The sequence below is a fragment of the Oceanimonas marisflavi genome (assembly GCF_003049725.1).
Lineage (GTDB): Bacteria > Pseudomonadota > Gammaproteobacteria > Enterobacterales > Aeromonadaceae > Oceanimonas > Oceanimonas marisflavi.
Map to the genome: position 1 here is coordinate 1 of NZ_QAGM01000008.1, position 57671 is coordinate 57671.

A 57671-nucleotide genomic window follows, 5' to 3' on the forward strand; every position below is an offset into this window, starting at 1 on the left:
GGGTACAAACCGCCGTTCCGGCACATCCGCATGGCGAGCTGGCGAAATGCGCGAAGCCCATTAGCCAGTTATGCGATGCCAAACCGCTGGTTCCAGGAACTGGGTCTGGTTAATCTTGAAGAGGTCAGGACAGGGTATGTGTTCAGCCCACAGGCTGAATAAAAGTAGGCATGAGCCGTATACGAGGTCCGTACGTACGGTTCTGTGAGAGGGATGAGGCGGTAACGCCTCACCCTACTCGATGTGTCTGATGGGGATGACGGAAGGGCTGGACTTTTCTCCTCACCCCTCACCCCTCACCCCTCACCCCTCACGGGGGTTATTTCACTTCCACACCCTGCGCCTGCAGATCGGCGTGGTAGGACGAACGCACAAAGGGGCCACAGGCGGCGTGGGTAAAGCCGATGCTGTCGGCCACTTCCTTCAGCTCGTCGAACTCGGCGGGCGGCACATAGCGCTTCACCGGCAGGTGATGACGGCTGGGCTGCAGGTACTGGCCCAGGGTCAGCATGGTGACATTGTGCTCACGCAGATCCTTGAGCACTTCCACGATTTCCTCGTTGGTCTCGCCCAGGCCCATCATCAGGCCGGACTTGGTGGCCACCTGAGGGTGCATTTCCTTGAACCGGCGCAGCAGCTCCAGCGACCACTTGTAGTCGGCGCCGGGACGAGCCACCCGGTACAGGCGCGGGGCGGTTTCCAGGTTGTGGTTGAACACGTCCGGCGGCGTGTCCTTGAGGATCTCCAGGGCGGTGTCCATGCGACCACGGAAGTCCGGGGTCAGAATTTCAATTTTGGTGTTCGGGCTCTGCTCGCGAATGGCGCGAATGCAGTCGGCGAAGTGCTGGGCTCCGCCATCCCGCAGATCGTCTCTGTCCACCGAGGTGATCACCACGTATTTCAGGCCCAGCTCCTTGATGGTCTTGGCCAGCTTGGCGGGCTCTTCCGGATCCACCGGCAGCGGGCGGCCGTGGGCCACGTCGCAGAAGGGGCAACGGCGGGTACAGATGGCCCCCAGGATCATAAAGGTGGCGGTGCCGTGGTTGAAACACTCGGCCAGGTTGGGGCAGGAGGCCTCTTCACAAACCGAGTGCAGTTTGTTCTCGCGCATGATGTTCTTGAGGCCCTGTATGCGCTGGTTGCTGGGAGGAAGCTTGATCTTCATCCACTCCGGCTTGCGCAGCACTTCCTCTTCCTGCTCGGGCATGTATTTGACCGGGATCAGGGCCATCTTGTCGGCGTCGCGCAATTTTACGCCGGGTTCGACGCGTACGGGTTTGCTCATAGTTTTACTTTCTCTGTGGTGTAGTAGAGATGTTGATAGCCCAGCCGGTTTGCCAGCAGGGGCACCAGGCGGGACTGGGCTTCGTCGAGAGTCTGGGGGCCACCCAGAGCACAGCACTGGGTCATGGCCATGCCCGCATAGCCGCAAGGGTTGATGCGCAGAAAAGGATTCAGATCCATGTTGACGTTCAGTGCCAGGCCATGAAAGGAACAGCCTCGCCGCACCCGCAGGCCGAGAGAGGCGATCTTGCTGTCGTCTACATAGACGCCCGGGGCATCGGGTTTGGCATAGGCCTCGATATTGTATTCACCCAGCAGGCTGACGATGGACTCTTCCATGGCGGTGACCAGATTGCGTACACCGAGTTTTTTGCGGCGCACGTCGAGCAGCAGATATAACACCAGCTGGCCCGGGCCATGGTAGGTGACCTGACCACCGCGATCGGCCTGTACCACGGGAATGTCACCGGCGTTGAGCACATGCTCGGCCTTGCCGGCCTGCCCCTGAGTAAACACCGGCAGGTGCTCCACCAGCCAGAATTCATCACCCGTATCCTGATCGCGCAGATCGGTGAAATTCTGCATGGTGTGCCAGACGTGCTCGTATGACGCCAGCCCCCAGTGCCTGATGGTGAGTTTGTCCTGCTGCATGAATGGGCCTCAGAGAACGTACTTGACCAGCTCAATGTTGCCCAGCTCTCGGTACAAAAGCTCGACATGTTCCTTGCTCTGTACCATGACCTGTACGCTGACAGAGTGGTAATTGCCCTTGCTGCTGGGGCGCACCTGAGGGCTGTAGTCACCGGGGGCGTGTTGCTGCAGCACTTCGACTACCAGGTCGGGCAGACGTTCATCGGCCAGGCCCAGCACCTTGAACGGAAAGCGACAGGGGAATTCAAGCAACTCATCAAATTTGGTATTCATGGCAACCTTTGAAACAGCGGTATTCGATTGGGGATGGAGGTAATTTCCATCACCTGTGTCGCATTTTTATCATAAAACCGGCTAATTCGAAACCGGCAACTTGCAGGGGATTCGGGCTGTGGAAGAAAAGTGAAAGGGCCGGCAGAACACCGGCCCCGGATTCGAATCAGTTGAACAGTCCCTGTACCAGCAGGGTAATGTAATCGATCAGCCGGCTGAACAGACCGCCCTGTTCAATGTCTTCCAGTGCCACCAGGGGCACGGTGGCCACGTCCTGATCACCCAGGCGCAGGTGCAGGGTGCCTACCTGCTGACCCTTGGCCAGCGGCGCTTTCAGCGCCTGATCCAGGGTGAAATCGGCTTTCAGGCTCTGGGCCTGGCCCCGGGGAATGGTCACTGCGACTGCCTTGTCCACGCCGAGGGCGACGGTATTCTTGTCGCCCATCCAGATTTTCTGGTCCACCAGCTTGCTGCCGGCCTCGTAGGGGGTCAGGGTCTGGTAGAAGCGGAAGCCGTAGGTCAGCAGTTTTTTGCTTTCCGCGGCCCGGGCCCGCTCGCTGGCGGCGCCCATGACCACGGCAATCAGGCGCATGTCGTCCTTGGTGGCGGAAGACACCAGGTTGTAACCCACGGCGCTGACGTGGCCGGTCTTGATGCCGTCCACGTTAAGGGACTGATCCCACAGCAGGGTATTGCGGTTATGCTGGGTGATGCCGTTATAGGTAAACGACTTTTCGGCGTAGATGGCATATTCCTCGGGAACATCCCGGATCAGCGCCTGGCCCAGCAGCGCCATATCATAGGCGGTGGTATACATGTCGTCGCTGTGCAGGCCATGGGGCGTCACAAAATGGCTGTCTTTCATCCCCAGGCGGGCGGCCCAGGAGTTCATCAGATCGGCAAAGGAGTTGACGCTGCCGGCCAGATGCTCGGCCACGGCAACGGTGGCGTCGTTGCCGGACTGAATAATGATGCCCCGGTTGAGGTCGTCAATGCTGACCTGCTTGCCCACTTCCAGGAACATCACCGAGGAGCCGGGAAAGTTCTGGGCCCAGGCGGCTTCGCTGATGGTGACCAGATCGTCGCGCTTGACCTTGCCTTCTTCCAGCGCCTGACCAAGCACATAGGATGTGAGCATTTTGGTCAGACTGGCCGGCGGCAGTTTCTGATCGGCATTTTCCGCTACCAGTACCTGGCCGCTGGCGTAGTCCATCAGTATGTAAGACTTGGCGGCAATGGCCGGCGGCTCGGGGATCATGGGCGCTGAGGTTTGTGCCTGGGCGGCAAAGGACATCAGGCCGGCAAGGGCGAGAGTAGACAGAGTGTTAACCGTACGCATAAGGTGAGTCAGACCCTTTGTTTAAATAATGAATTGGCGTGAATTGCCGTTTTAAGATGAATTGCGCTGTGTTTAGTTCAGGAAATATGCCTGTTCAAATCCCTCGGCGATCAGCCGGGTCAGAATATCGTCCGTTTGAGTGACCGGAATGGGCCCCATCTGCAACCGATACCATTCGGAACCCTGCTCTACCCGGGCCGGAAAACCATACTCCTTGCTCAGGCGGGCGGCAAGCGCTCTGGCCTTGTCGCCGGAGCGGGTGGCCAGCAGCTGAATATGGCGGCCCGGTCCCTTGTTGGCCAGACGCAGGTCTTCCTTGCTGGGAGCCATTTTTATCAGTTCCACTTTTACCGGCGCCGTGCCTTTGCCGAGCATGCCCAGCCGCCAGGCAGCGGCGTAGGACAGGTCGATAACGCGGCCATCGTGAAAGGGACCGCGATCATTGACCCGCACCACCACCTGCTTGCCGTTTTCGGTATTGGTCACCCGTACGAATGACGGCAGCGGCAGGTTTTTATGGGCTGCGGTCATGGTATACATGTCGTATACCTCGCCGTTGGAAGTATGGTAACCGTGAAACTTGGCGCCATACCAGGAGGCTGTGCCTTCGTCCTGGTAATTCTCTATGTCACGCCATACTTCGTAGTCCTGACCCCATACGTTGTAGTCCTTGTTGCCCTGACGGCTGTAGGGCTCATAACGCGGCACGGCATCCTTCACGTGGGACATGTCGGGCATTTCCCCCGGCGCCATGTCCTTGCGCATGCTGTAACGGCCACCGGCGGTCTCCCGGTCGTAGGCATCGTCCCTGGTCTGCGGCTTTTCGGGCTGGGAGCTGCAGGCTGCCAGCAGCAAAACAGCCAGAGGCAGCAACGCTCGCGGGCGCAAGAAGTTAACGCTGTTGTTCATAGGCCTGCCTGATCTCTTCACTCAGTTGATAAACCGCCATGGCGTAAAGCGGACTGCGATTATAGCGGGTAATCACATAGAAGTTATGGCGCACCACCCAGTATTCGGGGCCGTCGGCACCGTCGAGCCTGAGCAGCTTGACCGGCGTGTCCGGAGCGAGTTCGGCATTTGTGCTGACCCCGGCGGCGGCCAGCTCGGCCCAGCTGTAGTCAAGTTCCAGCGTGTCGGAGAGCAGCGCCCCGGCGGCCTGTTCGTCGGCCACGCGGGCAGGGTGAGCCACCGGCTCGCCCGGCTGCCACTTGTGCTGGTGAAAGTAGTTGGCCACGCTGCCGATGGCATCGGTGGCGTCAAACAGGTTGGTATGGCCGTCCTGGTTGAAGTCCACCGCATAATGGCGGTAGCTGGAGGAAATGAACTGGCCCATGCCCATGGCGCCGGCGTAGGAGCCTTTTTGCTCGTCCAGTGCCCATTGCTGCTCGCCGGCCAGTTTCAGGTAGTGCCCCAGCTCGGAGCGGAAAAAGGCGCCCCGGGGCGGGTAGTGAAAGCCGAGGGTATAGAGCGCGTCGAGCACCTTGTGGCTGCCCATATGAGCGCCGTAGTAGGTTTCCACCCCGATAATGGCGGCAATGATTTGTGCCGGCACCTGAAACTCCTGCCCGGCCCGGGCCAGCAGTGGCTGATGCTCCTGCCAGAAAGCGGCACCCTGCTCGATGCGCTTGTCGGTGAGAAAGATGGGCCGGTACTGGTGCCAGGGCTTGGCTTCGGCGGGCCGGGTCATGGCATCGATGATCGATTGCTGATAATGCGCCTGCGCCAGGGCCTGATTAAGCGCATCCTGGCTCAGTTCAAATTTGCCGGCCAGTTCATTCAGCCACTGCTGCTGCTCCGGCACGGTCGGTGCCGCCGAGGCGGACATTGATAACCACACTGCCACTGAAAGAAGGGCGAGGCGCATTTACGGGTTCCTTGTTTGTTATTTCGCCAACAGGCGCTTGTGAGTATGAACGGACATGAGAATGCCAAATCCGGCCATCAGTGTCACCATGGAGGTGCCGCCAAAGCTTATCAGTGGCAGTGGTACGCCGACTACCGGCAGCAGGCCGCTGACCATGCCGATGTTGACGAATACATAGACGAAAAAGGTCAGGGTGAGGGCGCCCGCCAGCAGCCGGGGAAAGGCCCCCTGAGCCTGCACCGAGATCTGCAGGCCGCGACCGATAATAAACAGATACATCAGCATCAGCAGGCAGACACCCACCAGACCAAACTCCTCGGCCAGCACCGCAAAAATGAAGTCGGTATGACGCTCGGGCAGAAACTCCAGCTGGGACTGGGTGCCGTGCAGCCAGCCCTTGCCCCAGAGGCCGCCGGAGCCGATGGCAATCTTGGACTGAATGATATGGTATCCGGCTCCCAGGGGATCGCTTTCCGGGTTGAGCAGAGTCAGTACCCGTCGCTTTTGGTAGTCGTGCATCAGAAAGTACCACAGCGCCGGCAGAAAGGCGGCCAGTCCCGCCAGCGCCAGCAGGATCAACCGCCAGGGCAGACCGGCCAGAAAAATCACGAACAGCCCGGAGGCGGCCACCAGCACCGAAGTGCCCAGGTCCGGCTGCTTGGCGATCAGCAGGGTGGGAACCAGCACCAGCACAAAGGCGATGGCCACATGCAGCAGGCCGGGGGGCAGCGGGTAGCGGCTGATGTAGGCGGCGATGGTGATGGGCATGGCCAGCTTGAGGGCTTCCGAGGGCTGAAAACGGAAGCTGCCGATTTCCAGCCAGCGCTGGGCACCCTTGCCAATATCACCCACCAGCAGCACCAGTATCAGCAATATGATCCCGATAATGAACACCGGCGGCGCCCAGCGGGCGTAAAAACCGGGTGGCAGCTGGGCCAGCACGATCATGACGGTGAGTGACAGGCCAATACGCATGCCCTGGCGGGTGACCGCCTGCAGATCTTCACCGGTGGCCGAATACAGGATCACCATGCTGGCGGACAGCAGCAGCAACAGCCCGGCCAGCAGCGGCCAGTCCAGGTGCAGGCGCTCGCCCAGGGTGCGACGGTGCTTATTCATGGTTGATGGATTCCTCGTCGGGCTTTGACTGTTCGGGGAGCAGATAGGCGTCGAGCATGGCCCGGGCGACAGGTGCGGCATGGGAACTGCCACCGCCGACGTTTTCCAGCACCACGGAGACCACCGCTTCGGGGTGCTCATAGGGAGCAAAGGCCACAAACAGGGCGTTGTCGCGCAGGTGTTCCTTGGTGCTTTCGTGATCGTATTGCTGGTTTTCCGCCAGGCTGAATACCTGGGCCGTGCCCGACTTGCCGGCGGCCACATAGGGGGTGCCGGTAAAGGCGCGGCGCGCCGTGCCTTCGTTGCCGTTTACTACCCGCCACATGCCGGTGAGCGCCACCTTCCAGTAATTGTCCTGCCTGAGCACAATGGGCTCGCCGTGGCTGACGGGCATGGGCACCCGGCTGCCGTTGATGGCGATGGCATTGAGCAGGCGGGGGTGAACCGTGTCACCGTGATCCACCATGATGGAAGTGGCCCGGGCCAGCTGCAGCGGAGTGGCGGTCCAGTAGCCCTGGCCTATGCCCACCGATATGGTGTCGCCCTGATACCAGGGTTGCTTGTGGCGGCGTTGTTTCCAGTCCCGTGACGGCATGGTGCCACTGCTTTCTTCATGCAGATCGATGCCCGAGGCCTGGCCAAAGCCAAAGCGGCTCATGTAGTCGTGAATGGTGTCTATGCCGGTCCGGTAGGCCAGGTCGTAGAAAAAGGTATCGGCGGAAATCTCGATGGCCCGGTACACGTCCATCCAGCCATGACCCCAGCGCCGCCAGTCGCGGAACTTGCGTTTGGTGTTGGGAATCTGAAAATAGGGACCGCCGAAATAGCGGGTTCCCGGGGTGATGGCGCCCTCGTTCAGCCCCATCACCGACAGCATGGGCTTGACCGTGGAGGCGGGGGCGTAAATGCCCTGGCTGGCGCGGTTGATCAGCGGCCGGTCGGGGTTTTGCAGCAACGCCCGGTAGTCGGGACCGCTGATGCCGTGCACAAACAGGTTGGGATCGTAGCTAGGGTTGGAAATAATGGCCCGTACCTGACCGTCTTTAGGGGTCATCAGCACGATGGCGCCGCGCTTTCCTTCAAGCAGTGTCTGGGCGTGCTGCTGCAGCCGAATATCCAGGTTCAGATAGATGTCACTGCCGGGCACCGGGGGCTCGTATTTGAGGGTCCGGATCACCCGGCCGCGGTTGTTGACCTCTACTTCCTGGTAGCCCACGTGACCATGCAGCAGATCCTCGTAATAACGTTCCACGCCCAGTTTGCCGATATCCCGGGTGGCGGCATAGTTGGCCAGCTTGTTGTCTTCCCGCAGCCGCTCTACATCGCGGTCGTTGATTTTGGCCATGTAACCCAGCACGTGGGTCAGGGTGTCCTTGAAGGGATAGTAACGCTTGAGGTAGGCCTCGATGGCGGCACCGGGAAACTTGTGCTGGTTGATGCTGAACAGCGCCACCTGATCTTCATTCAGCCGGCTGACCAGCACCACCGGATTAAAGCGACGCTGGCGACGGACGTCATGGAAAAAACGCTCTCGAATATCGGGGTCAAGATCCAGCAGCTCGATCAGGGCATCGACGGTGGCGTCCAGATCGCCGGCCTTTTCCGGGGTGATTTCCAGGCTGTAGATGGGGCGGTTTTCCGCCAGCAGCACGCCGTTGCGATCAAAGATCAGGCCCCGGGTGGGGGCAATGGGCACCACCTTGATACGATTATCGTTGGAGCGGGTCTGATAACTCTGATGCTGGTTTACCTGCAGATGGTACAGGTTGGCAAACAGGACCCCCATCAGCACCACAATACCGATAAAGGACACCAGAGTACGGCGCCAGTGCAGGGATGTCTCGGCGACATGATCGCGCATTTTTACCCGGGACCTGGCCATGACTTACTCCCGGTGATAGGGGTGGTTGTTGTTGATGCTCCATGCACGGTAAAGACTTTCCGCCGCCAGCACCCGCACCAGGGGATGAGGCAGGGTCAGCGGCGACAGCGACCAGCTTTGCTCGGCCGCGGCCTTGCACGCCGGCGCCAGCCCCTCGGGGCCGCCAATCAGAATGGCCACGTCGCGGCCGTCGTGTTGCCAGCGGGTCAGCTGACCGGCCAGTTGCTCCGTGGTCCAGGGCTTGCCGGGAATATCCAGGGTTACAATGCAGGCTGATTTGTTGATGGCAGCCAGCATCTGCTCGCCTTCCCTGTGCAGAATGCGATCGATATCGGCGTTCTTGCCCCGTTTGCCGGCGGCAATTTCGGTGAGTTCCAGAGGCATGTCCCGGGGAAAGCGGCGCTGGTATTCCTGAAAGCCCGTGGTAACCCAGGCCGGCATTCTGGTGCCGACCGCCACCAGCTGCAGTTTCATCCGGCCATGGCTCCGGCCGTGCTGCCGCCCCAGAGTTTTTCCAGCTGATAAAAGTCGCGGGTTTCTTCCTGCATCACGTGCACGATGGCTTCACCCAGATCGACCAGAACCCACTCGCCGGCGCCCTGGCCCTCAACACCCAGCAGGTGCAGGCCGGCGTGTTTGGCTTCGGTGGCCAGGTGATCGGCAATGGAGTTGACGTGGCGGCTGGAATTGCCAGAGCAGATGATCATGCAGTCGGTGATGGTGGATTTGCCGGTGACATCCAGTACCTGAATATCGCGGGCCTTGAGATCGTCCAGTTTGTCGACGATAAAGTCGTGCAGTGCTTTGTCTTGCAAGAGCGCATTCTCCTCAATGAAACAATGTGAATTATACCACGGACCCGGTATAGAGTCCCTGTTGTCGAATGTAGTCCGTTACTGCGTCCGGCAACAAATACTGGGGATTGTTCCCGTTACGAATACAGTCGCGGATCTGGGTGGACGACACGTCCAGCTCGGGGTTGTCGAGCAGAAAAATATGGCCGGCGGGCGCGCGGTGAATGCGTTCCCGATCCCGGGTGCCGTGGCGCTGGAACAACTCGTTCACCGCGTCGTTAAATTCGGGCTGCCAGCCGGGTCTGTGGCTCACCACCAGATGAGCCTGGTCCAGCAGCTCCTGCCAGCGGTGCCAGCGATCCAGGCTGCAGAATGAGTCCATGCCCATGATAAAGCACAGCGGACGGCGGCCCAGCTCCCGGCGCAGCTCCATCAGGGTGTCGATGGTATAGGACGGCGTGGTGCGGTTAAGCTCGCGTTCGTCCACGGTCAGCCCGGGGGTGGCCGCGGCCGCCAGTCTGGCCATGGCCAGGCGGTGCCGGGGCGCACTGTCGGGCGTGGCGCGGTGCGGTGGAATATGATTGGGCAGCAGACGAACTTCACTCAGGCCCAGTTGCTCCTGAGCCTGAATGGCGGTGCGCAAATGGCCGGCGTGAATGGGGTCAAAGGTGCCCCCCAGTAATCCAATGGGTGAGGTCATGGCAATATAACGGGGTCTTTGTCGTCAAGAAAGCCAACGCACAATGCCTGCAGCCAGCGCCAGGCGCTGTCGTCATCAAACTCCGCCACGGCGGTATCGGCGGCAGCAAGCATGCGTGAAAGGGCGTTGAGCTTGGTGGCTGAAAGCCGGTTCAGCGCCGCCTGCATCAGCGGCTGGCGGCTGGACCAGATATGCAGGTGTCCGGCAGCCTGATGAAAGGACTGGCCGCAGGCCAGTGCCGCCCGCAGCTCGTGCAGCGTATTGAGCTCTCTGGCCAGCAGATGGCAGAGCATGCCCGCTTCCACCCCTTCCTGACGCAGTTGCAGCAGAATGCGGCAGCCCCGCTTCACCTTGCCCTGCAGCAGCGGGTCCAGCAGCTGAAAGGGGTTGAAGTGGTAGTGAGGCTGAACATGCTGCTGCAGGGTTGCCAGCGTCAGCGGCTGGGGCAGGTTGAGCAGGGACAGTTTTTCTATTTCGCCGGTGGCGGCCAGCAGGTTGCCTTCAAAGGCCAGAGTCAGCCAGTGCAGGGCATCGGGCTCGGCGGCCAGATGATGACGACGCAGCCGCAGCTCCAGCCAGCGGGCCAGATGACGGGCATCGGGGGTAAAAACCGGTACCACAGGACCGGCTTCGGCCAGGGCCTTGTACCAGGCGGTTTTCTGTTGCTGCTGGTTAAGGCGGGTCCCACTGATCAGCAGCAATAAATCGGAATGACACTGGCGCAGCAGCTCCCGCAGCCGGTCCGAACCGGTGCGGTCCAGTTTGTCCGGCAGCCTCAGTTCGATGATCTGCCGGCTGCTGAACAGGCTCAGGGTCTGGCTGGCATCAAAAATGGCATCCCAGTCCAGCCCCTCGTCGGCATCGAACCTGTGGCGTTCGTCAAAGCCCTGGGTCCGTGCAGCCCGGCGCAGCTCGTCGAGGGCTTCCTGTTTGAGCAGGGGCTCGTCGCCATAAACGAAATAGCAGGGCGCCAGCCCTGCTTTAAGATGTTTGCCCAGTTGCTCGGGATAAAGACGCATCAGAACGACAGGCGACTCAGCTGACGCAGGATCTGCTCGGCAGCTTCATGCTCCATCTGCTCGCGCAACTGTTGCTGCTCCCGGCTGGAAGCCAGGGCCTGAGCCGATTTGTCGAGAAAGCTGCGGTTAAAGGCCACGTTGAACACCTGACGGGGCTCCTCGGGCATGTCCAGGGTAAAGCGGGTGCCAAAGCGCATGGCGTACTCCAGCGTATCGCCAGTGGGTTTGACCGACGCAGCGGTATTGCCCTGACCCAGACCCGAGATGGTGAGTACCGGCGTGTTACCGTCGTTTTCCACCAGCACCACGCCGGCGCGCAGCAGCCGGGCCGACACCAGCCGGTAGAACTGGCTCTTGTCGTCGCCGCTGAGCACCAGCCGCTGCAGCTGTGGCGGCAGGTTGTCGCCGCCGCGCAGCTGAAAACCGCAGCCGGTGATCAGCATCAGGCTCAGTGACAACAGCACTATGGCCTTGATTCGAGTGAGCATAACAACTCCTTGATTCTGCCGTGAGGGGGGAGGTGTCAGGAGTGAGGGGATGTTGGCTCCTCACTCCTTTCTCCTCACCCCTCACAGTCTGGTCAGTTGGCCACGATATTCAGCAGTTTGCCGGGCACGTAGATGACCTTGCGAATGGTCTTGCCGTCCAGGTGGCGGGCCACGTTGTCGTCGGCCTTGCCGGCGCTTTCAACTGCGTCCTTGTCGGCATCGGCGGGCACGGTAATCTTGCCCCGCACCTTGCCATTCACCTGCACCACCACCAGCTTCTCGTCTTCTACCAGGGCATCGGTATCCACCACCGGCCAGGCGGCGTGATCGATGTCGTTGTGGCCCAGAGCCTGCCACAGCTCAAAGCAGGTGTGCGGCACGATGGGATGCAGCATCACCACCACGGCTTCCAGTGCTTCCTGCAGCAGGGCGCGGTTCTGCCCGTCGCTCATGTCCACTTTTGCCAGGTGGTTCATCAGCTCCATGATGGCGGCGATGGCGGTGTTGAAGGTCTGGCGGCGGCCGATGTCATCGCTCACCTTGGCAATGGTCTTGTGCAGCTCCCGGCGCAGGGTTTTCTGCTCATTGCTCAGGCCGGCCAGGTTCAGGGCCGGGGCGGCACCGCGGGACTGATGCTCAAACACCAGTTTCCACAGCCGCTTGAGGAAGCGCTGTGCGCCTTCCACGCCGGAGTCGGACCATTCCAGGGTCATGTCGGCAGGGGAGGCGAACATCATGAACAGACGCACGGTGTCGGCGCCGTACTTGTCCACCATCACCTGGGGATCGATGCCGTTGTTCTTGGACTTGGACATCTTGGTCATGCCGGTATGCACCAGCTCGCGGCCGTCCTTGTCGATAGCCTTGCTGATGCGGCCCTTTTCGTCCCGCTCCACGGTCACGTCCAGCGGGCTGACCCAGGTGCGGGCGCCCTTGTCGTCGGTGTAGTAGAAGGCGTCGGCCAGCACCATGCCCTGACACAGCAGGCGCTTGAACGGCTCGTCGGATTCCACCAGGCCGGTGTCGCGCAGCAGCTTGTGGAAGAAGCGGGCGTAGAGCAGGTGCATACAGGCATGCTCGATGCCGCCGATGTACTGATCCACCGGCAGCCAGTAGTTGGCTTTTTCCACGTCCAGCATGCCCTGATCGTATTCCGGGCTGCAATAGCGGGCGTAATACCAGGACGACTCCATAAAGGTGTCAAAGGTGTCGGTTTCACGCAGCGCCGGCTGACCGTTATAAGTGGTTTTGGCCCACTCGGGATCCGCCTTGATCGGGCTCTGAATGCCGTCCATCACCACGTCTTCCGGCAGCACGACCGGCAGGGAGTCTTCCGGCGCGCCGACCACGGTGCCGTCTTCCAGGTTGAGCATGGGAATGGGCGCGCCCCAGTAACGCTGGCGGCTTACGCCCCAGTCACGCAGGCGGAAGTTGACGGTCTTGTGGCCCAGACCTTTTTCTTCCAGAGTGGCGGCGATGGCATCAAAGGCCTGCTCGAAGTCCATGCCGTCGAACTCGCCGGAGTCGAACAGCAGGCCTTTTTCGGTGTAGGCCTCGGTGCTCACGTCGAGCTCGCTGCCATCGGCGGGCTTGATAACGGGTACGATATCGAGGCCGTATTTGCCGGCAAACTCATAATCGCGTTGATCGTGGGCGGGCACCGCCATCACGGCGCCGGAGCCGTAATCCATCAGCACAAAGTTGGCGACCCATACCGGTACCTGCTTGCCGGTGAGCGGGTGCACCGCCATCAGGCCGGTGGCCATGCCCTTTTTCTCCATGGTGGCCATTTCGGCCTCGGCCACCTTGTTGTGCTTGCAGTCGTCAATAAAGGCGGCAAGCTCAGGGTTGTTTTCGGCGGCTTTTGCAGCCAGCGGGTGGCCGGCGGCAATGCCGACGTAGGTGACGCCGAACAGGGTGTCAGGGCGGGTGGTGTACACCTCAAAGCTGTCGTCACTGCCGGCCACGTCAAAGCGCAGGGTCACGCCTTCGCTGCGGCCAATCCAGTTGCGCTGCATGGTCTTGACCTGCTCGGGCCAGCCTTCCAGCTCATCGATGTCGCGCAGCAGCTCGTCGGCGTACTCGGTGATCTTGATAAACCACTGGGGAATTTCCTTCTGCTCCACCGGGGTGTCGCAGCGCCAGCAGCAGCCGTCATTAACCTGCTCGTTGGCGAGCACGGTTTCGTCGTTGGGGCACCAGTTGACGGACGAGGTTTTTTTGTACACCAGGCCCTTTTCATACAACTTGGTAAAGAACCACTGCTCCCAGCGGTAATACTCCGGCGTACAGGTGGCCAGCTCCCGGTCCCAGTCGTAACCAAAGCCCAGCCGCTTGAGCTGGTTTTTCATGTAGTCGATGTTTTCGTAGGTCCAGGGGGCCGGCGCCGTCTTGTTGTTGATGGCGGCGTTTTCGGCGGGCAGGCCAAAGGCATCCCAGCCGATGGGTTGCAGCACGTTTTTGCCTTGCAGCCGTTGATAGCGGGAGATAACGTCGCCTATGGTGTAGTTACGGACGTGCCCCATATGTAGCCGACCTGAAGGGTAGGGGAACATCGACAGACAGTAGAACTTGTCTTTGCCGGCTTGTTCGGTGGCCTTGAAGGTCTGCTGCGCGTCCCAGTGGCGTTGCACCTGGGGCTCGATATTCTGGGGATTGTATTGCTCTTGCATTATGACGTCCGGTTCCGTAAATGAGTGGTAACACCAGCGATAAATCGGCATAGAATACCTTAGGGGGTAGCCGGCAACAATAGCTCACCCCCGGCCCTGCCAGAGAGGATAAAGCCATGAGCGAGCAAGACGACAAGCACAAAAAAGGTTACGACGCCTTTGTGGAAGAACTGCAGCGCCAGTGGGAAATGGCGGAGAACACCACCATCAAGGAAGCGGTGGAAAAGACCCAGGCCTATATGGAAGCGGCCGGGGATCTGACCAGAGATGAGCTGGCGCTGATTGCCGAGTATGTGAAGCGGGATCTGGCCGCCTTTGGCGATGAAAAGGGCGGCTTTCGTGACAGCCTGTTTTACCGGCGCATTCGTGAAACCGTGTGGGGCTGGCTGGCCGGCGTCACCGACAAGAGCCAGCTGGAATGGCAGGAGCTGGCTGAAGATTTATCCCACCACGGCGAATATCAGGCCGGCGAGGTGGTGGGCCCGGGTCTGTACGACTGCACCCTGTGCGCCCACCGGCATGAGGTAACACACCCCGAGGTGCTCACCACCTGCCTGGAATGCAATCACCATACCTTTATTCGTCATCCGCTGAAGCCCTGAAACAGGTGTTCTGTTTCACTTGTAACATTTAGTTTTGCGAAAATGGCAAATTGGGAGGTTTTGCTCCTTTTTTGCAGCTAATTTTCGTTTGAATGCCCTATTTTTCGCTGCTAGTATCGCGTCACAATCTGACACGCATTGATTTGTAGCGATTCATGGATGATAGTCCGGGGGCATCCCCCTGCATTTACAGTTACCCGCTTTCCGGGGTAGGCGCCGGCAGCAGCCCGGCCTTTTCTGCCCCCTACCTGCTTCATCCTCCTGATTTTTCGGGTGCATTCGCCTGATTTTTCTCACACTGGTGTTTGCTCCTTGATCCTCGTGTTTTATTGACACCGGGCAGCACTGGTTTATCTAAAATTCAAGAGACAGATACATGTTCAAGAAGACCTTGCTTGCCTCATCCCTGGTGCTGGCCATCAGCGGCTGTACCGTTACGCCGGACGTGATTTCTCCCGACAATGTCAGTGCCACCGTAAAGGCAGACATGACATTGCTCGCACAGGACCAGGTTCAGGGCAGCATTGGCCTGGAAGAAGCCATTGCCCGCGCGGTACGCAATAACAGAGACAAAAAACTGAAGGCGCTGGAATCTGCCATGGAGCAGGGGCAACTGGGGCTGGTCCGCCATGAAATGTTGCCCAGTCTTACCGCCTCGGCCGGCTACTCTGCCCGCAGTAATTTTGCCGCCTCGGCCAGTGTGGCGTTTCAGGATGGACGGCCGGAACCGCTGGGCTCCAACCCTTCCTATTCCATCTCCCAGGACAAGCAGCGTTCCACCTATGATCTGGCCCTGAGCTGGAATGTGCTTGACTTCGGCCTCTCTTACGTACGTGCCAAACAGCATGCTGATCGTTATCTGATTGCCCGGGAGCGGGAGCGCAAGGTGACCCATAACATCACTCAGGATGTACGTGGAGCCTACTGGCGGGCGGTGTCGGCCGAGCGGTTGCTGCAGAAAATCGATCCGCTGATCGGCCAGGCGTCGGCCGCGCTTAACGATTCTCGCCGGGTAGAGCTGCTGCAGCTGCGTTCACCGATGGAAGCCCTCTACTATCAGCGTGAACTGCTGGATGTGCTGCGTTCCCTGCAGGCGCTGAAACAGGAACTGGCCAATGCCAAAACCGAGCTGGCGGCGCTGATGGGGCTGAAACCGGGTACGGTGTTTGAACTGACCGATGTGGATGCGCCGGATTTTGCAATACCTGAGCTGGCGATGAAGCTGGAGACCATGGAAGAGCTGGCGCTGAAACAACGCCCCGAGCTGGTGGAAACCTATTATCAGCAGCGTATTTCCGCCGCCGATACCCGCGCCGCCATGCTCAAGATGCTGCCGGGGATCAGCCTGAATGCCGGTGTTTATCACGACAACAGCGATTACCTGCTGAACCAGGACTGGACCAGCCTGGGAGCCCAGGTCAGCTGGAATCTGTTTGACGTGTTCAAGGTCGGGGCCGAGCGGGATCTTGCCAAAACCCGTGAAGCCATTGCCGAAGAGCAGCGGCTGGCCTCGTCCATGGCGGTGCTGACCCAGGTGCATCTGGCCAATATTCGCTACCACGAATCACTCAAGTCTTTTGAGCTGGCAGATCGCTATCTGCAGGTGGCGCATCGCATCAGCGAGCAGACCGCCAACGCCGCGCGCATGAAGCGTACCTCCGAGCTGGAGCTGATCCGGGAGTCACTCAACACCCTGCTGGCCGAGCTGCGTCGCGATGTGGCCTATGCGGATCTGCAAAACAGCTATGGCCGCATTTTTGTGAGCATGGGCATGGATCTGTTGCCGGAAGGCTATACCCAAAACAGTGTAGAGCAGCTCTCCGACACCATTGCCGATCGTTTTGACCGCTGGCAAAAGGGAGAACTGGTGGCCGAGCCGGCATTGAAAGAGGCCAGCCAGAGTGCTGCCGCCGGTGACGTTATCTGATGAAGGGAATTGGTTACCAGGGGCTGCTGCTGGCGGCCCTGCTTCAGCCCGGCTTGTCCGTAAGTGCCGAGGAATACAAGGCGCGCGCCGTGATCAAGGCGCTGGACCGGGCGGTATTGTCCGGCGAACTGGCCGCCCGGATCACCAGTTTGCCCAAACGTCCGGGAGAAAGCTTTCGTCAGGGCGAACTGCTGGTGGGGCTGGATTGCGCCCTCTATGAAGCCCAGACCAGCAAGGTGGAAGCCGAAAACCAGGCCGCCAAAGTCAAGCTGGACAATGCCCGGCAGCTGAACGAATTGCGCTCCATTGGCAGCCTGGATGTGGCCCTGGCTCAGTCGGAGTATGCCCAGACCCGGGCCGAGCTGCGTATTGCCCGGCTCAACACCCAGCGTTGCCAAATTACGGCGCCCTATGACGGCAAGGTGGTCACGGTGCTGGCCAACCGGCATGAAAACATTCGCCAGCAACAGGAGCTGATCGAAATCGTTGCCGACCAGCGGCTGGAAGCAGAGGTGGTGGTACCCGCCACCTGGCTGAACAGGCTTGAGCCCGGATTGCCGCTGACGCTGCAGATGGATGAAACCGGTGCCCGGGTGGAGGCGACCATCGCCGCCATCAGCCCGGCGATAGATCCGGTCAGTCAGACCCTGCTGCTGCGCGCCGGACTGGCGCCGTCGGCCGGGCTGATTCCGGGCATGAGCGCCACCGCCTATTTCACGATGAATAGCACTCAGTAACTCATTATTTTTGTACCGGGTGTCGTGCATGGCGCCCTGTGCTGACCAGGGACAGATGCCATGAACAAGCAAGATACCCCCAAAACCTTTCCCAAATTTCGTCGCAAGCCGCTGATCACTGCCCTTGAATCGCGCATTCTGCTCGATGGTGCAGCGGTGGCTACCGCCGTGGAGATGACCACGGATGTGGATCATCAGGACACGGCCACTCACGCCAATGCGCCCGAGCAGACGGTGCATTTTACCGCCCTGGCACCAACTCAGGTGCGTGAAGCCGACCCGGCCAAGAATAACGGCCGCAAGGAAGTCGCCTTTGTGGATACCGGGGTGGAAGACTATCAGACCCTGGTGGACGGCATTGGCGCCGGCATAGAGGTGCGGCTGATCGATGGTGGCCAGGATGGGCTGGCCCAGCTGGCGGTGTGGGCGCAGCAAAATGAGGGCTACGATGCCATTCATATTTTGAGCCATGGCGACGAGGGGCAGATCCGACTGGGTGGGTTGACTCTGGATACCGCGACGGTGAAGGCGCGTAGTGCAGACTTGGCTGAGCTGGGTGCGACCCTGAGTGAAGATGGCGACATCCTGCTCTACGGTTGCCGTGTCGCCGCCAACGGCGCCGGCGTGGAATTTATCCAGGCCTTGAGTGCCAGCAGTGCCGCCGATATCGCGGCTTCCAGCGATCTCACCGGGGATGGCAAGCAGGGGGGGAACTGGACGCTGGAGCAGCAAACCGGCCCGATCGAAGCCGTCCTCCCGTTCAGTGCCGACGCCCTGGATGCCTATACTGGTCTGCTGTTGCCCATCCTCGGGAGCGATGGAAGGTATGAAATCAGCACGGAGAACGGCTGGTCCACAGCTGATGGCACGTCACATAGCAGCAATGACTTCGATCTAACCAGCAGCGATCCAATAGCGGTCGCGACTAATGGCGAAGGATTTTGGTTCACCAGTCATGAGATTAGCGGCTCGAAAACCATGACTCTCTCCGCCAAGCCGGGCGCCATGACGGAATTCGACCTCACCGGTCTGAATATATATAAATGGGGCGGTAGTAGTGCAACAGCCAATGGACAGTATGCGATCCAGATTACCGGCTACAAGACGGAAGGGGGGACCGTTTCTACGTCGGGCGCTACCTCAAATGGTCATTATGGTTGGGAAGCTGGTCGTGAGCCTTCGTTTGCCAGTTTTACCGACATCACAAAAATCGACATCACCGTCACAGCGCTGGATAGCCCGTTTTATTCCCTGGGGTTTGAATATCTCAATCTCGCGAGTCCAGAAAGCGGTGCCCCGGAAATTACCGTTACCGGTAATGGCACCGATATTGCCGATGGCGACACGACGCCGAGCAATACGGACCATACCGATTTCGGCAGCACTGAGGTAAGCAGTGGTTCTGTCAGCCGTACTTTTACCATCAACAATACGGGCACGGCTGAGCTGGCACTCGGGTCAGTCGTCATCAGTGGTGCCAATGCCGCTGACTTTTCCGTTACGAGCCAGCCGACCACGAGTATTGCTGCAGGCGGCAGTACCACCTTCACCGTGTCGTTTGATCCGGCTGCGGCTGGAATACGCACGGCGGCCCTTTCCGTGTCCACCAACGACAGTGACGAGAATCCGTTCAACTTCTCGATTTCGGGGACTGGAACATCCAATTCGGCGCCTGTCTTCTCGGGTCTCGACGGTGCTGCCACCTTTACCGAGGGCGGCAGTGCTGTTGTGATCGACGGCGATGTGACCGTAGCCGATACTGAACTCGATAACGCCAATAGCTACGCTGGCGCCTCGGTTACCCTCGCTCGCCAAGGCGGTGCCAATGGTGAGGACGGGTTCGGCAACAGCGGGTTGCTCGGGACCCTGATCGAGGGCCAGGTGTTCACCTATAAGGGTACCGAAGCCGGTACGGTGACCACTCATTCCAACGGAACGTTGAAACTCACCTTCAACGCCAGTGCCACCTCAGCGATCGTGGACTCGGTATTGCAGTCCATCACCTATGCCAACAGTTCCAATGATCCGTCTTCCAGTGTCACTTTGGACTGGACCTTCAACGATGGCACCAACAACAGCACCGGCACCAACCAGGCGACGGTGAATATCACCGCCATTAACGATGAGCCGGCCCTGACCGCCAACGCCAGCAACCCGACCTTCACCGAGGACGGCAGTGCAGCCAGCCTGTTCAGTGGTACCAGCATCGACACTGTTGAGACCGATCAGAACATTACCGGGCTGAGCTTCACCGTCAGCAACGTCGCTGATGGCAGCCATGAGGTGATTAACTTCGACGGTACTGTCATTACGCTAACCCACGGCACCAGCGGCAGCACCAACAGCCTGAGCTACAGTGTGAGCGTATCGAGCGGCACAGCGACCGTGAATCTGACCGGGGGCAATCTTTCTGCCGACGCGACTGAAGCGCTCATTGATAGCATGAGCTACCAGAACAACAGCAATACACCGAACACCAGCAACCGGGTGGTGACCCTGACCAGCATTCAGGACAGCGGCGGCACCGCCAATGGCGGTGACAATACCGGCTCGCTGGCGCTGTCCTCTACTGTGACGGTGGTAGACCTGCCCATGGTCAGAGACGGACTGAATGATCTGACCTACACCGAAGGTGACGGTGAGGTTGCCATTGAAGGAAGTGTGTCCATCGACGGCAATGCCAACTATAGCGGTGGCTATATTGAGTTTGCCATTGACGAGGCCACTTCCCTTGAGAGCCTGGGGATCAGTACCGACGAGGTGGCATCAACAGCCGATGGCGCTGTCTCCATTGTCGGCTCCAGCGTGTATCTGGGCGATGGTACTCAGGCCACCGTTATTGGCAGTATTGATGCCACCCATAACGGAGAAAATGGCAAGTCGCTTCGTATTAATTTTTCCAATGCCTTTCAGAACGGTGATTTTCAACAGGGTATTGACGGTGCGGACTCCTTTGTGGGCTGGACAACCGGGCTTGAGCGGGTTCGGCTGGACGGAACGGACCAGATTGCCGGTCAGGCGACACCGGTGGATACCACCTATCCCGCCAACAATGGCTCTATCGGAGATAACACCTCGGGAGGCAACTTCAGGCAGTCGGTAACCCTGACCGATGACTATCACTCTGGTGGCGATGATTTGGCTGCCGTGCTGGATACGGGCGGTGCCAGTATTAATGAAAGTTACGGAGTGATACGGGGTCCTTACCTGTACAGTAACGGGTCTGTGTCGTTACAGGCTGGCGATTCGGTTTCCTTCGACTGGAAAGCCTTGGACGGCGGCGATGCCTACGATGCCTATGGCTACCTGCTGGATGTTGATACCGGTAATACCATTACCCTACTTGACCAGACGGGTACCAAAGCCAATCAGGAAACCGCCTGGTCTACCGAAACGGTAACCATACAGGCGGGGCAGGAAGGTACCTACCGCTTTGTCTTTGTGGCAGGGTCTTACGACTTGTCGGGGGGGCGTTACCTGGGGGGGAAGCTGGTGATCGACAATGTAGACGTGACCCAGGCCAACCCCATGGAGCTTGGTGGTGATGCGCTCAGCAAAATCAGTCAGCGCATTACCTATACCAATACGGCGCAGGATCAGGTCAGTGCAAGCCGCACCCTGACCGTCTCTGTTCAGGATGCGAACAATGAGTCGGGTGAGATCAGCAGCAGCATTTATCTGCTCGGCAAGAATACGTCGCCGGAGTTCAGCGGTAATGGCACGCTGACCTCAATCAACGAAGACACCAGCAGTCCTGCCGGCGCGTCGGTCAGTGATTTGTTCGGGACATTGTTTGATGATGCCGATTCCACCTACGAACCCAGGGACACCCTGGCGGGTATTGTAATCACCGCTGATCACAGTGAAGCTGCCGAAGGACAGTGGCAATATTCCACCGATGGTGGCACCAACTGGGAAGCCGTGGGAGAGGTATCGACCGAGGCGGGGCTGTTGCTGTCGGCAGAGACCCAACTGCGTTTTGTACCTGGTGCCAATTACCACGGCACACCGGGCGCGCTCAGTGTGCATGCCGTGGACAGCTCGGACGGCAACCTTGAGTTTTCAACTACCGTCAGCCGCCAGACCTTTAATACTCAGGCCGATGGAGGTAACTCGGCCGTATCGGTGAGCAGCGTTCAGCTGAATACTGTTGTCATATCGGTCAATGATGCTCCGGTGGCGGTAAATGACACCGCCACCGCGGTGGAAGCAGGCGGAGTGAGTAATGGCACCGCCGGCAACAATGCCAGCGGCAATGTGCTGAGCAACGATACCGACGTGGACAGTGGTGACAGCAAAACCGTTACCGGTGTGGTTTTTGGTGAAACGGCAGGTATGGTTGGCCAGGAACTGGCTGGTGCCTACGGCAAACTGATCCTGAAGTACGACGGCGCCTATACCTATGTTATTGACGAAAGCAACGCTGCAGTACAGGCGCTGCGCACCAGCGGTCAGACCCTGAGCGAGACGTTCAGCTATACCGTTACCGACACCGGCGGCCTGAGCGATACCGCGACCCTGACCATCACCCTGACAGGTGAAAACGATAATCCGGTGGCCAATAACGACACCGCCATCGCGGTGGAAGCGGGCGGAGAGGCCAATGGCACCGCCGGCAGCAACGCCAGTGGCAATGTGCTGGATAACGACACCGACGTGGACAGTGGTGATAGCAAAACCGTTACTGGCAAGGCCCTGACCGGCCAGTATGGCAGCCTGACCCTGAACACCGATGGCAGCTACAGCTATGTGATTGACGAAAGCAATGCGGCGGTCCAGGCGCTGCGTACTAGCGGCCAGACTCTGAGCGAGACCTTCAGCTATACGGTCACCGATGCCGGCGGCCTGACTGATACCGCCACCCTGACCATCACCCTTAAAGGTGAAAACGATAACCCGGTGGCCAATAACGACACCGCCATCGCGGTGGAAGCAGGTGGTGTGGCCAATGGCACCGCCGGCAGCAGCGCCAGTGGCAATGTGCTGGATAACGACACCGACGTGGACAGTGGTGATAGCAAAACCGTTACCGGCAAGGCCCTGACCGGCCAGTACGGCAGCCTGACGCTTAATAGCAATGGTACGTACAGCTATGTGATTGACGAAAGCAACGCTGCAGTACAGGCACTGCGCACCAGCGGTCAGACCCTGAGCGAGACGTTCAGCTATACCGTTACCGACACCGGCGGCCTGAGCGATACTGCCACCCTGACCATCACCATTCAGGGCAGCAACGATAACCCAGTGGCTTTGGCTGCGGATATTGATGAGCAGTGGAATTTTGGCAAGGAATATCGCCGTGATATTTCTGTGCTCTTTACCGATATGGACAGTCAGGCTTATGGCGAGGACCATGATTTTGTTATCAAGGGACTGCCCAAGGGCCTGAGTTACAATCCGGAAACCGGGGTGATCTCCGGCAAACCGGTCGAAGCCGGCAAATTTATTGTCACCCTGACGGCAACGGATAAAGCCGGTGCCAGCATCTCTCGTGACTATTTGCTGGAGATACTGGCGCCGCCCAAAGCGGAAGCGGCTGCCAGGCCAGCAAGCCAGATCGATGTTCCTTCCTTCAAGGTGGATAACACACAGGTTGTTGTTGAACTGTCGTCTCTGCCACCGGGTCTGGTTAACCAGGATACGGGCCAGGATCCCGGTGACGCTTCCGGCTTTGTGGCACCCAGGGCTGCGCGCGAAACCGTATTGTTGTCCGAGCCCGGAGCCTTGCTGGTACAAACCACCGGCACCGATGGCCGTGTCACCACCCGAGCCTCGGTCGATGTCAATGTGAACGACAATGGTGAAGTGATCTTTACCGAGGTGCAGCAGCAGGCCCTGGATACGGTGTCATTACGGGTATCCCGCATTGTTGCCATCAGCGGTAACGGCATTGCAATCGATATTGTTGATGGCAAATCCGGAGAAGGGCAGCGTTACAGCGGTGCCCTGGCCGACGGTACCGAACTGCCGGGCTGGATCAGCGTGGATCCGCAGACCGGTCAGGTCAGTCTGCGTTCTTCCGGTGAGACCGGGGAGCTGACGCTGCGTATACAGGCAACAGGCGGCGATGGCCAGGTACGTATTCTGGAGATCACGCTGGATCTTGAAAAGCTGCAGCCTGCTCAGGGAGCTGGAAGACCGGAAGGGAATACTACCAGCTTGCCGGATACCGGCTTTGTGCCATTGTCCGAGCAGCTGGCTACCGAAGTGGAAGCGATGGAAGGTTATGGCGACCGGTTGCTGAACATGCTGACGACAGCGTAAGGAGTGAATGTGAATCAACATGTTGCAGCCCTGCTGGGGCTGGAACAACAATTGCGCAAGGCGGGCAGCCTTGCGCAGCTGTTTTATACCATTGTTAATCAAACCCATCAGTGTGTTGCCTACACCCAGAGCGTCTTGGTGCTGGGGGAGGAAAATGGCCGTCAGCGGGTGGTGGCGGTATCGGATATTCCGGCGGTGGACTATACCTCGCCCTTTGTGGCCTGGGCCGAGCGCCTGAGCCGTCATCTGTCCGCGCAAAAGGGCAGTGGCCAGCCATCGGTACTCACTCCGGGGGAAGTGCCGGAGACATTGCGGCATGACTGGCAGGACATGGCCCCCGGGCAGTTGTTGCGGGTGCCGCTTTATGCGGCGGCGCAAGACGGGCGTATGCTCGGTGTGCTGCTGTTGTTTCGTGCCGAACCCTGGCCTGAACAGGAGCGGGGCGTTATGGAACATCTGGCCGGCACCATGGGTCATGCACTGTTTGCCTTGCAGCGCCGGTCGCCATTCAACACTCTGCTACAACGCCTGCGTCAGCGCAGGGCCTGGTGGCTGCTGGGTCTGCTGCTGCTGGCAGTGATGTGGCTGCCGGTACGGCTCAGTGCCCTGGCCCCGGTTGAGGTGACGGCACGGGAACCTCTGGTGATCAGTGCGCCGCTCAACGGGGCTGTCAAACAGCTTGAGGTGGATCCCAACCAGCAGGTACAAACCGGTGACCCACTGCTCAGCTTTGAGGACACCGAGCTGGCCAACGAACACGAAATCGCCCAGCAGGCACTGCTGCTGGCCCGGGCCGAGCTGAAAACCGCCCAGCAAAGCGGTTTTATGGATCCCACGCAAAAAGCGAGGCTGGCGGAGCTGGAGTCCCGGGTCAGGTTGCGCCAGGCCGAGCGAGACTATGCCCGCTCCCGGCTGGACAAGGCCACGGTAACGGCGCCGGGGGCTGGCATTGCGGTATTGGGGGATCCCAATGAGTGGAAGGGGCGACCGGTCAATATTGGTGAGCGCATCATGCTGCTGGCCGATCCGGATGCCGTTGAGTTTGAAGTCATGCTGGGCGTAAAGGACTCCATCGCCCTGACGCCGGGCGCCGAGGTCAGGGTGTTTCTCGACAGTGCCCCCCTGTCTTCCCTGTCTGCCTCGCTCCATCTTGCCGATTATGAGCCTCAGCGCACACCGGATAACCAGATGGCCTACCGGCTGGTGGCCCGGCTGGTTGACGGCCAGGGGCTGTCCAAGCTGCCCCGTATCGGTACCCGGGGCACGGCAAAAGTGTATGGCGAACGGGTAAGTCTGTTCTTCTATCTGTTCCGCCGGCCAATCACCGGTTTCCGCCAGTGGCTGGGCTGGTGAAGCCATGACGGAGGCAACTCTGTTACCGGCCCTGCGCCAGAATCTGCGTCTGCTGCCGGGGTCGCCCGATGAAAATGGCGCACCACGCTGGCTGTTGTTTGATGCCCTGCGCAACCGTTACTTTGCCCTGTCGGCCGAGGCCCTGTATCTGGTCAGGCACTGGCAGGCCGGCTTGAGTGCGGAGGATTTTCTGCTGCGCCTGAAAGCCCAGGGACAGGACTATGAGCCGAAAGAGCTGGCGGCCTTTATCGACTTTATGGTGGCCAACCACCTGGTGGAGTCCCGCAGTGTCGAGGCGTCCGGGCGGCTTTATCAGCAATATACCGCTCAGTTGCTCGGGTTCTGGCGCTGGCTTATCCATCATTACCTGTTTGTCCGGCTGCCATTATTGCGGCCGGATCCCTGGCTGAATCGCTGGACGCCCCGGCTGGGCTGGTTGTTTGCCCCCGCCACCCATTACCTGTTGCTGTTGCTGGGAATGCTCGGAGTGGTGCTGGTGGTGCGCCAGTGGGACAGCTTCTGGTCCACTTTTCTGCATTTCTTCACCCTTGAAGGGCTCGTTCTGTACGGCCTGACTCTGGCGGTGGTCAAGAGTGCCCATGAGCTGGGACACGCCTTTGCCGCCAAGCGTCAGGGGTGCCGGGTGGCCTCCATGGGGGTGGCGTTGCTGGTGATGTTTCCCGTGCTGTATACGGACACCACCGACGCCTGGCGGCTGAGATCCCGGTCGGCGCGGCTGCGGATTGTGACCGCCGGGGTACGTACCGAGCTTTACCTTGCCCTGCTGGCGACCTTTCTGTGGAGCCTGCTGCCCGATGGGCCCCTACGCAGTGCCGCCTTTTTTGTGGCCACCACCAGCTGGGTGACCTCGGTACTGGTGAACATCAGCCCGTTTCTGCGTTTCGATGGCTACTATGCCTTTTCCGACTGGCTGGGAATGGAAAACCTGCAGCAGCGGGCCTTTGCCTTTGGTCGCTGGCGGCTGCGTCGGTTGCTGCTGGGGCTGGATGATCCGCTGCCCGAGCCTCAGCCTCGGGGCCGGGCGCGGTTTATGGTGGCCTATGCCTGGGCGACCTGGGTGTATCGGTTCTTTTTGTTTCTGGGCATTGCCCTGCTGGTTTATCACCTGTTTTTCAAGGTGCTGGGGCTGGTGTTGTTTGCGGTGGAAATACTCTGGTTTATTGTGCTGCCAGTCTGGAGGGAAGTCGGCATGTGGTGGAAAAGGCGGGCTGATTGTGCGCTGAATGGCGGCCGTTTGTTGTGCTGGGGGCTGGCGGGGGGATTCTTGCTGCTGAGCCTGGTGCCGATGCGGGTCACCGTGTCTGTGCCCGCCATTCTGCAGGCGCAAAGCGAGCAGACCCTGTTTGCGCCTGAGCCGGCGGTGATTGCCGAGGTGCTGGTGCAGCCAGGGGAAAGCGTGACGGCCGGACAACCGCTATTGCGGCTGGACTCCGAACAGCTGAATTTTGAGCTGCAGCAGGCAGAGGAAGAGCTGCGTCTGGTGCAGTTGTTGCTGGATCGCAGTGGCAGCTCGGCCCGGGAAAAGGCGGCGCTTGCCATTATTGAGCAGCAGCAGCGGCGTTTGCAGGAGCAACGGGCCGGACTGCAGGCCCGTGCAGCCCGGCTGACCATTCATGCGCCTTTTGCCGGGCGGGTAACCCGGCTTCCGCGCTGGCATGCGGGTGTCTGGGTGGGAGACGATATGCCGCTGTTGTCGCTGGCGGATCCGGAAAACCTTAAGCTGGAAGGCTATGTCGGTGAGCAATATCTGCATCTTATCGGGGCGGGCAGTCAGGGGAGCTTTATTGCCGATCGCCCCGGCATGGCGGCCTTGCCGGTCAGGGTTCGTGAGGTGGACATCAGTGCCGTTCCGGTGCTGCCTTACGCCGAGCTGGGCTCGGAATACGGCGGCCCCATTGCCGTTCGCGCCACCACAGAAGAGCGACTGGTACCGGAGGAAGGGCTCTACCGGGTATCTCTCAGTCTGGAAGAAGGGGCCGGGGAGCCCGGGGCGAATGCCCGTTTACCCGGAGTGGCAAGTGTGGAGGGAGAATCGCGCAGCTGGCTGTGGCACCAACTGCGCAGGGTACTGGCGGTGCTGATCCGAGAAAGCGGCTTCTGAGCCGCCTCTGCCTTATTTAAACAACTGCCGCCTGGCCATTAACGGCCGCACCGCCGGCTGGCGGCAGCGGCTCGCAATCAGCAGGCTCAGTCCCAGTAGCGCCAGCAGCGGCAGATTGCCAAAGCGGGCGTAGGGGGTGAGCCCGGTCATGCCGGTAACCTCGGCGGTGAGCACGCCTTTCTCGAACTGGGGCAGGCTGGCGGTCATGCGGCCTTTTTCATCGGTCACCAGGGTCACGCCGTTATTGGTGGCGCGGATCATCGGCCGGCCCAGCTCCAGGGCGCGCATGCGGGCGATTTGCTGGTGCTGCCAGGGGCCGATGGAGCGGCCAAACCAGGTATCGTTCGAGACCGTCAGCAGGTAATCGGTGCCCGGTTTCATGTTGGCGCGCACCAGCCCCGGAAAGGCCACTTCATAGCAGATGGCCACACTCAGATCCCGGCCGGCGGCATGAATATCCGCCTGGCCGGCGTCACCCCGGGCAAAGGACGACATGGGCAGGTTAAAGAAGGGCGCCAGCGGCCGCAGCCAGTCGCCAAAGGGCACGAACTCGCCGATGGGCACCAGTTGCTGCTTGTAATAGCGGTTGCCCTGACCGGGCTGATAGGTGCCGCTGCCCAGACCGATCACGGCGTTATACACCTCGCCCTGGGCGGGGCGGGACACCAGGCCAGTGATCAGCGACTGATTGCGTTCCGCCATCAGTTTGTCGACCTGCTCCAGCCAGGGGGCCAGTTGCTGCTCCGAGGCCGGCAGCGCCGATTCGGGCCAGATCACCAGATCGGCCTGCTGTGCCGGCCGGGTCAGCTCCAGGTAGCGTTTGAGACTGTGCTCCAGCTGACCGGGAATCCACTTCAGCGACTGTTCGATATTGCCCTGCACCAGGGCCACCCGCAGGGTTTCGGTTGGCGATACCCATTGCAGTTGCTGGCTGGCTACGCCCAGGGCCCAGAGCACGCCGGCAAAGGCGGCGGCGCGCCAGCGCAGTCCGGTTGTCAGTCGCCACAGGGCAGCGGCAGACAAGGTCAGTAACCAGCTGATGCCCTGCACGCCAAAGATGGGCGCCAGCCCCGCCAGCGGACCATCCAGCTGGCTGTAGCCGAACCACAGCCAGGGAAAGCCGGTGAGCACCCAGCCCCGCAGCCAGTCGGCGCCGATCAGCAGCACCGGCAGCACCCACAGCAGCCGTGCCTGAGGCGAGGCCACAAAACGGTGGGCCAGCCACAGGGCGAGGGAGGTATAGAGGCTGAGGTAGGCGGCGAGCAGGGCCACCAGCACAAAGGCCACCGGCAGCGGCAGGCCGCCGAACAGGGTCATGCTGTTGTGGATCCACCACAGGCCGGGCAGATAAAGGCCCAGGCTCCAGGCAAAGCCACGGACGGCGGCGGGGCCGGGGGCACAGTGATGGGTGACGGCGAACAGACCAGCCAGCGACACCAGCGCCAGCGGCCAGAGATCAAACGGACTGAAGGCCAGAACGCCAAGGGCCCCGCACAGCAGGGCCCCGAACAATGGCAGCAATTTACGCACTTATACCGGCTCCGACGAGGAGGTTTCCTGATTGTCGGGTATCTTAACCTGTAACTGCAGCAGCCGTCGACGGTCGGCGTGGGCCACCTTGAACACAAAGCCACCCAGCTCCACCTGTTCGCCCTTGCCGGGCAGGTGGCCAAAGGCGTGCATCACCATGCCGCCCACGGTGTCGGCCTCTTCGTCGCTGAACTCGGTGTGAAAGAAGTCGTTGAAATCCTCGATGTCGGTGAGCGCGGCCACCGAATACACCCGCTTGCTGATCTGACGGATTTCGGCGCTTTCCTCGGCGTCGTACTCGTCTTCGATATCACCCACAATGAGCTCGAGAATGTCTTCGATGGTGACCAGGCCCGACACGCCGCCGAACTCGTCCACCACAATGGCCATGTGATAGCGCTCTTCCCGGAATTCCTTGAGCAGCTTGTCGAGGCGCTTGCTTTCGGGCACTACCACCGCCGGGCGCAGCACCTTGTCGATGGAGAAGTCTTCTTCGGTGAGGCCAAAGCCGTAGGGCAGCAGATCCTTGGCCAGCAGTATGCCTTCGATATGATCCTTGTCTTCGTTGACCACCGGAAAGCGGGAGTGGGTTGACTCGATGATCATGGGCAGAAAGCTGGAGACCGGCTGGGACTTTTCCACCGTCACCATCTGGGAGCGGGGGATCATGATATCGCGCACCCGCAGTTCGCTCACTTCCAGCACGCCTTCAATCATGTCCTTGGTGTCCTGATCGATAAGATCCCGTTCACCCGCGTCCATGATCACTTCTACCAGCTCTTCCCGGTTCTTCGGTTCGCCCTGAAACATCTGACCGAGTCGCTCAAGCCAGTTTTTCTTTGCGGACGAACCGTTGTCTGAGTGTGAATTGTCGTCGTTCACTGATTAACCTTCGTCGTCGTCTTGATAGGGGTTGTCCATGCCCAGCCCGGCCAGAATGGCAATCTCTCTGGCCTCCATCACTTCGGCTTCCTCATCCTTAATATGGTCAAAACCGAGCAAATGCAAGCAGCCGTGTACCACCATGTGGGCCCAGTGGGCCTGCAGCGGTTTATTTTGCTCGGCCGCTTCCCGCTCCACCACCTGCCGGCAGATCACCAGATCGCCCAGCAGCGGCAACTCCACACCGGGGGGGGCTTCAAAGGGAAACGACAGCACATTGGTGGGTTTGTCCTTGCCGCGATAGTCCCGGTTAAGGGCCTGACTTTCGGCTTCGTCCACCAGGCGTACGGTGACCTCGGCCTCATCCCGCTCGCCCTTGAGGGCGGCGGTAAGCCAGGTTTCAAAATCCTGCTCGGTGGGCAGGCCGGGGGCCTCATCGCAGGCGAGTTGCAGATCCAGCCAGAGGGTCATGCGTCGGGCTCCTCGGCGGACGGAGAGGCCTGCCGCTTTTGTTCCTTCTGCTGCTTCTGGGCCTCGTCAAAGGCTTCATAGGCGCGCACGATGCGGGCTACTACCGGGTGGCGGACCACGTCTTCGGCACGGAAGAAATTGAACGACAGCCCTTCCACACCCCCCAGCACCTCAATGGCGTGGCGCAGGCCGGAGCGGGCGTTGCGGGGCAGATCGATCTGGGTGATGTCACCGGTGATCACCGCCTTGGAGTTAAAGCCGATACGGGTGAGGAACATCTTCATCTGCTCCACCGTGGTGTTCTGGCTTTCATCGAGAATGATAAAGGCATCGTTCAGGGTGCGGCCGCGCATATAGGCCAGCGGGGCCACCTCGATGACGTTGCGCTCAATGAGCTTTTCCACCCGCTCAAAGCCCAGCATTTCAAACAGGGCGTCGTATAGGGGGCGCAGGTAGGGGTCGACCTTCTGGCTCAGATCCCCGGGCAGAAAGCCAAGCTTCTCGCCCGCTTCCACCGCCGGTCGGGTCAGCAGTATGCGACGAATTTCCTGGCGCTCCAGGGCGTCCACCGCCGCCGCCACCGCCAGGTAGGTTTTGCCGGTGCCCGCCGGGCCAATGCCAAAGGTGATGTCGTGGCTGAGAATATGGGCCACATAATGAGCCTGATTGGGGCTGCGCGGCTTGATAAGGCCCCGCTTGGTCTTGATCACCACTTCCTTGCCGTAGCGATAGCCGCTGTCGGCTTCTTCCTCGTCCTGCTCCAGTACCCGGCTTTCCTTGATCGCCAGATGCACCTGTTCGGGGGTGATATCGGGCACGGCCTGGCCCTTGATGGACTGGGTGTCTACGTAGAGGCGGGTGAGAATGTCGCTGGCCACCTGAACCAGGCGCTCGGGGCCGACAATCTGAAAGTGTTCGTTCTGGTGGTTGATCTCCACCCCCAGACGGCGCTCCAGTTGCTTGATGTTGTCGTCAACGGGGCCGCACAGGCTGGCCACGCGCTGGCCGTCGGCGGGTTGCAGTTCCAGTTCCAGATGAGTGACGTTGGCTGTCAAGGTAACTCCTGTTGCCAAAAAAGCTTCAAGCTGTAAGCCGTAAGCTTGAAGCCAAAAACAAACATACTCCTGTTGGAGTCGTATCGGTAGCCTGATTGCAACACCGGGCTTGTTCGTCACCATAACTGAATATGGTTTTGTGGTTTGAACGAAGCCCGGCGATGGCAGTCAATGCTGTCTGTCTTACAGCTTAAAGCTGATAGCTTACAGCTGCTGTTAAGGGGTAAAAGTGGCTACGCCGCTGTCGTCGGGCACGCCGTCGGGGCGGCGGGCCAGAATGCTTTGGGGCGATACCTGGGTGCGCAGATCCATTTCATCCTCGCCGCGCAGGAATTTACCGCGCAGGCTGTGGGGCATCACCTCGGTGATCTCCACGTCGGCGAAGCCGCCAATCAGATGATGGGGGCCTTCAAAGTTCACCACCCGGTTGTTCTCGGTGCGGCCGCGCAGCTCCATGGGATTCAGCTTGGACGGGCCTTCCACCAGAATGCGCTGGGTGGAGCCGAGCATCTGCCGGCTGATCAGCTGGGCCTGATTGTTGATGGTGTTCTGCAGCCGGTACAGGCGTTCCTTTTTCTCTTCCATGGAAATATCGTCGGGCAGATCGGCGGCCGGGGTGCCCGGACGGGGGCTGTAAATAAAGCTGAAGCTCATGTCAAAGCCCACGTCTTCAATCAGTTTCATGGTCTTTTCAAAGTCATCGGCCTCTTCACCGGGAAAGCCCACGATAAAGTCGGAGCTGATGGTGATGTCGGGACGGGCGGCGCGCAGGCGACGGATCTTGGACTTGTATTCCAGGGCGGTGTGCGGACGCTTCATCAGGGTGAGAATGCGATCCGAGCCGCTCTGCACCGGCAGGTGCAGGAAGCTGACCACCTCGGGGGTGTCCTTGTACACCTCAATGATGTCGTCGGTGAACTCGATGGGGTGGCTGGTGGTGTAGCGAATGCGGTCGATGCCGTCGATGGCGGCCACCAGGCGCAGCAGCTCGGCAAAGGTGCAGATCTCGCCGTCATGGGTCTCGCCCCGGTAGGCGTTGACGTTCTGGCCCAGCAGGTTGACTTCGCGCACGCCCTGCTCGGCAAGCTGGGCGATTTCATAGAGCACGTCATCCAGCGGGCGGCTGACTTCTTCGCCGCGGGTGTAGGGCACCACGCAGAAGGAGCAGTATTTGGAGCAGCCTTCCATGATGGAGACAAAGGCGGTGGCGCCTTCGGCCTTTGGCTCGGGCAGGTTGTCAAACTTCTCGATTTCGGGAAATTCCACGTCTACCTGAGCGCCACGGCCTTCCAGCACGGACTTAATCATCGCCGGCAGCCGGTGCAGGGTCTGCGGGCCAAAGACGATGTCCACAAAGGGCGCGCGGGCGCGAATGGCGTCGCCTTCCTGTGAGGCCACGCAGCCGCCCACACCGATCACCAGCTTGGGATTGGCTTCCTTGAGCGGACGCCAGCGGCCGAGCTGATGAAAGACCTTCTCCTGGGCCTTCTCGCGAATGGAGCAGGTGTTGAGCAGCAGCACGTCGGCCTGCTCCGCTTCTTCGGTGAGCTGGTAGCCGTGGCTGGCATCCAGCAGATCGGCCATCTTGGATGAATCGTATTCGTTCATCTGACAGCCCCAGGTCTTGATATGAAGTTTTTTGCTCATGGCGCTCTGATTACTGCTATGGGTCGTGCGTTTTGGACCGGGCATTCTACTCCTTTCTCCGCTGAGTGACCAGATAATATCCAGCCACAAGGGGGCGCCAAGTGGGTAAATTGGCCCCGGCGAAAGCGGGGGAATTGGGGTAGAATGGTCGAAAAATCCGGAGGTTGGACAATGCAACAATGCGATATTGCCATTATTGGCGGTGGCATGGTGGGCGCCCTGGCGGCGGCTCTGCTGGCGCCCAGCGGGCTGACCATTCAAGTGCTGGAAAGCCGGCAGCCGCAGGCATTTTCCCCCGAACAGCCCTTTGATCTGCGCATTTCCTCGGTGAGCGCCGCCTCGGTGCGGCTGTTGCAGCAGGCCGGTGCCTGGGACGCGATTGCCGGCATGCGCGCCTGGCCTTATCAAAGGCTGGAAGCCAGTGAATGGCAAGGCTTTGCCACCACGTTCAGCGCCAAAGAGCTGGACTGTGAGTATCTGGGCTACATGCTGGAAAACCGGGTCATTCAGCTCGGTCTGTGGCAGGTGCTTGAGCAGTGGCACAATGTGAGCATCGATTGTCCGCGCGAGCTCGATACCCTTGCGCAAAACGACCAGGGCGCCCTGCTCACCCTTAAGGACGGCAGCCAGCTGCAGACGCGGCTGGTGCTGGCCTGTGACGGCGCCGAGTCCCGGATGCGGCAACTGGCCGGCATTGGCGTCACCGCCTGGGATTACGCCCAGCAATGCATGCTGATAAGCGTGGAAGGCGAGAGGCTTGAGCAGGACATCACCTGGCAGCAGTTCTGTGCATCCGGCCCCCGCGCCCTGCTGCCCCTGGGCAACGGCAAGGCCTCACTGGTGTGGTACGACGGCAAGGCGCGCATCGAGCAGCTGGCGGCCATGAACAACGAGGCCCTGGAGCGAGAGATTACGGCACACTTCCCGCCCCGCCTCGGTCCGGTGCGGGTGCTGAACAAGGGGCACTTTCCGCTGCGCCGGCGTCATGCCAACCAGTACGTCAAGGGAAGTGTGGTGCTGCTCGGCGATGCCGCCCACACCATCAACCCGCTGGCAGGGCAGGGGGTGAACCTGGGGTTCAAGGACGTGGCGGTGCTCAACGATCTTATTCACCAAGCGGTGGAGCGAGGCGAGGATATTGCCGCATTTGAGCTGCTGAAGCGTTTTGAACGGCGTCGCCGTCCCGACAACCTGCTGATGCAGGGCGCCATGGATGTGTTCTATCAGGCGTTCAGCAACGAGCTGGCGCCGCTGAAGCTGCTGCGCAATCTGGGGTTCAAGGCTGCCGAGCACAGCGGACCGCTGAAAAAGCAGGTCATGAAATACGCCATGGGGCTGTAGGTGAGGAGTGAGGGGTAAAGCGTGAGGAGGGGACCCCTCACTCCTCCCCCCTCACGTTTTTCGAGCATCCAAAAAGCAAAAAGCCGACCCAATGGTCGGCTTTTTGCTTGATATGGCTGGGGTACCAGGATTCGAACCTGGGAATGGCGAGATCAAAACCCGCTGCCTTACCGCTTGGCGATACCCCAATTGTCTTGAATGGTGCGGGAGGCGAGACTTGAACTCGCACACCTTGCGGCGCCAGAACCTAAATCTGGTGCGTCTACCAATTTCGCCACTCCCGCTAAAAGAGTGGTGGCTATGGCGGGATTCGAACCTGCGACCCCATCATTATGAGTGATGTGCTCTAACCAACTGAGCTACATAGCCACATAAAGCATTGAGTCGCCTCAATGTTTCGACACGAATGTGTTGCGTGCCTTAGTAAAATGGCTGGGGTACCAGGATTCGAACCTGGGAATGGCGAGATCAAAACCCGCTGCCTTACCGCTTGGCGATACCCCAACAGCAAATGGATGATAACAAATTTTTCGATATCAGCCACTTTTAGAAAATGGCTGGGGTACCAGGATTCGAACCTGGGAATGGCGAGATCAAAACCCGCTGCCTTACCGCTTGGCGATACCCCAGCAATGGTGGCTATGGCGGGATTCGAACCTGCGACCCCATCATTATGAGTGATGTGCTCTAACCAACTGAGCTACATAGCCACTGCTTGTTGATGACCTTCCGTCACCGAACGGGGCGCATTATGCGTATCCGGGCCGACAGCGTCAACCGTTTTTCCGTAAAAAATTGCCCTTCACATACTGCCTGGCCACAAACTGAACGGGTTGTCTGGAGACTATACAAAACCCGGTGAGATTAACAGCATTTGGGGATTAGGGATTAGGGATTAGGGATTAGGGATTAGGGATTAGGGATTAGGCCATTCCCTATTCCCTGCTCCCCATTCCCTTTGAGAGGCTTAAGGCTTAAACGTTAAACAGGAAGTTCATCACATCGCCGTCTTTGACGATGTAGTCCTTGCCCTCGGAGCGCATCTTGCCCGCTTCCTTGGCCCCCTGCTCACCCTTGTAGGTGATGTAGTCCTCATAACCTATGGTCTGGGCGCGAATAAAGCCCTTTTCAAAGTCGGTGTGGATCTTGCCGGCGGCCTGGGGGGCGGTGGCACCCACGGGAATGGTCCAGGCACGCACTTCCTTCACCCCGGCGGTGAAGTAGGTCTGCAGGTTGAGCAGCTCGTAACCGGCGCGGATCACCCGGTTCAGGCCCGGCTCTTCCAGACCCATGTCGGCCATGAACTCGGCGGCTTCTTCCGCATCCAGCTCGGCAATTTCCGACTCCATGGCGGCACACACCGGCACCACGATGGCGTTTTCGGCGGCGGCAATGGCTTCCACCTGGGCCAGGTAGGGGTTGTCCTCAAAGCCGTCTTCATTGACGTTGGCAATGTACATGGTGGGCTTGATGGTGAGGAAGTTCAGGTAGTCGATGGCCGCCTTTTCTTCTTTGGTCAGCTCCACGCTGCGCAGTACTTTGGCTTCTTCCAGCACCGGCAGCAGTTTTTCCAGTACGGTGATCTCGAACTTGGCGTCCTTGTCGCCGCCCTTGGCCTTTTTGGCGTTGCGCTGAATGGCGCGCTCGCAGGTGTCCAGATCCGCCAGAGCCAGTTCGGTGTTAATCACCTCAATGTCATCCTTGGGCGACACCTGGCCGGCCACGTGCACGATGTTGTCGTTTTCAAAGCAGCGCACCACGTGACCGATGGCGTCGGTTTCGCGAATGTTGGCCAGAAACTTGTTGCCCAGACCTTCACCCTTGGAGGCACCCGCCACCAGACCGGCGATGTCCACAAATTCCATGGTGGTGGGCAGCACCCGCTGGGGGTTGACGATCTCGGCCAGGGCGTCGAGGCGCTTGTCCGGCACCGGCACCACGCCGGTGTTCGGCTCAATGGTGCAGAAGGGGAAGTTGGCGGCTTCGATGCCGGCCTTGGTCAGTGCGTTGAACAGGGTGGATTTGCCCACGTTGGGCAGACCCACAATACCGCATTTAAAACCCATGATGGTGTCCTGAAATTACTTGGTGGAATCGGCGTTGAAGGCATGCAGGCGGTTCATTGCCCTGACCATGCCGTCACTGAATAAAATATCGGTGGCGCGGGTGGCTTCGTCCACGGTGGCGTCGAGCAGAGTCTGCTCGGCGGCCGGCGCCCTGGTCAGCACAAAACCGGCGACCCGGGACTTGTCGCCCGGATGACCGATGCCCAGCCGCAGCCGGTAAAAGTCCTTGTTGTTGCCCAGGCAACTGATGATGTCGCGCAGACCGTTGTGACCGCCGTGGCCACCGCCCTGCTTGAATCGGGCGGTGCCCGGGGGCAGGTCCAGCTCGTCGTGGGCCACCAGAATCGACTCGGGCGGGATCTGGTAAAAGTTGGCCAGGGCCGCCACCGCCTTGCCCGAGCGGTTCATAAAGGTGGCCGGGATCAGCAGGCGCACGTCCCGTCCGGCAATACGCAGGCGGCCGGTCCAGCCGAAGAATTTGCCTTCTTCCTTGAGCTGGGCACCGTGCAGGCGGGCCAGTTCGGCCACATACCAGGCGCCGGCGTTATGACGGGTCTGGGCATATTCCGGGCCGGGATTGGCCAGCCCGACAATAAGTTCGATAGGTTGCATAGCAGAATCGGCCGTTAAAATGACGCCATATTCTAATGAAGTGCGGCGATAATGGCCACCTTGAGGGAAGTATTTGGCGGCGGGTTAAAGGGGTGGTAGTTTTTCATCGATTGTACACAATCTGTGTTATTATTGTGCGTTAAAAGGTAAGCGTTCGCTTTGCCTGACTTTCCTGCACACGATTTTTTCACGGACATCATCATGTTTGAACTTCTGGGTTGGTCCCTGCTGGCCGGCGTGGTCAATGCGCTTGCCGGTGGCGGTCTGTTTTTTACTTTGCCGGCACTGCTGGGAGCGGGCATTCCCAGCACCGGTGCCGTGGCCACCGCCAGCGTGGCGTCCTGGCCTGGTTATGTCAGCGCCTTCTGGGGCATGCGCAAGCGCCTGCGGGGCGGACCGCTGCTGGCGCTGACCGTGATTGGCCTGGCCGGCGGTGGCCTGGGTGCCTTTGCCCTGACCCGGTTTCATGCCGACCACTTTAATTATCTGGTGCCCTGGCTGTTGCTGGGGGTGAGCCTGCTTTACGGCCGGCAGCTGCTCAGCAGCAAGGGCTTTGAAGGCCCCCTTGCCATGAAACCGAAGGCCTGGCCGGTGCTGTTAAGTGGCAGCTTTTACGGTGGCTTTTTTGGCGGTGGTCTGGGAGTCTTGCTGATGGCGCTGATGGGTCAGCTGCGCATGGGCACCAGCCTGCAGCAGCACGCCATCAAGCTGTATCTGTCGATGCTGGCGAGCGGCGCCACCATCGTTGTCTATTCATTGTCGGGGCTGGTGTACTGGCATGAGGCCTTGCTGCTGGCGCTGGGCTATCTGCTCGGCGGCAAGCTGGGCGCCAGAGTGCTGGAATGGATTCGGCCCAAACTGCTGGCCTGGGCCATTGTCGCCTTTGGCGTGGGCCTGAGCGGGTATTACTTTATGCGTTTTTACACCCCCTTCGGGGAGCTGTAAGCCGTAAGCTTTCAGCTGTAAGTGGAGCGTAGGTTGGGATGAGTTTTACGAATCCCAACGCTTCAGCCGTCGGCTCTGTTGTTGTGAATTCGCTGCAATCACAAAAAAGCCCGCGATGTCGCGGGCTTTTACTTCCGGCTTCAAGCTTTTCGCTTCAAGCTCGCCAGGGCTTATTGCTCAAACATGGCGGAGATGGACTCTTCGTTGCTGATGCGACGAATGGCTTCGGCCAGCATGGCAGACAGGGACAGCTGCTTGACCTTGCTGATGGACTTCATTTCATCGGTCAGGGGTACGGAGTCGGTGATGATGACTTCATCGATCACGGAGTCGCGAATGTTGTCCACGGCCTTGCCGGAGAACACGGCGTGGGTGGCGTAGGCAAATACCCGCTTGGCGCCGCGCTCTTTCAGGGCTTCGGCGGCCTTGCACAGGGTGCCGCCGGTGTCGATCATATCGTCCACGATCACGCAGTCACGGCCTTCCACGTCACCGATCAGGTGCATCACCTGAGACACGTTGGCGCGGGGACGGCGCTTGTCGATGATGGCGATGTCGGTTTCGTCCAGCAGCTTGGCCACGGCACGGGCGCGCACCACGCCACCGATATCGGGAGACACCACCACGGCGTCCTGCAGGCCCTTGGCCTTCATGTCTTCCAGCAGTACCGGGGTGCCGAACACATTGTCTACCGGTACGTCAAAGAAGCCCTGAATCTGCTCGGCATGCAGATCCACGGTCAGTACCCGGTCCACACCCACGCTGGACAGGAAGTCGGCCACTACCTTGGCGGTGATCGGCACCCGGGCGGAGCGCACGCGGCGATCCTGACGAGCGTAACCGAAGTAGGGAATGACGGCGGTAATACGGCCGGCGGAGGCACGACGCAGAGCGTCGACCATGACGATCAGCTCCATCAGGTTGTCGTTGGTGGGCGCACAGGTGGACTGGATGATGAAGACATCGCCGCCGCGTACATTTTCGTTGATTTGCACGCTGATCTCGCCGTCACTGAAACGGCCAACATCGGCAGCACTCAGTTTGATGAAAAGACGATCGGCGATACGTTGGGCGAGTTCCGGCGTTGCATTACCAGCAAACAGCTTCATGTCGGGCACGGTTTAAAACCTCGGGGTTGCTTCGTGGGTGATGAGACTGGACGGGGCCGTGAACCCGTATCACGAAACACAGTTTCGCTATCCAGCCCTTTATTCGGAATTATTCTGGTTCGGAGCGCCAGTCAGGTTGTTGAGTATAGAGTACGCAACGGTGAGTCGGCATTAGCCGTGTCTTCCTGCCGGCGACCGCCGGCAGCGAACTGACCCTTGGGATAAGGGAGAAAGCGAGCCCACCCCGCCTTCATGCCATCGCTGCCTGGTCTGTCTTGTTCAGTTACGGGTGCTTACAGGGCGTCCAGTGCCGTCAGCAGCGGCGATCGGTTGCAACCTCTGGCAACAAAACCGAAGGCGCCATCCGGAGCATTTTTGAGCGCTTTTTCCGCCGCTTCGCGGCTGTCAAAGGTGCCGAAAATACAGGCTCCGGTGCCCGTCATTCGTGACGGCGCATATTCTAGCAACCAGCTCAGAAGTTTGGCAACCTCGGGGTGTCGCTTTTTGACCAGTGCTTCGCAGTCGTTTTGCCAGGGGGAATTCAGGTGCTGTTCAAGGCTCAGCACCGGGCTGTTGCGGGGCAGATCCGGGTCGGTAAAGATGGCCGGCGTAGACACTTCGACTCCCGGGTTCATCACCAGATACCAGGGCTCGGGGGGCGCGGCATCGCTGAAAATATCCCCCACGCCTTCGGCAAAGGCGGCACGGCCGTGCACAAATACCGGCACGTCGGCCCCCAGTTGCAGGCCGAGGGCGGCCAGCTCGTCATTGCCAAGGCCCAGCCGCCACAGCCGGTTCAGCCCCACCAGGGTGGTGGCGGCGTCGCTGGAGCCGCCACCCAGACCGCCCCCCATGGGCAGCCGCTTGGTGAGGTGAATGCGGGCGCCCCGAGTGCAGCCGGTGTGTGCCTGCAGCAGCCGCGCTGCCTTGATGATGAGGTTGTTTTCCGGTTCCACACCGGGCAGGGCCGGGGACAACGTCAGCTCATCGGCTTCTTCAAAGCCGAGTTCGTCGCCAAAGTCCACAAACTGAAACAGGGTTTGCAGGTTGTGATAGCCATCAGGCCGGCGACCGGTGATATACAGAAACAGGTTGAGCTTGGCGGGGGCGGGCAGGCGCATCATGGCTTCAGCTCCCAGCGGCTGACCGCCAGTTTCAGGGTGGTGGTGTCGTGGCTCAGCTCCAGCCGGCTGGGCAGCCAGAGCTGGTCGATTTGGGTATACCCCAGATAGCGCAGTTGCCAGCCGTGAGACTGCACTCGCGCCGGGCGGCCGTCGGCGTCAAAGCTTACGGTGTCGGCATCGCCGGGCAGTCCCTTGATCCAGTCGGCCAGTTGCTCCACCGGCAGATCCCAGCCGGTAAGGGCATACACAAGGTCACGGGCATTACTGGCGGTATGACGCTGGCCTTCACTGTCGATGAGTTCAATGCGGCCGTTGCGGCGGCTGAGATCAAACACGCGCTTGCCCACCACATTGGTGAGGTTCAGGCGGTAGTCATCGCTGTTCTGGCGCCAGAACAGGCTCAGGCTGCCACGCTCGTCGGGGGTGATGATGCCGAGTTTGGCGGCCAGCTGCCAGTCTTCCAGGTCGGCCAGCTGCTGTTTCTGGGCCTGCCAGGAGCCGGCCGGTGCCTCTTCGGCCCGGTAGGCACAGCCTGACACCAGCAACAATCCAAGGCAGATCAATAAAGTACGCACGGCGAGCACTCCGCTTTTTAAAAGTGTCGGCAAGTATAAGGGCAAGGCCGGTGCCTTTTAAAGATTTGGCCTTTCTCGTACAATAGCCGGCTACACGAAGAATGATGTGAGCCGCACCAAAACCTCATGAGCCTGCTGGTACTGGGAATCAATCATAAGACAGCGTCCGTCGCCCTGCGCGAGCGGGTGGCGTTTGGCCCTGATCTTGCCCCCCGGGCACTGCAGGAGCTGATGAACACACAGGGCGTGGCCGAGTCCGTGATCCTGTCCACCTGCAACCGCACCGAGCTGTATTGCAGCCTGCATGACGACGGCGACAGCGATGTGGTGCGCCACTGGCTGCAGCACTTCCACCAGCTCGACGAAGACGAGCTCACCGCCTGCCTGTATCAGCATCAGGGTGAAGAGGCCATTCGGCACCTGATGCGGGTGGCCTGCGGGCTTGACTCTCTGGTGCTGGGCGAGCCCCAGATACTGGGTCAGATCAAGCAGGCCTACAGCCAGTCGCACCAGGCCGGCAGCCTCAAGGGGCTGCTGGAGCGGCTGTTTCAGAAGTCCTTCTCCGTGGCCAAGCGGGTGCGCACCGAAACCGACATTGGCGCCAGCGCGGTGTCTGTGGCTTTTGCTGCGGTCAGCCTGGCCAAGCGTATTTTCTCGGATCTGGGCCGCACCAGGGTACTGCTGGTGGGCGCCGGCGAAACTGTCGAGCTGGTGGCGCGCCATCTGCGCGAGCAGTCGGTGACCCAGATGATGGTGGCCAACCGCACCCTGGAGCGGGCCCAGAGCCTGGCCCAGGAGTTTGAGGCCGAGGTGATGACCCTGGAGCAGATCCCCGAGTTTCTGCCCCGGGCCGATATTGTCATCAGCTCCACCGCCAGCCCGCTGCCCATTATCGGCAAGGGCATGGTGGAGCGGGCGCTCAAGGCCCGTCGCCACAAGCCCATTCTGCTGGTAGACATTGCCGTGCCCCGGGACATAGAGCCCGAGGTGGACGAGCTCAGCGACGCCTATCTCTATACCGTGGACGATCTGCAGGGCATCATCGAGCAGAACCTGGAAGCCCGCAAGCGAGCGGCGGCCCAGGCCGAGCGTATCATTATGGAAGAGCGGGACCAGTTTATGGCCTGGTACCGCTCGCTGCGCTCGGTGGACATGATTCGCGACTACCGGGCCCAGGCGGAAAGTGTGCGCGAGCAGGAGCTGGCCCGGGCGCTGCAGGCCCTGGCCCAGGGCGAAGACGCCACTCAGGTCATGCAGCAGCTGACCCGGCGGCTGACCAACAAGCTTATTCATACCCCCACCCAGGCCCTGAGCCAGGCCGGCAAGGACGGCGATCAGGACATGCTGGCGGTGCTGTCCCGCAGCCTGGGCATCAGCCGGCCCTGAGCCGGCATAACGGCGAGACCCCCGATGAACGAATCCGTACTGAAGAAACTGGAAGGCCTGGAAGAACGCTACCAGGAGGTGCAGGCGCTGCTGGGCGAGGCCTCGGTCATCAACAACCAGGAGCAGTATCGGGCGCTGACCCGGGAATATGCCCAGCTGGAAGATGTGGTGGCCTGTTTTCAGCGCTATCGCCAGGCCGAGGAAGACCTGGTCGAAGCCCGTGAAATGCTGGCGGAAGACGACGCCGAGCTCAAGGCCATGGCCCGGGACGAAATTGACAGCGCCGGGGCTGCTATCGAGGCGCTGGGACAGGAGCTGCAGATCTTGTTGCTGCCCAAGGATCCCCGGGACGACAACAACTGCTTTCTGGAGATCCGCGCCGGCGCCGGTGGCGACGAGGCCGCCATTTTTGCCGGCGATCTGTTCCGCATGTACAGCCGTTATGCCGAGACCCGGCGCTGGCGGGTGGAGATCGTCAGCGCCAGTGAGGGCGAACACGGCGGCTTCAAGGAGATCATTGCCCGCATTGAGGGTGCCGGCGTCTATGGCCAGCTCAAGTTCGAGTCCGGCGGCCACCGGGTACAGCGGGTGCCCGAGACCGAATCCCAGGGCCGCATTCACACCTCTGCCTGTACCGTGGCGGTGATGCCCGAGATCCCCGAGGCCGAGGCCCCGGAGATCAATCCGGCGGATCTGAAAGTGGACACCTTTCGTGCCTCCGGCGCCGGTGGTCAGCACGTCAACAAGACTGATTCGGCCATTCGTATTACTCACCTGCCCACCGGCATGGTGGTGGAATGTCAGGACGAGCGTTCCCAGCACAAGAACCGGGCCAAGGCCATGGCGGTGCTGGCCTCACGTCTGGCCCAGGCGGAGCAGGACAAGCGCCAGGCCGAAGAGCAGAGCGAACGGCGCAACCTGCTGGGCAGCGGCGATCGCTCCGATCGCATTCGCACCTACAACTACCCCCAGGGGCGGGTGTCGGATCACCGTATCAACCTCACCCTGTACCGGCTGAACGAGGTACTGGAAGGCCAGCTCGACATGCTTACCCAGCCTATTCTGCAGGAGCACCAGGCCGACCAGCTCGCTGCCCTGGCGGGGCTCTGATGAGGCTGAGCGCACTGCGCGCCCGGCTGCGCGAACAACTGGCCGGCGGCGAGTCGCCGGCGCTGGATGCCGATGTGTTGCTGTGCCATGTGCTGGGCAAGCCCCGAAGCTTTCTGCTGGCCTGGCCCGAATTTGAAGTGTCCGGGCAGCAGCAGGCCGAGCTGGCGGCGCTGGTGGCGCGCCGCCGGGCCGGTGAGCCGGTGGCCCACCTGACCGGCCAGCGGGAGTTCTGGAGCCTGATGCTGGAAGTGTCGCCCGATACCCTGATCCCCCGGCCCGACACCGAAGTGCTGGTGGAAGCGGCGCTGGCGCGGCTACCCGAGGGGCCGGCGCGGGTGGTGGATCTGGGTACCGGTACCGGTGCCATTGCCCTGTCCATTAAAAGCGAGCGCCCCCTCGATACCGTGCTGGCGGTGGAGTTCAACCCGCAGGCCGCCGCCCTGGCCCGGCGCAACGCCACACGCCTGGGACTGGCGGTGGAAGTGCGTCAGGGCAGCTGGCTTAAGCCGCTGGCGGGGCTGACCTTTGACATGATCGTGTCCAATCCGCCTTATATCAATGCCGCCGATCCGCACTTGGCCGAGGGCGATGTACGCTTTGAGCCGCTCTCCGCCCTGGTGGCCGATGAGGAGGGCCTGGCCGACATTCGCCATATTGCAGGCTGTGCACCGGCACACCTGGTGGCCGGCGGCTGGCTGCTGGTGGAGCACGGCTGGCAGCAGGGCGAGGCGGTGCAACAGATTTTTATCGACAATGGTTTTGAGAAGGTCACCACCCTGCGCGACTACGGCGGGCAGGACAGAGTGACACTGGGCCAGTGGCCCGGGAGAGAGCATGCTTGAAAGCAATATCAGTACGCGCTGGCAAAGCGACGAACCCCTGGATCTGATGACTTTGGTGCTGGATATGGTGGAAAGCCTGGCCGGCCTTGAGGCCCGATATGAGGCCGAGCGGGAGCTGTTTGCCCTGGAGCGGTCCCTGGCCGAGGAGCTGGAAGGCATGGCGGTAACACAGCACCTGTTACCCTGTCTGTACGACGGCCTGGGGTTTGCCGGTGACAGTGAGACTTTTTTCTCCGTGGACAACTGCCTGATGAACCGGGTGCTGGTCCGGCGCGAAGGCATACCGGTAAGCCTGGGCATAATGCTGATTTATCTGTGCCATCGCTTTGGTGTGGAGGCCGAGGGCATCTGTTTTCCCGGCCATTTTCTGGTACGCATGGGAGCGGAAGCAGAGGGGATTATTATCGATCCCTTTACCGGCCAACCGCTGTCCCGCAAGGAAATGGAGCAACTGCTGCGCGGGGCCCAAGGCAACCTGGCCCGGCTGGCACCGGAGCATCTCAAGGCCGCCGATAACAGCGAGATCCTGGCACGACTGCTGAATGTCACCAAGGCCGCTTTTATCAACGAGCAGCAGTTTGGCAAGGCGCTGGCCTGCAGCGAGCTGTTGCTGCGGCTCAAGCCCGACTGCCCTTTTGAGCGGCGGGACCGGGGCTTTTTGTATCAGCAGCTCGACTGCGGGCAACTGGCTGCCGACGACTTTGAGTTTTTTATTGAGCACTGTCCGGACGATCCCATTGCCGACGTGCTGAAAGCCCAGATGGCGGGCCTCGACCTGAGCCCCAAAATCCTCCACTAAGGAGTTGCGATGAAAACCGTACATATCAATGACATTGCGGTCGCCAACGACCAGCCCATGGTGCTGTTTGGCGGCATCAATGTGCTGGAATCCCGGGATCTGGCCATGCAGGCCTGCGAGCACTATGTGAAGGTGACCGAGAAACTGGGCATTCCCTACGTGTTCAAGGCCAGCTGGGACAAGGCCAACCGCTCATCCATTCACTCTTTCCGTGGCCCCGGCCTGGAAGAGGGCATGAAACTGCTGCAGGAAGTGAAGGACACCTTCAGGGTGCCGGTGATCACCGATCTGCACGAGCCCCACCAGGCGGCCCCGGTGGCCGAGGTGGCGGACGTTATTCAGCTGCCCGCCTTTCTGGCCCGCCAGACCGATCTGGTGCAGGCCATGGCCGACACCGGCCGGGTGATTAACATCAAAAAGCCCCAGTTTCTGAGCCCGGGGCAGATGAAAAACATCACCGACAAGTTTATCGAGTGCGGCAACGACCAGCTGATCCTGTGCGAGCGGGGCAGCAACTTCGGTTACGACAACCTGGTGGTGGACATGCTCGGCTTTGGCGTGATGAAAAAGGCCACGAATGATGCGCCCATCATCTTTGACGTGACCCACGCCCTGCAGTGCCGGGATCCCCTGGGCGAGGCGTCCGGTGGCCGCCGCGAGCAGGTGCTGGATCTGGCCCGGGCGGGCCTGTCCACCGGACTGGCCGGCCTGTTTCTGGAAGCCCACCCGAACCCGGACCAGGCCCACTGCGACGGCCCCAGCGCCCTGCCGCTGGACAAGCTCGAGCCTTTCCTGGCCCAGCTCAAGGCCCTGGATGAGCTGATCAAGAGCTTTGAACCCTTGAATATTCGGTAACCTCCACCTGCTTCGCAGGTGAGACAGGGGGTAGGTTGGAATGAGCATCGCGAATTCCAACATTTCACAGGCGCCTTCGTGTTGGGATTCGCTCCGCTCATCGCCAACCTACTTCCCGCTTGCGGTGTTCACGTCATTTGCGTCGGCCCATTGGGATCTTCCGGCGGCTCGTCCGCGATCATTTTCTGCAGTATCTTGCCCAGCTCCATGGGCAGGGGAAACACCACTATCTTGCTGTTGTCACTGCTGATCTCGGTGAGGGTCTGCAGGTAGCGCAGCTGAATGGCTTCCGGCTGCTGGCCCAGCATGCGGGCGGCCTCCAGCAGCTGCTTTGACGCTTCCAGCTCACCGGTGGCGTGGATCACCTTGGCCCGGCGGGAGCGTTCCGCCTCGGCCTGGCGGGCAATGGCACGGATCATGGATTCGTCGAGATCCACGTGCTTGATCTCCACCGCCGTCACCTTGATGCCCCAGCCGTCTGTGCTCTGATCCAGAATGCGCTGCAGATCCGCGTTCAGGGTGTCCCGGGCCGAGAGGATCTCGTCCAGCTCGTGCTGGCCGAGCACCGATCGCATGGTGGTCTGGGCCAGCTGGCTGGTGGCTTCCAGATAGTTTTCCACATTGATGATCGCCTTTTGCGGATCCAGCACGCGAAAATACAGCACGGCGTTGACCCGCACGGTGACGTTGTCTTTCGAGATCAGATCCTGCGACGGCACGTCCATGGTCACAATACGCAGATCCACCCGCACCATTTGCTGCACCAGGGGGATCAGAATAATAAAACCGGGACCCTTTACTCTGTAAAAGCGCCCCAGCAGAAACACCACGCCCCGTTCGTATTCCCGCAGAATGCGAAACATGCTGGCAAACAGCATGATCACCAGAATGACGATCAGCAGCTGAAAATAAAGAAAATCAATGATCATTCCCCAGTCTCCTTGGTCGGTTCAACATCCAGCACCAGATCCCGTACTGCCACCACGATAACAGGGCTGTTTGCAGCTATGGTGGTGTGGCTTTGGGCCTGCCAGCGCTCACCCTGTATCATCACGGTGCCGTTCGGATTGAGGGTTGTGAGGGTCACACCCTGTTCGCCCACCATGGCATCGGCCCCGGAGACCGGGGCCGCCCGGCGCTGTTTTACGATCATGCGTACCACCACCAGGATCAGGGTGAGGGAAAACACCGTAAAGGCGGCGATAAAGGGCCAGGCCACGCGAAAGGCCTGGTCCGGAGTGTCGAACAGCAGCACGGAGCCGAGCACAAAGGCCACCAGACCGCCACCGCCGAAAATGCCGAAGCTGGGTGTCAGTCCTTCCGCCACCATCAGCGCCAGCCCCAGGGCCAGCAGCCCCAGCCCCACCATATTGAACGGCAGCATCTGCAGCGACAGCATGGCCAGCAGCAGGCAGATGGCGCCGATCACCCCGGACACGCCAAAGCCCGGGCTGTAAAATTCCAGCAGCAGGCCATAGACGCCGACCAGCATCAGCAGATAGGCGATATTGGGATTGCTGATGGTGATAATGAACTGTTGACGCCAGTCAGGCTGGCGCAGCTCGGCAATCAGCCCCGCCGTGGCCAGGGTGAGGGTGTCATTTTTAAGAGAAACTTCCCGGCCGTCCAGCTGCTGCAACAGGTCGGGAATGTCACTGGCCACCAGCTCAATCACATTCTGCTCCAGGGCCTCGGTGGCGGTGAGGGTGGCGGCGTCACGCACCGCCTGCTCGGCCCACTCCACATTGCGGCCCCGTAACTGGGCCAGGCTGCGCAGGTAGGCAATGGCGTCGTTGAGGGACTTGCGCTCCATGGCGCTGCCGCCGGGTGAAGCAGGGCTTTCGCCATCGTCATTCTGCTTGTCCTTGGCGGGCTCGCCGGGTGGTGGCGTGCCGGTGGGCATCATCTGTACCGGGGTGGCGGCGCCCAGATGGGTGCCCGGCGCCATGGCGGCCACATGGCTGGCATAGAGAATATAGGTGCCGGCAGAAGCGGCCCGGGCACCGCCGGGAGAGACATAAACCACCACCGGCACGCTGGACTCCAGCATGGCAGTAATAATGTCGCGAGTGGCGCTGTACAGGCCGCCGGGCGTGTCCATGGTCAGCAGCACCAGGGCCGGGCGCTCGATCTGAGCCCGGTTCAGCTCGGTGACCAGGTAGTCGGAAATGCCGGGACCAATGGCCCCCCTGATGTCGAGCTGCCAGTAACGCTCCTGAGCCGGGGCCAGAGCGCTGAACAACAACAGCCACAGCCCCCACCAGCCTGTTCGCCAACTCATGCTGCCTCCTTTTTGTAGACACTTTAAAGCGTAGCTTCTTGGTTGTTATTTAAACAGCTGTAGCTGCCGCTTTAGCCGGCAGGGTCTGTGCAACAGGCCTTTGATGCGCTTACCATGTTGCCCGCAATGTAGGGAACAGGAACAATCGATGAAAATAAGAACCGCAACCAAGGCCGATCTGGCGGCGGTATATGGCCTGGAATGCTCCGCCTTTGGGGATCATGGCTATCCGGACTTTTTTCTGCGCCAGGCCTGGGATCTGTGGCCGGGCTCGCTGTTGGTGGCCGAAGATAAAAGCGAGCTGCTGGGCTATGCCCTGGCGGGCCGGGGCGAGAGCGTCAATGAGGGCTGGATTTTATCGCTGGCGGTGGCACCGGCGGCGCGGGGGCAAGGGCTGGGCCGGCAACTGCTGCAGGCGGCGGTAACCGCGCTTGAAGAGCAGGGCTGTGCGCGCATCAAACTGACGGTATTGCCCGACAACCCGGCGCTGCATCTTTACCAAAGTCTGGGCTTTGCCGAAGCCGGCCGTGAAACAGACTACTTCGGCCCCGGCGAACCCCGGCTGGTAATGGTGAGAAGCTAAACACACCAACAATTGCCATGCGAAGCAGCTGCGCGGTTGCACTCCGCCGACACGCTGCAAGTACTTCCATGGCATACGACGGTCGGCTTCGGCAATCCCCGCAGCTGCTTCGAGTAACATCGGCGCTGCATTTCATCGGTCAGTCAGCGCCGAGTGTCCCTAGGAGGGCAAAGGGTGTCTGCTTCGCCGTGCCCTCTGCGCCATGGATGGCGCAGCGGAGCCTACAGGGAGGTATTCACGGCGTGCCGGAGAAGCAGTGCGCTTTGGCCGACGGTAGTGCACGGCAAAGCAAACGCTTACGAGGCTTAAGCTCTTGCCGCCTGCTCCAGGCTGCGCCAGTCGCTGAACAGGTGCACAGGGTCGCACACCTTGCGCATGGCGTGCAGGGCGGTGGCATAACCCAGCTGCAGGCCAAACAGGCGCACGCCCAGGGCTTCCTTGCCGTGTTCTACCTGGGCCTGCAGCTCTCGGGAAACCTCAAACTCGCCGTCGCTTACCAGCAGAATATCCGCCTGGCGCCACTCCAGCTGCTGCAGCCGGGTCAGGGCGGCATTGAGCGGCGTGCTTACATCGGTGCCGCCGCTGAAGGAGCCGCGCAGCATGTCGAGCAGCTCGGGCAGGGTCAGGGTGTGATTGTCGAGCACCAGCAATTCACCGGCGCCGCCAAACAGATACACCAGACAGCCTCTTTGCTGCTGTTTGGCCATGCGCAGGGCTTCCAGCACCATGGCCTTGGACACCTGCTCCGCCAGGCCGTGCATGGAGGCGGAGGTGTCCAGGCACAGAATAATGGGGCCCAGCTGGGTGCCCTTGCCGTCCCCTTCGCCCTTGCCCGCCCGGGGCAGGGGCCAGTCGTTGCCCGCGTCGATGGGCATCACCCCGGCCACGGCATAGCTGAGCAGGCTCTGTTCGGCCCGGCGGGCGTGCCACAGCATGTGCAGAGACGGATGCCCCAGCAGGGCCGCCTCCAGTGCCAGCATGCGCGACAGGTTATCGGAGCGGGTAATGCCCTGGGTTTCCATGGGAATGCCCGGCAGCCGCCGCTCCCGGGGGCCCTTGTCTCGGGGGCTCATCATCTGCTGCAACTGGCTCAGGGTGGCGCTCTGCTCCGGATCCGGGCGCTGCTGGCCCATGAGTTTAAGCAGCTTTTGCAGCTCACGAATATCCGCCACCCAGCGGGCCAGGCGCAGCAGATCAAACCAGGCTCTGTCTCTCAGATTGCCGCTGTCCTTGTCGGTGCCGATGGCCGGGGCGATGCCGAACTCCTCGGCCACGTCATCCAGCGCCTGCCACAGGCTGATGCGCTGCTGCCACTGCTCCGCCAGCCTGGCAAGGGCTCTGCGCGTGTGCCGGGCCCGGGCGCGGCGCTCGGCCTGCTCAGCAGCCATGCCCTGTTGCGTGAGCAAACCGGCGGTGGCCGGCCAGTCCAGCTCCACCTGCTCCAGCACCAGTAATATGTCCTGTACGATGGCCCGGGCCACGTCCGGGGTTTCCTTGCAGTATTCCAGTGCACTGGCGCGCACCAGCAGCTGGCGAATACGTCGCTCGGTGCTGGTGCTCAACCAGTCGCCGGGGGCCGGCAGCCGGCCCTTGTCGAGTTCACTTAGCATGTCCAGCACCCGGTTGGCCCGGGGCAGCAGGCTGCCCAGGGGGTGAGTCACCACCAGGCTGAACAGGCTGGCGGGCAGCTCGCTTAACGGCGCCAGGCCGGCACTTTGGGCGGGGGCCATATCAGTCTTCAACCGGCAGTTCGGCAAAGGCCCGGCGCAATGCCTGCAGTCGCTCGTGCTGACGGCTCAGGCCGGCCTGTTGCTGCTCCAGCTGGGCGCGGGCGCGCTCACCCAGCGCCGGGCTCAGCCACAGGTGCTGGCGCAGCCGCTGGCCCAGACCCTGCTGCTGGCGCTCAAGCCATTCAAGGTACTGGGCCAGCTCATCGATGCGTTCATCCAGCTGGCGTAGGCGCGAGGCCACATGGCTCGCCGGCCAGGCCCTGGGCTGCAGGGCGCTGGGGCGCTGATAGCTTTCCATCAGCGGCTGGTATTGATCCAGATTGCCGCCGAGGTTGCGAATTTCCTGCTCGGTAAACACCGAGTCCGGCAGCCGGGGCTGACGATAAAGCAGCTGACCGCTTTCATTGCGGCGTTGCCGTTCGCCCCTGGCTTCGGTGACCGGCTGGCCCTGCTCGTCGAGGTAAAGCTGGTAGCCCTGCTCGTTGAGGGACGGCAGCACAGGATCGGCGTCCTGATCCAGCCGCTCCTGCCAGCTGTCCACCAGCTCGCTTACCAGCTGCGGGCTGAAGCCCGGATCGGCGGCAACGTGCTCGTGCAGCCAGTCGGTCAGGCGACCCTGCTGCTCCGGCTGCTGCCACAGGCAGTGGGGCAGCAGCCAGGCGTCGAGCAGGTCGGCTTGTTGCTGGCCGTTGCAGCAGGCGGATACCTTGAGCAGCTTGACCACCTTGCGCCAGCGCCGGTCGGACACCGGAATTTCCTGCTCGGCGAGAAAACGGCGCAGGCTGTGCAGCAGGCGGATCAGCGCAGGCGACAGCGGCAGCTGCCCGGCTTCCTTGCGCAGGGCGGCCAGCTCGGCACCGGTTAACTTCAGCTCGGCCGCCGGCGCCTGATAGTCGCTGTTCAGGGTCAGCAGGCCGGTAAAGGCGTCGTCACCCACCGGCGCCACCTGATAGCGCAGCAGAAAGCGGTCGTACAGGGCGTTGAGCTCGGCCCCTTCCGGCAGCTCGTTGCTGGCGGCGATCACCGACACCAGGGGCACCGGCAGGCGCTCGTTGCCATTGTCGAACTGGCGCTCGTTGAGCAGGGTCAGCAGGCTGTTGAGAATGGCGCTGTTGGCCTTGAAGATCTCGTCGATAAAGGCGATGGACGCCTCGGGCAGATAGCCCTTGGTCTGGCGCAGGTATCTGTCCTGCTCCAGCGCCTTGATGGACAGAGGACCAAACAGCTCTTCCGGTACCGAGAAGCGGGTCAGCAGCCGCTCAAAATAGCTGCCGTCGGCCATCAGGGTGTGCAGCCGGCGCGACAGCTCGCTTTTGGCGGTGCCGGGAGGACCCAGCAGCAGCAGGTGCTCGCCGGAAAGGGCCGCCAGCAGCGCCAGCCGGGCCGGTGTTTCCCGCTCCAGCAGGCCCTGTTGCAGGTGTTCGATAAGTGCTGCAATGCGGTTTTTTGCGTCCATGTGCCAGACCTGTAAGTAATTTGTATTAAAAGCTTGGCAACATTGTACTGAAAAAGTAGTGTGTGACCAATGTCACGAATAGCGGCCAGCTGTACCGGGCCGAGCCCGGACTCCTTCGGCTTTTCGCTTTGCAGCACTTGTGCCAAAATGCCCTTTTACCGCAAGCAAGAGGCCATTACATGTATCAGAGTCTGATCCGCAGCGAGCTGAACGAAGCCGCCGAGGTGCTGAGCCGCTTTCTGGCCGATGACGCCAACATTGCCGCCATTGAGCGGGCCGCCAGACTGCTGGCCGACAGCTTCAAGGCCGGCGGCAAGGTGCTGTCTTGCGGCAATGGTGGTTCTCACTGCGACGCCATGCACTTTGCCGAGGAGCTGACCGGCCGTTACCGGGAAAACCGCCCCGGCTATCCGGCCATCGCCATTTCTGATCCCAGCCATCTGTCCTGCGTGTCCAACGACTTTGGCTACGAGTTCGTGTTCTCCCGCTATCTGGAAGCGGTGGGCCGGGAAGGGGACGTATTGCTCGGCCTGTCCACCAGCGGCAACTCGGCCAATATCCTCAAGGCCATTGAGGTGGCCAAAGCCAGGGGCATTCGAACCATTGCCCTCACCGGCAAGGACGGCGGCAAAATGGCGGGGCTGGCGGATGTGGAAATTCGCGTACCGCATTTCGGCTACGCCGACCGCATTCAGGAAGTGCACATCAAGATCATTCACATTCTGATCCAGCTGGTCGAAAAGGAAATGGAGCAAGAGTAAGCCCATGTGTGAACTGCTAGGGATGAGCGCCAATGTGCCCACCGACATCTGTTTCAGCTTTACCGGTCTGATGCAGCGGGGCGGGCGCACCGGCCCCCACAAGGACGGCTGGGGCATTGTATTTTACGAGGGCAAGGGCCTGCGCACCTTCAAGGATCCGCAGCCCTCCAGCCAGTCGCGCATTGCCCAGCTGGTGCAGGAATACCCCATCAAGAGCTGCGCCGTGGTCAGCCATATCCGTCAGGCCAACCGGGGCGGCATTGCCCTGGAAAATACTCACCCCTTTACCCGGGAGCAGTGGGGGCGCTACTGGACCTTTGCCCATAATGGCCAGCTCAGTGGCTATAAAAAGCTCAAGACCGGCCGCCACAAGCCGGTGGGGGACACCGACAGCGAGCTGGCCTTTTGCTGGATATTGCACGAGCTGGAGCGAAAGTATCCGCGCAAGCCCGGCAACATGGCGGCCATGTTCCGTTATGTGGCCACCCTGTGCGATCAGCTGCGCGGGCTGGGGGTGTTCAATATGCTGCTTACCGACGGCGAATACCTGATGACCTACTGCACCAATAACCTGCACTGGATCACCCGCCGTGCCCCCTTTGGGCCTGCCCGGCTGATTGACGAAGACGTGGAAATCGACTTTCAGCAGGAAACCACCCCCAACGACATCGTTACCGTGATCGCCACCCAGCCGCTTACCAACAACGAGCAGTGGCACAAAATGCAGCCCGGTGAATACAACCTGTTCTGGCTCGGCGAGCGGGTGGCCGGCAACGGCGAAGAGCCCGTCTCCTGAGCCTTGAAAAAATCGCTGAAAACTAGCGCAATGCGAAGCAGCAGCGCGGTTGCGCTTCGCCGGCACGCTGCAAGTACATCCTTGTAGTGCTCGGCACATGCCATCCATGGCATGTGACGGCCGGCTTCGGCAATCCCCGCTGCTGTTTCATGTGGCTATCGTGCTGGCTGCAGGATACTGACAGTCAACTTTGTGCCTGACTCAGGAGGGCAAAGGGTGACTGCTTCTGTGGCCCTCTGCGCCAGGGATGGCGCAGCGGAGCCCCCATGGATGGGTTTACGGCGAGCCAAAGAAGCAGTGCGCTTTGTCCGACGGAAGTGCACTGTCCTGAAAGCGGCAAGGGCCTGCACCTCAACGCTCGAAGGCTTATTGGCTAAGCTTTGTGCAGACTGTCTGTACGAGGCTGGCCATGACTGCTGTATCTCCTCTTGATCCCCAACGGCTTTATCGCGCCTGCGATGAAGCCCTGTTTACCTTTACCACCACCGACGAGCTCACCGACAGCGGTGCAATGGTGGGGCAGGAGCAGCTGCTCGAAGCCCTGTCGTTTGGCACTGGCATACGCCGTCAGGGGTTTAACATCTACATGATGGCGCCGGAAAACTGCAACCGGCATACCCTGATCCGGCGCTTTCTCAGCGGCCGGGCAGAAAGCGAGCCGGTGCCGGCGGACTTGTGTTATGTCCACGGTTTTGAAGAAGCGATACGGCCCGAACTGCTGGTGCTGCCTCCGGGAGTGGGGCGGCGTTTTCGCGCTAGTCTCGACAAGCTGGTGGAAGAGCTGTTGTTGTCCATTCCGGCCATTTTTGATACCGAGGAATACCATAACCGGCTGGATGAGCTAAACCAGCAGCTGGCCGAGCGCCAGACCGCCGCCATGAACGAAGTCAGGGTCTTGGCCAAGGCCGAAGAGGTGGCCCTGATCAAAACCCCCACCGGCTTTACCCTGGCACCGAAAAAGGACGGAGAAGTGCTGGATGCGCGCAGTTTCCACCAGCTGCCGGAAGCGGAACGCGCCGCCATGGAGCAGGCCATTGAACGGGTGGAAAAACGGTTGCAGGAGGTGCTGCAGCAGTTTCCTCAGTGGAAGCGGGAAACCCAGCAACACATTCAGTGGCTGAACGAAGAAATGGTCATGTTCGCCGGTGGCAGCCTGATCGATGAGCTGTGCGAGGAATATGCCGGCTGCGAGCCGGCCATTCATCACCTGGAAGCGATTCAGCAGGATCTGGCGGGCAACGTCAACCTGTTGCTGGCCTATATGCGCGAAGGTGAGCTGCCGGCTCATCTGCTGGCGCGTTATCGGCTTAATCTGCTGGTGGATAACGCCGACACACAGGGTGCGCCCGTGATTTACGAAGACTGGCCCAATCTCATCCGGTTGCTGGGTCGGGTGGAGCACCATGTGGAGCAGGGCGCCCTGATCACCGATTTTACCCTGATCCGTGCCGGTGCCCTGCACAAGGCGAATGGTGGCTATCTGATCCTCGATGTGCAACGACTGCTGCAGCAGCCCATGGTGTGGGAAGTGCTGAAGCGGGCGCTCTATGCCCGTGAAGTCCGAATTGAATCTTTGGAACGCTTTTACAGTCTGGCCAGTACCGTCAGCCTGGAGCCTGAGCCGGTGCCCCTGGAGCTCAAGGTGATCCTTATCGGTGATCGCCGGTTGTATTACCTGCTGGCGGCCCATGATCCGGACTTTGGCAAGCTGTTCAAGGTGCAGGCGGACTATAACGACGATATTGAGGTCAGCCAGGAAAATCTGCAGCGGTATGCCCGTTTTATCGGCTGGCTGGCGCGCCAGCAGGATCTGCGTCCACTTACCCGCTGTGGCGTGGCCCGCATGATCGAGTATGCCGGCCGGCTGGCGGATGATCAGCAGCGGCTGTCGGCACTGACCGAAGAGCTGACCGATGTGCTGCAGGAGGCCAACTATCTGACCGAAAGTGCCAGTCAGAGCTGCATTAGTGGTGAGGCGGTTGAGCGGGCGCGGGCGGCGGGACGGCGGCGGGCGGCGCGTATCCACCGCCGCATGGAAGAGTCGATATTGCGTGGCAGCAAGCTGATCGATACCGAGGGCGCCGTGGTCGGGCAGGTCAACGGTCTGACGGTGCTGGACATGGGCAACTACCGTTTTGGTCAGCCGGCACGCATTACCGCCATTGCCCGGCTGGGCAGCGGATCCGTGCTCGATATCGAGCGCGAGGTGAAGCTGAGCGGGGCCATACACGCCAAGGCCATGCTGATTCTGTCCCGTTTTCTGAGTCACCGTTACGCCGCCGAAGGTCCCATGCCGGTGTCCGCCAGCCTGGCCTTTGAGCAGTCTTACGGCATGATCGAAGGCGACAGCGCCTCGGTGGCCGAATGCTGCGCCCTGATCTCCGCCATGGGGGAAGTGCCCCTTAACCAGGCTCTGGCGGTCACCGGCTCCATTAACCAGTTTGGCCGGGTGCAGCCCATTGGTGGCGTCAACGAAAAGATTGAGGGCTTTTTTGAGGTCTGTCAGGCCCGGGGGATGGCGCCTGGTCAGGGGGTGATCATTCCTGCCAGCAACACCGACAACCTGATGCTGAGCCGGGAAGTGCGCGATGCCGTGGCCGAAGGGCAATTCAGCGTGTATGCGGTATCCGAGCTGGATCAGGCCCTGGCCCTGCTCACCGGTATGGCGGTGGGTCAGATCGACGATCAGGGGAATTACCCGGCAGACTCGGTCAACGGCCGGGTGCAGCAGTGCCTGGCACGGCTGGCCGAGGTACAGCGCAAGCTGCACCGGCATGATGACGACAACGGTGACACCGGGGAGAAAACGTCATGATGCGGCGTCTGGTCTGGTATCTGGAGCTCAGTGGCCGGGAGCTGGAACAACTGGAAGCGGTGGTGGACTTTGCCGCCGGACAGGGCGTAAGCCTGCGTACCGTGTTTGTGGAAGACGAATATCTGCTGCGTTGTGGCGAGCTGCCCTGCAGTCGCGAGATCAGCCTGCTGACCGGCAAGGTCAGGCCGCTCAGCAGTGCTCAGCTGGCCTGGCAGCTGCAGCGGCGCAGAGAGCGGGCCGAACAGCGGCTGGCGGCCCTGGCCCGGCAACGGGCGCTGGAATGGAGCCGGGAGGTGACCCGGGGCCGGCGTGAGCAACTGCTCAGTGCTGCCAGCGGCGACGATATGGCGGTGCTGATGCTCAGTGCCGGAGAGCCCCTGCCGGTATGGCTGAGTGGGGTGCAGCGTCCGGTCTTGCTGCTGGGGGCGCACTTTCGGCCGCTGAACCAGTTACTGGTGGTACTGGATGATATCAGCGATACCGGGCTGCTGGAGCAGGGCCAGGCCCTGGCCGGACGGAGTGGCTGGCCGCTGTGGGTGCTGGTGCCGGCGGCAAAAATGGATGAGCTGGCGCCGCTGCTGGCAAACAAGGGGCTGGAGGAGGCCGTGTTGCCATTACGCCACTGGTCGCTGGCCGCCTGGCTCACCGCCGCCACCGACAGGGCCAGCCTGCTGCTGACGCGGGCCAGCCTGCTGCTGACGCGGGCCAGCAGCCCGGCGCTGGCGAACGCCAGCAGCACCGGCATTAACGCCATGCTGTTATTGCCGGCCAGTCCGTCACAGCCATAAAAAAAGAATGCCGAAGCATTCTTTTTACGGTTTATTCTGTGGCGGCTTACTCGCCGGCGTGGCCTTCCGGCGGCAGGGGCTGGTTATCCAGCCAGGCCTGGCCGTCCTTCATGGCCAGCCGGCCGTCGCAGAACCAGCGCACCGCCAGCGGATAGATGGCGTGCTCCTGCACATGCACCCGCTCGGCCACCGTGGTGGCGTCGTCTTCGGCAAACACCGGCACCCGGGCCTGCAAAATCACCGGGCCGCCATCCAGCTCTTCGGTCACAAAGTGCACGCTGCAGCCGTGTTCGTCGTCGCCGGCGTCAATGGCCCGCTGATGGGTGTTCAGCCCCTGATATTTGGGCAGCAGGGAAGGGTGAATGTTGAGCATTCGCCCTTCATAGCGGCGCACAAAGCCGGGAGTGAGAATGCGCATAAAGCCCGCCAGCACCAGCAGATCCGGCTGGTAACCGTCAATCAGCTGCATCAGGGCGGTGTCATAGCTTTCCCGGTCGGGGTAGTCCCTGCCCGGCAGTACCTCGGTGGCTACCCCCGCCATGCGGGCCCGCTCTAGGCCATAGGCCTCGGCCTTGTTGCTGATCACCGCCACCACCTCGCCGCCCAGGCGGCCATCGGCCGCCTGATCCAGCATGGCCTGCAGGTTGCTGCCGTTGCCGGAGATCAGCACCAGGATGCGTTTCATTTGATTTCGACCTGCTCTTCGCCGTCGGCGGCCTGCTCGATGTGACCGATGACCCAGGCGTTCTCGCCGGCGTTCTGCATAAACTGAACGGCGGCGTCGGCCTGGTCGGCGGGCAGGGCGATCACCATGCCCACACCACAGTTGAAGGTGCGGTACATTTCATGGGTTTCCACGTTGCCGGCCTGCTGCAGCCAGGTGAACACCTCGGGCCACTGCCAGCTGGCGCCGTCGATCACCGCCTTGGCGCTCTCGGGCAATACGCGGGGAATGTTTTCCCAGAAACCGCCGCCGGTAATGTGGCTGAGGGCGTGAATGTCAAACTGCTTGATCAGTTCCA

48 protein-coding genes and 6 tRNA genes (1 of these 54 running past the window's edge) are annotated in these 57671 nt (G+C 60.8%); 18 read left to right on the forward strand and 36 right to left on the reverse strand.

All coding sequences use genetic code 11. The annotated features are described in order from the left end of the window. Positions 1-319: 319 nt before the first annotated feature. From lipA to leuS, 14 genes are all read right to left on the reverse strand, one after another. Positions 320-1285: a lipoyl synthase gene (gene lipA / locus DA373_RS06705; RefSeq protein ID WP_107851554.1), complete on the reverse strand. Its 966-nt coding sequence runs from the start codon at positions 1283-1285 to the stop codon at positions 320-322. Continuing rightward, the gene (gene lipB / locus DA373_RS06710; RefSeq protein ID WP_107851555.1) at positions 1282-1935 is read right to left on the reverse strand and encodes a lipoyl(octanoyl) transferase LipB; all 654 of its coding nucleotides are present in this window, start codon (positions 1933-1935) and stop codon (positions 1282-1284) included. Before lipB ends, lipA begins: the two co-directional genes overlap by 4 nt. A 9-nt stretch (positions 1936-1944) precedes the next feature. Then, positions 1945-2208, reverse strand: a complete 264-nt coding sequence (ybeD, locus tag DA373_RS06715) for a DUF493 family protein YbeD (RefSeq protein ID WP_107851556.1) — start codon at positions 2206-2208, stop codon at positions 1945-1947. Between the two features lie 166 nt (positions 2209-2374). Further along, a complete protein-coding gene (locus DA373_RS06720) occupies positions 2375-3547 on the reverse strand; it encodes a serine hydrolase (RefSeq protein ID WP_107851557.1) in 1173 nt (390 codons plus the stop codon). 72 nt (positions 3548-3619) lie between these two features. Further along, a complete protein-coding gene (locus tag DA373_RS06725; RefSeq protein ID WP_107851558.1) occupies positions 3620-4456 on the reverse strand; it encodes a septal ring lytic transglycosylase RlpA family protein in 837 nt (278 codons plus the stop codon). After that, the gene (gene mltB / locus DA373_RS06730; protein ID WP_232821212.1) at positions 4440-5411 is read right to left on the reverse strand and encodes a lytic murein transglycosylase B; all 972 of its coding nucleotides are present in this window, start codon (positions 5409-5411) and stop codon (positions 4440-4442) included. Before mltB ends, DA373_RS06725 begins: the two co-directional genes overlap by 17 nt. Before the next feature lie 18 nt (positions 5412-5429). Then, positions 5430-6530, reverse strand: a complete 1101-nt coding sequence (gene rodA, locus DA373_RS06735; protein ID WP_107851560.1) for a rod shape-determining protein RodA — start codon at positions 6528-6530, stop codon at positions 5430-5432. Next, positions 6523-8412: a penicillin-binding protein 2 gene (mrdA, locus tag DA373_RS06740; protein ID WP_107851561.1), complete on the reverse strand. Its 1890-nt coding sequence runs from the start codon at positions 8410-8412 to the stop codon at positions 6523-6525. Before mrdA ends, rodA begins: the two co-directional genes overlap by 8 nt. A gap of 3 nt (positions 8413-8415) precedes the next feature. Then, complete coding sequence (gene rlmH / locus DA373_RS06745; RefSeq protein ID WP_107851562.1) at positions 8416-8886, reverse strand: 23S rRNA (pseudouridine(1915)-N(3))-methyltransferase RlmH; 471 nt, start codon at positions 8884-8886, stop codon at positions 8416-8418. Beyond that, a complete protein-coding gene (gene rsfS / locus DA373_RS06750) occupies positions 8883-9227 on the reverse strand; it encodes a ribosome silencing factor (RefSeq protein WP_107851563.1) in 345 nt (114 codons plus the stop codon). The genes rlmH and rsfS overlap by 4 nt, the downstream gene beginning before the upstream one ends. Before the next feature lie 31 nt (positions 9228-9258). Beyond that, positions 9259-9906, reverse strand: coding sequence for a nicotinate-nucleotide adenylyltransferase (nadD, locus tag DA373_RS06755; RefSeq protein ID WP_107851564.1), 648 nt, complete (start codon positions 9904-9906; stop codon positions 9259-9261). Beyond that, on the reverse strand, positions 9903-10925 hold the full coding sequence (gene holA, locus DA373_RS06760) for a DNA polymerase III subunit delta (RefSeq protein WP_107851565.1): 1023 nt from the start codon (positions 10923-10925) through the stop codon (positions 9903-9905). The genes nadD and holA overlap by 4 nt, the downstream gene beginning before the upstream one ends. Then, on the reverse strand, positions 10925-11413 hold the full coding sequence (locus DA373_RS06765) for an LPS-assembly lipoprotein LptE (protein WP_107851566.1): 489 nt from the start codon (positions 11411-11413) through the stop codon (positions 10925-10927). The genes holA and DA373_RS06765 overlap by 1 nt, the downstream gene beginning before the upstream one ends. A gap of 92 nt (positions 11414-11505) precedes the next feature. After that, entirely contained in the window at positions 11506-14085 is a 2580-nt protein-coding gene (gene leuS / locus DA373_RS06770) for a leucine--tRNA ligase (RefSeq protein ID WP_107851567.1), read from the reverse strand. 116 nt (positions 14086-14201) lie between these two features. On the opposite strand from leuS, the gene DA373_RS06775 reads away from it, so the two are divergent. From DA373_RS06775 to DA373_RS06800, 6 genes are all read left to right on the forward strand, one after another. Continuing rightward, entirely contained in the window at positions 14202-14687 is a 486-nt protein-coding gene (locus DA373_RS06775) for a zinc ribbon-containing protein (RefSeq protein WP_107851568.1), read from the forward strand. Positions 14688-15063: 376 nt separating this feature from the next. Next, positions 15064-16614, forward strand: a complete 1551-nt coding sequence (locus DA373_RS06780) for a TolC family protein (protein ID WP_107851569.1) — start codon at positions 15064-15066, stop codon at positions 16612-16614. Beyond that, on the forward strand, positions 16614-17351 hold the full coding sequence (locus DA373_RS06785) for an efflux RND transporter periplasmic adaptor subunit (RefSeq protein ID WP_232821213.1): 738 nt from the start codon (positions 16614-16616) through the stop codon (positions 17349-17351). The genes DA373_RS06780 and DA373_RS06785 overlap by 1 nt, the downstream gene beginning before the upstream one ends. Positions 17352-17411: 60 nt before the next feature. Continuing rightward, positions 17412-23615: a DUF4347 domain-containing protein gene (locus tag DA373_RS06790; protein WP_107851571.1), complete on the forward strand. Its 6204-nt coding sequence runs from the start codon at positions 17412-17414 to the stop codon at positions 23613-23615. Positions 23616-23624: 9 nt separating this feature from the next. Further along, a complete protein-coding gene (locus DA373_RS06795; protein WP_232821214.1) occupies positions 23625-24968 on the forward strand; it encodes an efflux RND transporter periplasmic adaptor subunit in 1344 nt (447 codons plus the stop codon). A 4-nt stretch (positions 24969-24972) separates the two neighbouring features. Further along, positions 24973-27090 carry an efflux RND transporter periplasmic adaptor subunit gene (locus tag DA373_RS06800; RefSeq protein WP_107851573.1) on the forward strand — a complete coding sequence of 706 codons (2118 nt, stop codon included), beginning with the start codon at positions 24973-24975 and terminating at the stop codon, positions 27088-27090. 12 nt (positions 27091-27102) lie between these two features. Here the strand turns inward: DA373_RS06800 and lnt are convergent, their stop codons facing one another. From lnt to miaB, 5 genes are all read right to left on the reverse strand, one after another. Beyond that, positions 27103-28620 (reverse strand): apolipoprotein N-acyltransferase, encoded by a 1518-nt coding sequence (lnt, locus tag DA373_RS06805; protein ID WP_107851574.1) that lies wholly within the window; start codon positions 28618-28620, stop codon positions 27103-27105. Next, complete coding sequence (gene corC, locus DA373_RS06810; protein ID WP_107851575.1) at positions 28621-29502, reverse strand: CNNM family magnesium/cobalt transport protein CorC; 882 nt, start codon at positions 29500-29502, stop codon at positions 28621-28623. A gap of 3 nt (positions 29503-29505) precedes the next feature. Continuing rightward, the gene (gene ybeY, locus DA373_RS06815) at positions 29506-29973 is read right to left on the reverse strand and encodes an rRNA maturation RNase YbeY (RefSeq protein ID WP_107851576.1); all 468 of its coding nucleotides are present in this window, start codon (positions 29971-29973) and stop codon (positions 29506-29508) included. Beyond that, positions 29970-31028 carry a PhoH family protein gene (locus DA373_RS06820; protein ID WP_107851577.1) on the reverse strand — a complete coding sequence of 353 codons (1059 nt, stop codon included), beginning with the start codon at positions 31026-31028 and terminating at the stop codon, positions 29970-29972. Before DA373_RS06820 ends, ybeY begins: the two co-directional genes overlap by 4 nt. 216 nt (positions 31029-31244) lie before the next feature. Then, a complete protein-coding gene (gene miaB / locus DA373_RS06825) occupies positions 31245-32675 on the reverse strand; it encodes a tRNA (N6-isopentenyl adenosine(37)-C2)-methylthiotransferase MiaB (RefSeq protein WP_107851578.1) in 1431 nt (476 codons plus the stop codon). A gap of 171 nt (positions 32676-32846) precedes the next feature. Here miaB and DA373_RS06830 point away from each other — a divergent pair, with 171 nt between their 5' ends. Beyond that, entirely contained in the window at positions 32847-34016 is a 1170-nt protein-coding gene (locus DA373_RS06830; protein WP_107851579.1) for an FAD-dependent monooxygenase, read from the forward strand. Positions 34017-34129: 113 nt separating this feature from the next. Here DA373_RS06830 and DA373_RS06835 read toward each other — a convergent pair. The 8 genes from DA373_RS06835 to pth all read right to left on the reverse strand — a co-directional run bounded on the left by DA373_RS06835 (position 34130) and on the right by pth (position 36694). Next, positions 34130-34204: transfer RNA gene (locus tag DA373_RS06835), tRNA-Gln, on the reverse strand. 11 nt (positions 34205-34215) lie between these two features. Next, positions 34216-34300, reverse strand: a tRNA-Leu gene (locus tag DA373_RS06840). Between the two features lie 8 nt (positions 34301-34308). Beyond that, positions 34309-34385, reverse strand: a tRNA-Met gene (locus DA373_RS06845). 60 nt (positions 34386-34445) lie between these two features. Further along, positions 34446-34520 (reverse strand) — tRNA-Gln (locus tag DA373_RS06850). 50 nt (positions 34521-34570) lie between these two features. Next, a tRNA-Gln gene (locus DA373_RS06855) sits at positions 34571-34645 on the reverse strand. 4 nt (positions 34646-34649) lie between these two features. Continuing rightward, positions 34650-34726, reverse strand: a tRNA-Met gene (locus tag DA373_RS06860). Positions 34727-34990: 264 nt separating this feature from the next. Then, entirely contained in the window at positions 34991-36082 is a 1092-nt protein-coding gene (ychF, locus tag DA373_RS06865; protein ID WP_107851580.1) for a redox-regulated ATPase YchF, read from the reverse strand. A 15-nt stretch (positions 36083-36097) separates the two neighbouring features. Further along, positions 36098-36694 (reverse strand): aminoacyl-tRNA hydrolase, encoded by a 597-nt coding sequence (gene pth / locus DA373_RS06870; RefSeq protein ID WP_107851581.1) that lies wholly within the window; start codon positions 36692-36694, stop codon positions 36098-36100. Positions 36695-36895: 201 nt separating this feature from the next. Here pth and DA373_RS06875 point away from each other — a divergent pair, with 201 nt between their 5' ends. Continuing rightward, the gene (locus DA373_RS06875) at positions 36896-37639 is read left to right on the forward strand and encodes a TSUP family transporter (protein WP_107851667.1); all 744 of its coding nucleotides are present in this window, start codon (positions 36896-36898) and stop codon (positions 37637-37639) included. 170 nt (positions 37640-37809) lie between these two features. Here the strand turns inward: DA373_RS06875 and DA373_RS06880 are convergent, their stop codons facing one another. The 3 genes from DA373_RS06880 to lolB form a co-directional block, all read right to left on the reverse strand. After that, positions 37810-38757, reverse strand: a complete 948-nt coding sequence (locus DA373_RS06880) for a ribose-phosphate pyrophosphokinase (protein WP_107851582.1) — start codon at positions 38755-38757, stop codon at positions 37810-37812. 284 nt (positions 38758-39041) lie between these two features. After that, on the reverse strand, positions 39042-39872 hold the full coding sequence (gene ispE / locus DA373_RS06885; protein ID WP_107851583.1) for a 4-(cytidine 5'-diphospho)-2-C-methyl-D-erythritol kinase: 831 nt from the start codon (positions 39870-39872) through the stop codon (positions 39042-39044). After that, complete coding sequence (lolB, locus tag DA373_RS06890; RefSeq protein ID WP_157953693.1) at positions 39869-40447, reverse strand: lipoprotein insertase outer membrane protein LolB; 579 nt, start codon at positions 40445-40447, stop codon at positions 39869-39871. The genes ispE and lolB overlap by 4 nt, the downstream gene beginning before the upstream one ends. A 126-nt stretch (positions 40448-40573) precedes the next feature. On the opposite strand from lolB, the gene hemA reads away from it, so the two are divergent. The 5 genes from hemA to kdsA are packed head-to-tail and all read left to right on the forward strand — an operon-like array spanning position 40574 to position 45439. Then, positions 40574-41833: a glutamyl-tRNA reductase gene (gene hemA, locus DA373_RS06895; RefSeq protein WP_107851585.1), complete on the forward strand. Its 1260-nt coding sequence runs from the start codon at positions 40574-40576 to the stop codon at positions 41831-41833. Positions 41834-41857: 24 nt separating this feature from the next. Next, positions 41858-42943: a peptide chain release factor 1 gene (gene prfA / locus DA373_RS06900; RefSeq protein ID WP_107851586.1), complete on the forward strand. Its 1086-nt coding sequence runs from the start codon at positions 41858-41860 to the stop codon at positions 42941-42943. Beyond that, on the forward strand, positions 42943-43785 hold the full coding sequence (prmC, locus tag DA373_RS06905; RefSeq protein WP_107851587.1) for a peptide chain release factor N(5)-glutamine methyltransferase: 843 nt from the start codon (positions 42943-42945) through the stop codon (positions 43783-43785). The genes prfA and prmC overlap by 1 nt, the downstream gene beginning before the upstream one ends. After that, positions 43778-44584 (forward strand): SirB1 family protein, encoded by an 807-nt coding sequence (locus tag DA373_RS06910; RefSeq protein ID WP_107851588.1) that lies wholly within the window; start codon positions 43778-43780, stop codon positions 44582-44584. The genes prmC and DA373_RS06910 overlap by 8 nt, the downstream gene beginning before the upstream one ends. A 9-nt stretch (positions 44585-44593) precedes the next feature. Next, positions 44594-45439 carry a 3-deoxy-8-phosphooctulonate synthase gene (gene kdsA / locus DA373_RS06915; RefSeq protein WP_107851589.1) on the forward strand — a complete coding sequence of 282 codons (846 nt, stop codon included), beginning with the start codon at positions 44594-44596 and terminating at the stop codon, positions 45437-45439. Positions 45440-45567: 128 nt separating this feature from the next. Here kdsA and DA373_RS06920 read toward each other — a convergent pair whose 3' ends face one another. Beyond that, positions 45568-46368 (reverse strand): slipin family protein, encoded by an 801-nt coding sequence (locus DA373_RS06920; protein ID WP_107851590.1) that lies wholly within the window; start codon positions 46366-46368, stop codon positions 45568-45570. After that, positions 46365-47720 carry an NfeD family protein gene (locus DA373_RS06925; protein ID WP_107851591.1) on the reverse strand — a complete coding sequence of 452 codons (1356 nt, stop codon included), beginning with the start codon at positions 47718-47720 and terminating at the stop codon, positions 46365-46367. Before DA373_RS06925 ends, DA373_RS06920 begins: the two co-directional genes overlap by 4 nt. 148 nt (positions 47721-47868) lie before the next feature. Here DA373_RS06925 and DA373_RS06930 point away from each other — a divergent pair, with 148 nt between their 5' ends. Further along, positions 47869-48303 carry a GNAT family N-acetyltransferase gene (locus tag DA373_RS06930; RefSeq protein WP_107851592.1) on the forward strand — a complete coding sequence of 145 codons (435 nt, stop codon included), beginning with the start codon at positions 47869-47871 and terminating at the stop codon, positions 48301-48303. 305 nt (positions 48304-48608) lie between these two features. On the opposite strand, the gene DA373_RS06935 is transcribed toward DA373_RS06930, so the two are convergent. Both DA373_RS06935 and DA373_RS06940 read right to left on the reverse strand, forming a co-directional pair. Continuing rightward, positions 48609-50033 (reverse strand): vWA domain-containing protein, encoded by a 1425-nt coding sequence (locus DA373_RS06935; RefSeq protein ID WP_107851593.1) that lies wholly within the window; start codon positions 50031-50033, stop codon positions 48609-48611. Position 50034: 1 nt separating this feature from the next. After that, positions 50035-51489, reverse strand: a complete 1455-nt coding sequence (locus DA373_RS06940) for an AAA family ATPase (RefSeq protein ID WP_107851594.1) — start codon at positions 51487-51489, stop codon at positions 50035-50037. A 179-nt stretch (positions 51490-51668) separates the two neighbouring features. On the opposite strand from DA373_RS06940, the gene lpcA reads away from it, so the two are divergent. The 4 genes from lpcA (at position 51669) to DA373_RS06960 (ending at position 56649) form a co-directional block, all read left to right on the forward strand. Next, positions 51669-52250 carry a D-sedoheptulose 7-phosphate isomerase gene (lpcA, locus tag DA373_RS06945; protein ID WP_107851595.1) on the forward strand — a complete coding sequence of 194 codons (582 nt, stop codon included), beginning with the start codon at positions 51669-51671 and terminating at the stop codon, positions 52248-52250. Between the two features lie 4 nt (positions 52251-52254). Continuing rightward, a complete protein-coding gene (locus DA373_RS06950) occupies positions 52255-53046 on the forward strand; it encodes a class II glutamine amidotransferase (protein WP_107851596.1) in 792 nt (263 codons plus the stop codon). Positions 53047-53455: 409 nt separating this feature from the next. Next, a complete protein-coding gene (locus DA373_RS06955; RefSeq protein WP_107851597.1) occupies positions 53456-55861 on the forward strand; it encodes a Lon protease family protein in 2406 nt (801 codons plus the stop codon). Next, on the forward strand, positions 55858-56649 hold the full coding sequence (locus DA373_RS06960) for a hypothetical protein (RefSeq protein WP_107851598.1): 792 nt from the start codon (positions 55858-55860) through the stop codon (positions 56647-56649). Before DA373_RS06955 ends, DA373_RS06960 begins: the two co-directional genes overlap by 4 nt. A 46-nt stretch (positions 56650-56695) precedes the next feature. Here DA373_RS06960 and purN read toward each other — a convergent pair whose 3' ends face one another. After that, a complete protein-coding gene (gene purN / locus DA373_RS06965; protein WP_107851599.1) occupies positions 56696-57334 on the reverse strand; it encodes a phosphoribosylglycinamide formyltransferase in 639 nt (212 codons plus the stop codon). Further along, positions 57331-57671 carry the final stretch of a phosphoribosylformylglycinamidine cyclo-ligase gene (gene purM / locus DA373_RS06970; protein WP_232821215.1) on the reverse strand. It continues 697 nt past the right edge of the window, so only the last 341 of its 1038 coding nucleotides appear in the window; the start codon falls outside the window, past its right edge; the stop codon is at positions 57331-57333. The genes purN and purM overlap by 4 nt, the downstream gene beginning before the upstream one ends.

Excerpts from the sequence above, each read along its gene's own strand:
- lipA (WP_107851554.1), bottom strand. The coding sequence starts at position 1,285 with ATGAGCAAACCCGTACGCGTCGAACCCGGCGTAAAATTGCGCGACGCC.
- lipB (WP_107851555.1), bottom strand. The coding sequence starts at position 1,935 with ATGCAGCAGGACAAACTCACCATCAGGCACTGGGGGCTGGCGTCATAC.
- ybeD (WP_107851556.1), bottom strand. The coding sequence starts at position 2,208 with ATGAATACCAAATTTGATGAGTTGCTTGAATTCCCCTGTCGCTTTCCG.
- DA373_RS06720 (WP_107851557.1), bottom strand. The coding sequence starts at position 3,547 with ATGCGTACGGTTAACACTCTGTCTACTCTCGCCCTTGCCGGCCTGATG.
- DA373_RS06725 (WP_107851558.1), bottom strand. The coding sequence starts at position 4,456 with ATGAACAACAGCGTTAACTTCTTGCGCCCGCGAGCGTTGCTGCCTCTG.
- mltB (WP_232821212.1), bottom strand. The coding sequence starts at position 5,411 with ATGCGCCTCGCCCTTCTTTCAGTGGCAGTGTGGTTATCAATGTCCGCC.
- rodA (WP_107851560.1), bottom strand. The coding sequence starts at position 6,530 with ATGAATAAGCACCGTCGCACCCTGGGCGAGCGCCTGCACCTGGACTGG.
- mrdA (WP_107851561.1), bottom strand. The coding sequence starts at position 8,412 with ATGGCCAGGTCCCGGGTAAAAATGCGCGATCATGTCGCCGAGACATCC.
- rlmH (WP_107851562.1), bottom strand. The coding sequence starts at position 8,886 with ATGAAACTGCAGCTGGTGGCGGTCGGCACCAGAATGCCGGCCTGGGTT.
- nadD (WP_107851564.1), bottom strand. The coding sequence starts at position 9,906 with ATGACCTCACCCATTGGATTACTGGGGGGCACCTTTGACCCCATTCAC.
- holA (WP_107851565.1), bottom strand. The coding sequence starts at position 10,925 with ATGCGTCTTTATCCCGAGCAACTGGGCAAACATCTTAAAGCAGGGCTG.
- DA373_RS06765 (WP_107851566.1), bottom strand. The coding sequence starts at position 11,413 with ATGCTCACTCGAATCAAGGCCATAGTGCTGTTGTCACTGAGCCTGATG.
- leuS (WP_107851567.1), bottom strand. The coding sequence starts at position 14,085 with ATGCAAGAGCAATACAATCCCCAGAATATCGAGCCCCAGGTGCAACGC.
- DA373_RS06775 (WP_107851568.1), top strand. The coding sequence starts at position 14,202 with ATGAGCGAGCAAGACGACAAGCACAAAAAAGGTTACGACGCCTTTGTG.
- DA373_RS06780 (WP_107851569.1), top strand. The coding sequence starts at position 15,064 with ATGTTCAAGAAGACCTTGCTTGCCTCATCCCTGGTGCTGGCCATCAGC.
- DA373_RS06785 (WP_232821213.1), top strand. The coding sequence starts at position 16,614 with ATGAAGGGAATTGGTTACCAGGGGCTGCTGCTGGCGGCCCTGCTTCAG.
- DA373_RS06790 (WP_107851571.1), top strand. The coding sequence starts at position 17,412 with ATGAACAAGCAAGATACCCCCAAAACCTTTCCCAAATTTCGTCGCAAG.
- DA373_RS06800 (WP_107851573.1), top strand. The coding sequence starts at position 24,973 with ATGACGGAGGCAACTCTGTTACCGGCCCTGCGCCAGAATCTGCGTCTG.
- ybeY (WP_107851576.1), bottom strand. The coding sequence starts at position 29,973 with ATGACCCTCTGGCTGGATCTGCAACTCGCCTGCGATGAGGCCCCCGGC.
- miaB (WP_107851578.1), bottom strand. The coding sequence starts at position 32,675 with ATGAGCAAAAAACTTCATATCAAGACCTGGGGCTGTCAGATGAACGAA.
- DA373_RS06830 (WP_107851579.1), top strand. The coding sequence starts at position 32,847 with ATGCAACAATGCGATATTGCCATTATTGGCGGTGGCATGGTGGGCGCC.
- ychF (WP_107851580.1), bottom strand. The coding sequence starts at position 36,082 with ATGGGTTTTAAATGCGGTATTGTGGGTCTGCCCAACGTGGGCAAATCC.
- pth (WP_107851581.1), bottom strand. The coding sequence starts at position 36,694 with ATGCAACCTATCGAACTTATTGTCGGGCTGGCCAATCCCGGCCCGGAA.
- DA373_RS06875 (WP_107851667.1), top strand. The coding sequence starts at position 36,896 with ATGTTTGAACTTCTGGGTTGGTCCCTGCTGGCCGGCGTGGTCAATGCG.
- ispE (WP_107851583.1), bottom strand. The coding sequence starts at position 39,872 with ATGATGCGCCTGCCCGCCCCCGCCAAGCTCAACCTGTTTCTGTATATC.
- hemA (WP_107851585.1), top strand. The coding sequence starts at position 40,574 with ATGAGCCTGCTGGTACTGGGAATCAATCATAAGACAGCGTCCGTCGCC.
- prfA (WP_107851586.1), top strand. The coding sequence starts at position 41,858 with ATGAACGAATCCGTACTGAAGAAACTGGAAGGCCTGGAAGAACGCTAC.
- prmC (WP_107851587.1), top strand. The coding sequence starts at position 42,943 with ATGAGGCTGAGCGCACTGCGCGCCCGGCTGCGCGAACAACTGGCCGGC.
- DA373_RS06910 (WP_107851588.1), top strand. The coding sequence starts at position 43,778 with ATGCTTGAAAGCAATATCAGTACGCGCTGGCAAAGCGACGAACCCCTG.
- kdsA (WP_107851589.1), top strand. The coding sequence starts at position 44,594 with ATGAAAACCGTACATATCAATGACATTGCGGTCGCCAACGACCAGCCC.
- DA373_RS06920 (WP_107851590.1), bottom strand. The coding sequence starts at position 46,368 with ATGATCATTGATTTTCTTTATTTTCAGCTGCTGATCGTCATTCTGGTG.
- DA373_RS06925 (WP_107851591.1), bottom strand. The coding sequence starts at position 47,720 with ATGAGTTGGCGAACAGGCTGGTGGGGGCTGTGGCTGTTGTTGTTCAGC.
- DA373_RS06930 (WP_107851592.1), top strand. The coding sequence starts at position 47,869 with ATGAAAATAAGAACCGCAACCAAGGCCGATCTGGCGGCGGTATATGGC.
- DA373_RS06935 (WP_107851593.1), bottom strand. The coding sequence starts at position 50,033 with ATGGCCCCCGCCCAAAGTGCCGGCCTGGCGCCGTTAAGCGAGCTGCCC.
- DA373_RS06940 (WP_107851594.1), bottom strand. The coding sequence starts at position 51,489 with ATGGACGCAAAAAACCGCATTGCAGCACTTATCGAACACCTGCAACAG.
- lpcA (WP_107851595.1), top strand. The coding sequence starts at position 51,669 with ATGTATCAGAGTCTGATCCGCAGCGAGCTGAACGAAGCCGCCGAGGTG.
- DA373_RS06950 (WP_107851596.1), top strand. The coding sequence starts at position 52,255 with ATGTGTGAACTGCTAGGGATGAGCGCCAATGTGCCCACCGACATCTGT.
- DA373_RS06955 (WP_107851597.1), top strand. The coding sequence starts at position 53,456 with ATGACTGCTGTATCTCCTCTTGATCCCCAACGGCTTTATCGCGCCTGC.
- DA373_RS06960 (WP_107851598.1), top strand. The coding sequence starts at position 55,858 with ATGATGCGGCGTCTGGTCTGGTATCTGGAGCTCAGTGGCCGGGAGCTG.
- purN (WP_107851599.1), bottom strand. The coding sequence starts at position 57,334 with ATGAAACGCATCCTGGTGCTGATCTCCGGCAACGGCAGCAACCTGCAG.